Origin of the sequence: Bradyrhizobium sacchari (assembly GCF_002068095.1) — a bacterium.
In the GTDB taxonomy this organism is placed as follows: Bacteria; Pseudomonadota; Alphaproteobacteria; order Rhizobiales; family Xanthobacteraceae; genus Bradyrhizobium; species Bradyrhizobium sacchari.
Map to the genome: position 1 here is coordinate 752,295 of NZ_LWIG01000001.1, position 50,289 is coordinate 802,583.

The following is a 50,289-nucleotide window of genomic DNA, read 5'->3' on the forward strand; positions in this document are numbered from 1 at the left end:
CCAGCCCGCCGATGCTGTCACCGAGGGCGGTGATGTCCTGACGTGCAAATCCCGGCCGGCCGCGCTTGGCGGGGCGCCGACGAAACATGCTGAAGAGATCGACCATCCCCGCCTTCTAGCTTTTCGCGGCATTCGCGCGATCTGCCGCCCCGGCTTCATCGATTCGCCGACGCAACATGAGTGAAGGGATGTCTCATGCCCAGTGAAACACGCCCGGTAAGCGGCGGACCCCGCCTCGAAAGCCCTGCGCGCTAGATACAGTCTCGCCGGGCAAGCTTCAACCTCGGATCGGGGGCACCCGAAACAAGCCGTTGAATTTACTTTGGTTTACTTGCGCCGGGCAGCGCCAAAGGCGGCGCTGCACCGGGTTTGCCGCCCTGGCCACAGTCACTGCCGGCGCCCTGCGGCAGCAGAACCTGGACTCCCCGGCCGCTATCAGATTCCACGCGGGATACGCCCGTCGTCATGTCGACCGTCAGCCGGTCGCCGCGCATCACGTTCTTGCACTGCGTCATGACCACCGGGCCCGAGCCGCCGCCAAACATGGTGATGAGGTTGGTCTTGGTGTCGAACACGGCGGTCTCGCCGGTCACCACCTGGTCCTTCTGGGTGACCACCACATTGCCACGCGCTTCCAGCCGCTTGATCGCGGAGCTGCCGCCGGGCCCTGGTGTTGCCGACTGCATCGGCGCGCCCTTGGTTGCCTCCTTGCCCCCCTCCTTGGCCCCCTTCGCCGCAGGCTGCGCCGGCGCGGGCTTGTCACCGCCCGCCTCGTAGAACACCACCAGCGTCTTCGAGGTCATGGTGGTGTCGCCCTGCACGACCTTCACATTGCCGGCGAAGGTCGCCTCCTTCTTCTTGTCACGCATCTCGAGCGAGGCGGCCTCGATCTGGATCGGCTGATCGCGGTTCTGCGAAAAGCCCTGCATCGCGTTCGGCACGCCTTGCATCGTGCTCTGCGCGATGGCCGCACCACCAGCGACCAGCGCGACGCCGAAAACCAGCGCGGTCCCGATGATGGCGCACCGCTTGTCCTCGTTGCGCGGAAAAAACCTGATCATGAAAATCACTTTGAATTGGCCGATTTGTTCTTTGACTTGGCCGGCGACGCAGGTTCGGCCGGCGCAGGTTGGGCGGCGGCACCGTCATCCAGCTTGTCCAGATGCATCACCACATTGCCTTCGAAGCGGATGACATCGCCGCCTTCGGTGATGCGCAAGCGATCCGCGCTCAGCGTGCCGTTGGTCAGCTTGACGTCGACACGCTCGTCCGACGAGACGGTGCCCTTGCCCATGTCGACGAAGGCGGAGTTCAGCCGCGCCTCATAGCCGGTCGAGGTGCGCAGGAAGATGTCCTTGTGCAGGTCGAGCTGCTGCTGCTTGTTGTCGAAGCGTCCGGTGCGGGCATCGAGGAACAGGGTCGACTGATCCTCCATCAGCACCTTGGCGCGCAGATCGGCGAGATCGACATGGTCGGGATCGGTGATGTCCTGCGTCGCCGTCTTGGCCCAGAGCTCGTAGGGCCGCCGGTCCGGCGTGAAGCCGGACATGTGCGGCGTTTCCATCGTGATCCTGGTGCCTGTCACCACGAGATTTCCGGAGTCGAGCTTGATCGGGATCGTGAAGGGATTGAGGAAGGTCGAGACGGCGACGATCGCGGCGATGGACGCGGCCACCGTCGCCGGCACCGCGACGCGCAGAATCCGCACCAGGCGGCTGTGGCGGGCCGCGCTGGCAAACTTCGCCGCGAGCGCGGCGTCGTAGGTGGGATTCTGGGCCGAATTCACCACTGCTCCAGAGGGTCGCTCGCCTTGTCCGGTTGAAGGCCGCGCCATTGTACCCGGCGGCGACCGAAAGTGCAGCCCGCGAGAGGCCGCAGGAAAGTGTCCGAAACGGGGCGCAGGCCCATTCTGGAGCCCGGTGCGGGCTCACGAATGCGCAAAGATATCCTCTTCCTCCCAGCCCTGGAGGTCGAGCAGGGCGCGGGTCGGCAGGAAGTCGAAACAGGCCTTTGCCAGCTGCGTGCGGCCCTCCCGGACCAGCATGGCGTCGAGCCGCTCACGCAAGCCATGCAGATGCAGCACGTCGGAGGCGGCGTAGGCGAGCTGCGGCTCCGTCAGGCTGTCGGAACCCCAGTCGCTGGACTGCTGCTGCTTGGAGAGGTCGACATTGAGCACCTCGCGCACGAGGTCTTTCAGGCCGTGGCGGTCGGTATAGGTGCGGGTCAGGCGGGAGGCAATCTTGGTGCAATAAATCGGCCCGGTCATGACGCCGAAGGTCTGGTACAGCACCGCAACGTCGAACCGCGCGAAGTGAAAGATCTTGGTGATGGCCGGATTGGCCAGCAGCGCCTTCAGGTTCGGCGCGTCGGTGTGGCCCTTGGGGATCTGCACCACGTCGGCGCTGCCGTCGCCCGGCGAGAGCTGAACCACGCAGAGCCGGTCACGGTGCGGGTTCAGCCCCATGGTCTCGGTGTCGATCGCCACCGCTCCGGCGTAGCGGGAGAGGTCGGGCAGGTCACCGCGGTGCAGGCGTACGGTCATGGCGTTTCAAAACCTCGCGTCGAATCGGTCTTTTGGAACAATAGGCTGATTTCGGATTGCCCGCGATGTATCCACTCGGGGCGGGCCGCGCAAGCGGCTGCCGGCTCACATCGCGGCCAGCATGATGCAGATCATCGCCGCCACCGTGATGCGGCTGGGGCCGTCGCGGAAGGCGTACAGGATCGGATCGTCCGGCATCTGGCGGCGATGCGCCATCATCAGGGCCCGGCCGAACCAGTACAGCAGCAGCGGGTTCACGAGCCACAGCATCCAGGGGCGGCTGTACAGCGGCATCACCGCGGACGAGGACACATAGAGCGAGAACACGGTCACCGCGTTCATGGCGCTCGCCGCCGCCATCGCGGCGATGACATGCAGATCGGTGATCCGGTAGTCGCGGTTGGAGGGATCGGCGAGACCTGCGCCCTCGCGCATGCTGAGCTCGCTGAAGCGCTTGATCAGCGCCAGCGAGGTGAACACGAACAGCGAGAAGATCAACAGCCATTCCGACAGCACGACGCCGACGCCGACCGCGCCGGCGACGATGCGCAGCGTATAGAGCCCGGCGAGCGTGACGACGTCGACCAGCATCTTGCGCTTGAGCACGAGCGAATAGACGATCGTGGTGACGAGATAGGCGCCGAGCACGCCGAGGAACAGCGGCGAGATGCAAAGGCTGGCGACGACCGCAAACAGCCACAGCGCGGGGATCGCCGACAGCGCCGACGAAATCGGCAAATCGCCGGCCGCAAGCGCGCGGTGGCGCTTGGTCGGATGCTGCCGGTCGGCGGCGAGATCGAGCAGGTCGTTCATCAGATAGGCGCCGGAGGCGCAGGCCGAGAACGCCAGGAACGCGAGCAGTGCGTAGCCGAGCGTCGGCAAATTCATCTGGTGCGCGGTGAGCGCCGGCACGAACACCAGCGTGTTCTTGGCGTATTGATAGACGCGCAGCGCCTTCACCCAGGTCTTGAGGCTCGCGCGGCTTCTGTTTCGCGTGTCGATGCGCTCGATCGCGGCACGATCGAATGGCAGGCCACCGGCGGCAAGGTCGGCCGGGCTGACGACGCCGTCAAAGCCGAGATGCGCGGCGATTGCAGCCGCATGCTGTGCGAAGCGTCCCGCGACGAGATAGATCTGCCAGCCCCGCGCCCGCGCCGCCAGCGCCTGGTTCAGCACGTCTGGATCATAGGGCAGATGGGCGTAGTCGATCCTGGCCCGCGCCAGCACGTCCGTGAGCGCCGCCATCCCCGCGCGTCCGCCGGCGCCGAAGCGGGCCAGCATGCGGCCGGGGCCGGAGAACAGCGCCTCCATCAGCAGCTCGGACCGCAGCAGGGCGCCTTCGAGATCGATCACGAGCGTCCGCGCCGCCGCCGGGACCACCGACGGCTCGGGCACTGCAGGATCGTACTGAAAGGCAGGCTGCTCCATCCGAAACGCTCTTAACTGCCGCGACATGACCGGCCCCAGGCACTGGGGAGGACCGGGGAGCAGGGAAATGGATGGCCGGAACCCTATGCGAGCATTCGCTAAGGGCGGCTTAATTCAGTCCGGAGCAGGTCCGCTGGCCTCCGGGGGATGTCGGCATCCGGGTGTTGCATGGATCCCACAACCCGGCGCGGGCTTCCAGTTCCGGCAGGGCTTGTGCCGTCCCGCCCGTGAAAATCGTCCCGGCCAATCCTATCTGCCAGATTCCTCTGCTCCCTTGCCTCGCTCGCCCTTGAATCAGGTGGCCATGACTGAACAAGCGCTCGCCGCGCCGATCGACGACCAACAGGAACGCCAGCGCGGCTTTTCGCGCTACCAGGCGCTCCTCATCGCGCTGCTGGCGTTCACGCAGTTCACGATCATCCTCGACTTCATCATCATGTCGCCGCTCGGCGCCATCCTGATGCCTGCGCTCGACATCACGGCCGGCCAGTTCGGCGTCGCGGTGTCGGCCTACGCGTTCAGCGCAGGACTATCGGGCATCCTCGCTGCCGGCTTTGCCGACCGCTTCGACCGCAAGCGCCTCTTGTTGTTCTTCTATGTCGGCTTCACGCTCGGCACCCTGCTCTGCGCAATGGCGCAAAACTATCATGTGCTGCTGATCGGCCGGATCGTGACCGGATTGTTCGGCGGCGTGATCGGCTCGGTCGTACTGGCCATCGTCACCGATTTGTTCGCGCTGCATTTGCGCGGCCGCGTGATGGGCTTCGTGCAGACCGCATTCGCCGCGAGCCAGGTTCTCGGCGTTCCCGCCGGGCTGTTTCTCGCCAATCACTGGAGCTGGCAGGTCTGCTTCGTCGCGATCGTCGTTCTGTCGATCGTGACGATCGCCATCATCGCCTTCGTCATGGAGCCGGTGGATGCGCATCTCCGGCTCAAGCAGGACAGGAATCCGTTCCGCCATCTGATCACGACGGTGTTCGAGCCGCGCTACACGCTGGCCTTCGCGGTCACGACGCTGCTTGCGACCGGCGGCTACATGCTGATGCCGTTCTCCAGCGCCTACACCGTGCACAATCTCGGCATTGACATGCTGCATCTGCCGACGATCTATCTCGTCTCCGGCCTGTTCAGCATCGTCACCGGGCCGCTGGTCGGCCGGGCCAGCGATGCCTTCGGCAAATATCCGACCTTCGTGTTCGGCTGCGCGATGACCGCCGTCATGGTGCTGATCTACACCCATCTCGGCCACGTCTCGCTGACGACCGCGATCATCGTCAACGTGCTGATGTTCATCGGCATCTTCTCGCGCATGATCCCGTCGCAGGCGCTGATGTCGGCGATCCCCGATCAGAGCCAGCGCGGCTCATTCAGCGCGGTCAGCGCCTCACTGCAGCAGCTCTCGGGCGGCCTCGGCTCGGTGCTCGCCGGCGCGATCATCGCCCAGGCGCCCGACGGCGCGCTGATCCATTTCGACCGGATCGGCTACGTCGTCGTCGCGACGACGATCATCACCCTGGTCGCGATGTATTTCGTGCAGAAGGCGGTGGCGGAGCGGACGGGGAAGCGGGTGGTGTGACGGGAGGGCCCATCAAGGCGCCGAGGGCGCTGCGATACCGGGATCGCCGCCCTGCCATCTGTACCGATCGAAGGTAGGTCTATTTTGGGACCAAATCCCGCAAAATGGTGCCCAGGAAAGGACTCGAACCTTCACGGCCGTTAAGCCACTGGCACCTGAAGCCAGCGCGTCTACCAATTCCACCACCTGGGCATGCCGTTTGGGGCACGGAGGCGGTTACTACGGTTCGGTGACGCCGTTGTCAATTCATGCTTGGCCGGTTTTGGCGATGCGGATTGCGCATCGCAAACCGGCCCGGTAGAAGCCTGATATCACGCAATCTTCCCGCAGGAATGGCTCCCATGGCATCGAATCTGGAAACTCTCGTCACGGTTTTCGGCGGATCGGGGTTTTTGGGCCGGAACGTCGTCCGCGCGCTGTGCCGGCGGGATTACCGGGTCCGTGTTGCGGTGCGGCGGCCGGAACTAGCCGGATACCTGCAGCCGTCCGGCAAGGTCGGCCAGGTCCACGTCGTCCAGGCCAATCTGCGCTATCCGGGCTCGGTCGAGGCGGCGCTGCGTGATTCGCACGTCGTGATCAACCTCGTGGGGGTGCTGGCCGAAAGCGGCGCGCAGACTTTCGACGCCGTCCAGGCCAAGGGCGCCGAGACCGTCGCCAAGGCGGCGGCCGCTGCCGGCGCGCGCCTCGTGCATGTCTCCGCGATCGGCGCCGACGCCGAATCGCCCTCACGCTATGCCAGGGCCAAGGCGGCCGGCGAGGCGGCGGTGCTGGCCGCGGTGCCCTCGGCCACGATCTTCCGCCCCTCCGTGATGTTCGGGCCCGAGGACCAGTTCACCAACCGCTTCGCGGCGCTGGCCCGGATGTCGCCGGTGCTGCCGCTGATCGGCGGCGACACAAGGATGCAGCCGGTCTATGTCGGCGACGTCGCCACCGCGATCGCGGATGCCGTCGACGGCAAGGCCAAGGCCGGCGCGACCTACGAGCTCGGCGGGCCGGAAGTGCTGACCATGCGCGAGATCATCGAGGCGATCCTCGCCATCACCGCCCGCAAGCCGACGCTGATTCCGCTGCCGTTCGGCCTCGCCCGCTTCCAGGCCAACTTCCTGCAATTCGCGCCGGGCGCGTTCAAGCTGACGCCGGACCAGGTCACGCTGCTTCAGCGCGACAATGTGGTGTCGGATGCGGCAAAGGCGGCAGGGCTGACGCTGGAGGGCCTCGGCATTACGGCCGATTCGCTGGAGGCGATCGCCCCGCAATATCTCTGGCGCTTCCGCGCGGCGGGGCAGTTCCAGCGCATGAGCGTGTGAGTTTCACCTCTCCCGCAAGCGGGAGAGAGAGCGCACCGACCGCGCGGCGACAGCAGCGTCAAAACTTCAGCTTCTTGAACACCGCTTCCGGCAGCGTCTTGATGATGAGCATCACGAGGCGCCATTTGCCGCTGACATAGACGACGTCGGTCTTGTTCTCGACGGCACGCAGGATCGCGTCGCCCACAACGGGCGCATCGACGGTGAGCGGGCCGATCAGCTTCATGCCCTCGGTCATTTTCGTCCGGACAAAGCCGGGCTTCACCGTGACGACGTGGACGCCACCACGGCTGGCGCGGGCGCGCAGGCCCGACAGGAAGGCGGAGAAGCCGGCCTTGGCCGAGCCGTAGATGTAGTTCAAGGCGCGGCCGCGATCGCCGGCGACCGACGAGACGCCGACAAGCGTACCACTGCCGCGCGTCAAAAACTTTTCCGCGAACAGGCCGAGGATCAGCGACGGTCCCTCGTAATTGGAGCGCATGATCGTGGTGGCGTGGGCGAGGTCGCTCTGCGCGCTCTCCTGCGTGCCGAGCAGTCCGACGATCGAGATGACGACATCGGGCAGCGCCGGCAGACTGCCGACAAAGCTCTCGAACGCGGCGGTGTCGAGCACGTCGAACCTGTAGACACCGACCTCGACGCTGTAGCGCGCGCGCAGATCGGCGGCGTCAGGCTCGAGCACGGCAACGTCGCGGCCGGCGAGGCCGACATCGTATCCGCTCCTGGCAAAGGCGCGCGCGGCGGCGCGGCCGATATCGGAGGAGCCACCCAGCACCAGAACGGACTTGCGTGACGTCACGGCCTAGACCTCATCGAACAGGCGTTGTGAAAGTTTCGAGCGGATGTTGCCTTTGGGATCGAGCGATTTGCGGATCGCGTTGAAGCGCGGCAGAGCAGGATAACCGGCCTCGAACGTCGCGCGCGACTGGCGCGCGTCCTTGGCAAGATAGAGCCGGCCGCCGGCCGCGACGACCAGATGGTCGATCTCGTCGAGGAACTCCAGGATGCCGCCCTTCACCGGGAAATCCAGCGCCAGCGTGTAGCCGGGCAGCGGAAACGACAGAAGGCCGTCGCCCTGGCCGAGCTTCTTCAGCACGGCGAGGAAGGACGCGTCGCCGCGCCGCGCGACGCGATCGAGGATGTCGCCGAGCACGTCGCGCGCACCGGCTTCCGGGATCACGCATTGGTGCTGCAGGAAACCGCGCTTGCCGTAGATGCGATTCCAGTCGGCAAGGCTGTCGAGCGGGAAGAAATAGGGATAGAGCGATACCAATTGGCTGCCGCCGGCGCGCCGCGCGCCCAAGCGATAATAGAGTTCGTTGAAGGCGCGGATGCTGTAGCGGTTCAGCGTCATCGACGGCATGTCGATCGGCACGGCGAGGCCGGGATTCCTGCCGAGCGGAAATGCGTCGGCACCGTCCGCAAGCTCATCCTTGCCGGCATGCTCGCCGAGATAGATCAGCGATCGGCCGAGACTTCGCCCGCGCGCGGCGCAATCGATCCACGCCACCGAATAGGTCGCGGTATCGCCCGCATCGAGCGCGCGCATCGCGGCATCGAGATCGGAGGCGGCGATCACGCGCTCGCGGATCCAGCCCGTTTCGACCGGCCGCAATCGCATCGACGCCTCCAGGATCACGCCGGTGAGGCCCATGCCGCCGACGGTCGCGAAGAACGCGTCGGAATTCTGTTCGCGCGAGACCTCGATGGTCTCGCCCTCGCCGGTCGCCAGCTGAATCCTGTCGACATAGCGGCCGAAGCCGCCCTCGCAATGATGGTTCTTGCCGTGCACGTCGGCCGCGATGGCGCCGCCGACCGAGACGAAGCGCGTGCCGGGCACGACGAAGGGCAGGAAGCCGCGCGGACCAAAAGTGTCGATCAGGTCCGCCAGCAGCACGCCGGCTTCGAGACGGATGCGGCCCGTCACGGGATCGAACGACCTGATCCGGTCGAATCCGGTCATCGCGACGGTCCTGGCAGTTCCGATCGCGGCATCGCCATAGGCCCGGCCGTTGCCCCGTGCCACCGATCCGGTCACATCAGCGACGGCTTCGCCCACGGCCTCGAACGAGCGCGGACGCAGCAGATCGGTATCAACGACCGGGAAGCGCCCCCAACCGGAGACGAGGGTCATGGTTCAGCTCCTGTGCCGGGCGAGGGCCGCCCCGCGTCGGAAACTGCCTACCGGTCAAAAGCTTATTTTGCGTTGAGAGCGTGGGTCCAGCGGGAAGTCTCGGTGCCCACCTCGCCCCAGCGGGGAGAGGTGGGAACGAGAGTCTTGGCCAGCAGGACCCGATCAGAGATTCCTACCGCCCGAGCGCCAGCGCGATCAGGCCGAGCGTGCCGACGATGACGCGCCACCAGGCGAACACCACGAAGCCGTGGCGGGTGACGTAGGTCAAAAACGTCTTCACGACGATGATCGCGGTGATGAACGACACGATGAAGCCGATCGCGACGATGCCCATGTGGTCCATCGTCATCTCGGAGCGGTTCTTGTAGAAATCGTAGGCGAACGCGCCGATCATGGTGGGGATGGCGAGGAAGAAGGAAAACTCCGCCGCCGCGCGCTTGTCGGCGCCGAGCAGCATCGCCGCGACGATGCTGGCGCCGGAGCGCGACACGCCCGGGATCATCGCCACGCACTGCGCGATGCCGATATAGAGATACATCAGCAGCGGGAACCTAGTGGCGTCGTGCTCACGCGGCTTGAGGTCGAGCTTGTCGACCCAGAGCAGGATGGCGCCGCCCACGATCAGCGTGAAGCAGACGACCCAGGGATTGAACAGCACGCTCTTGATGTATTTGCCGGCAACGAGGCCGACGACGACGGCCGGCAGAAACGCCACCAGCACGCCGATCACGAAACGACGCGCATAGGCATCGCCCGTGAAGAAGCCGATCGCAACGTCCCAGAGCTTCCTGAAATACAGCCCGACGATCGCGAGGATCGCACCGAGCTGGATCAGAACGGTGAACGAATCCCAGAAGGCGCCTTCACCAAGATGGAAGAAGCGCTCGGCGAGCAGCAGGTGGCCGGTCGAGGACACGGGAAGGAACTCGGTCACACCCTCGATGATGCCGAGGATCACTGCCCGTATTGCGTCTGACATATTTACGGTCCATTTCGGCTGGAAAAGCGGGGCTCTTCTCGCCTATTCCCCCCAATGCTGCAATCGCAAAATGCGGCATCACGCTCTTGCTTCGCGGTTTTGAAGGACTAGTGTGGCGCCGCACAAACATTGATGGATTCTTAAGCACCATCAAATAATCAAAGGCTTCATGTTTACGCTGTTTCATCATCCGTTCTGCCCGCATTCGCGCTTCATCCGCCTGATCGCGGGCGAATACGGGCTCGACCTCAAACTGGTCGAAGAGCGTAGCTGGGAACGGCGCGAGGCATTTTTGCTGCTCAATGCGGCGGGCACGACGCCTGTCCTGGTCGACGACGAGCAGCCGCCGATCCCGGGCGCGGCGATCATCGCCGAATATGTCGACGAGGCCTATGGCGTCGAGATGGGACCCAAGCGCCTGATGCCGGAAACAATCGGCGAGCGTGTCGAGGTGCGCCGGCTGATGGCCTGGTTCAACGAAAAATTCTTCGAGGAGGTTTCGCACCCCCTGGTCACCGAGCGCATCTACAAGCGCTTCATGAGCGAGGAGAACGGCGGCGGTCCGCCTTCGGCCGACGTGATGCGGGCGGCCAAGGCCAACGTGCGCTATCATCTCGCCTATATCGGCTGGCTGGCGCAGACGCGCAACTTCCTCGCCGGCGACCGGCTCACCTACGCGGATCTCGCCGCCGCGGCGCATCTCTCGGCGATCGACTATCTGGGCGACGTGCCATGGAGCGAGGACGACGCAGCAAAGGCGTGGTACGCGCGGGTGAAATCCCGCCCGTCGTTCCGCCCGCTGCTGAGCGAATGGCTGGCCGGCGTGCCGGCGTCGCGGACCTATGTGGACCTGGATTTCTGAACGCCGATCCGACTGAACTGAAGGCGGCGCTGGAACGCGAGGCACGCGCGCTCGGCTTCGACTGCATCGGCGTCACGGCGCCTGGCACGATCGAGGCGGCCGGAAAGCACTTCCTCGAATTCATCGCCGCAGGCGGCCATGGCGACATGGACTGGCTCGCGGCGCAGCCGGAGCGACGCGTCGATCCGCGCGGGCTGTGGGCCGACGTGCGCAGCGTCATCATGCTCGGCATCAATTACGGCCCCGACTCCGATCCGCTGGCGATCCTGAAGCAGCGTACGCGCGCGGCGATCTCGGTCTATGCGCAGGGCGACGATTATCACGACCTCATCAAGAAGCGGCTGAAGGCGCTGGCGCGCTGGCTGGTCGCGACCGCGCCGTCGGACGTGAAGGTGTTCGTCGACACTGCCGCCGTAATGGAAAAGCCGCTGGCGCAGGCCGCGCATCTGGGCTGGCAGGGCAAGCACACCAATCTCGTCTCGCGCGACTTCGGCTCCTGGCTGTTCCTCGGCGCGATCTACACGACGCTGGAGCTGCCGCGCGACGATCCCGAGATCGACCATTGCGGCTCGTGCCGGGCATGTCTCGACATTTGCCCCACCGCGGCATTCCCCGCACCCTACAGGCTCGATGCGCGGCGCTGCATCTCGTATCTCACCATCGAGAACAAGGGGCCGATCCCGCAGGAGTTTCGCAAGAGCATCGGCAACCGCATCTATGGCTGCGACGATTGCCTCGCCGCCTGCCCGTGGAACAAGTTTGCGCAGGAAGGGCGCGAGGCGAAGCTTGCGGCGCGCGATGAACTGCGCGCGCCATCGCTTGCCGAACTCGCACGGCTCGACGACGCGGCGTTTCGTACGCTGTTCACGAAGTCGCCGGTCAAGCGCATCGGCCGCGACAGGTTCTTGCGCAACGTGCTGATCGCGATCGGCAACTCTGGAGAGGCAACGCTGGCCGAGGAGGCGCGGCGACTGCTGGACGATGGGAGCCCGCTGGTGCGGGGGGCTGCGGTGTGGGCGCTGGCGCAACTGGTGGCGCGGGACGAGTTTGAGGCGCTCATGACCAGTGCAATTGCCAACGAGCACGATGAGAGTGTGCGCGAGGAGTGGCAGGCCGCTTCCTAGCTCTCCAATGTCATGCCCCGGCTTGACCGGGCATCCAGTACGCCGCGGCTTCTCGACTCGATCACTGCCGTTTCGGAATGCTGGATCGCCCGATCAAGCCGGGCGATGACAGCGTTGTTGTGGCTGGAGCGGCGCGCCCCTGACCGCCGTGCGAGCACCACCCTTGATTTCCCCGCGCGTTCCCGCAAAGTCGCGCGTCATGACAGACATGCCTTTCTTCACCCGCGAGGGCGATACATTCCATCCGACGGAAGTCGCCAATGGCCCGTGGGACCCGAAATCGCTGCACGGACGCGTGATCGTCGGCCTGCTCGGCTTCGCCATCGAGGAGCGCCATTCCGGCCCTGAATTCGTGCCGGCCCGCCTGACCGTCGACATGTTCCGGCTGCCGACCATCGACAAGCCGATTCAAGTCGCGACGCGGCTCGTCCGCGACGGACTGCGCATCCGCGTGGTCGAAGCAGAATTTGTTTCCGGCGGCGTCAGCATGGCGCGCGCCTCCTGCCAGCTGCTGCGCAAGACGCAGAATCCGGACGGCAATGTCTGGTCGCCGCCGAACTGGGAGGTGCCGAAGCCATCAGACATTCCGAAACCGACCGACCCCAGGCTCGGCATGAACGGCAAATGGACGACGCGCCCGATTGTCGGCCATATGGGCTCGCTCGGTCCGCGCCGATTGTGGATGAGCGAGGTGCGCGAGCTCGTTGCCGGCGTTGCCATGACGCCGTTCGTCCATGTCGCCGTGGGCGCCGATTTCGCGAGCCCCTTTGCCAATGCCGGCGACAAGGGGCTCGGCTACATCAACAGTGACGTCACGATCTATCTGCACCGCCTGCCGGTGACGAACTGGATCGGCTTCGAGGTGGTCAATCACCAGGCCACCGATGGCGTCGCGATCGGCGAATGCTGGCTCTATGACGAACAGGGCCCGATCGGCACCGCGACGGTCGCGGCGCTCGCACAGCGCAAGCCGATGCCGAAGGTGTCGCCGCCGTAGTTGTCATTCCGGGCCACGCGAAGCGTGAGCCCGGAATCCATCTCACCTCTCGGACTGCCGCCCGATGGATTTCGGGCTCGCGACTTCGTCGCGCCCCGGAATGACGACTACCCCAAATGCCGCTGCATCTCCGGCCGCGCCTTCAATTCCGCGCCCTGCTTGGCGACGATCTTCGCGATTCTTTCAGGCGCGAACTTCAGGTCGACGAACGCCGGCGCGGTGTTGGCGACCTCGTGATAGTCAGCGATCCTGCCGTCACGCAACGTCATGATCGCAACGCCCTCGAACATCGCCCGCGCGCCGTTCGCTTCGGGCAGGGTTGATGTGTAGCTGAAGGTGTAGCGCGCATAGAGCGTGGTGCCATCAGACACGGGATCGTGCATGTCCCAGCGAAAGTCGGTCGCCGTGCGATAGAACCAGTCGTCGATCATCGCGGCGATCTTCTCGCGGCCGGCGAAGGCGCCGTAGAAGACGTCATGATAGACGCCGTCTTCGGTGAACAGCTCGGCGAAGGCTTTTCCGTTGCGCTGCTCGACGGCATCGCAGAACGCGCGCAGCATGGCGGTGGTGGTCATCGGCGTGTCTCCCGGTGCTCTTTTTGCGCTCTCCTTGCGGGAGAGGGTGGATCAATCGCGCTTGGCCCGATTGAGACGGGTGAGGGGTTGCTTCCGCGAGTGCGACTCTCATTTGAGCGCGCGAAGATAACCGCTCATCCGGTTTCGCTTCGCGAAGCCACCTTCTCCCACAAGGGAGAAGGAAGAGGACACTTCACCCGATCTCGGCGACCGCGGCAAGAATGCGCGCGATGTCCTGCGGGCGCGACAAGCGATGGTCGCCGTCCTGGATCATGGTGAGCACGACGTCGTCGGCCGGCAGGCGATGCGTCAGCGCGAAGGCGTGCTGCCACGGCACATCGGGATCCTGCGCGCCCTGCAGGATGCGGACGGGGCAGCCGAGATCGATCGCGCTGCCAAGCACGAGATGATTGCGTCCCTCCTCGATCAGCGTGCGCGTGATCGGATAGGGCGACCCATCGCCATAGTCCGACGGCCGCAGCCAGAAGCCTTTGGTTTCGATCTCCTTCTTCACCGCTGGTGGAAATTTCTTCCACATCAGCTCCTCGGTGAAGTCCGGCGCCGGCGCGATCAGCACGAGCCCGGCGAGCGATGCTTTGCCAGAACGCTTCTTGATCTCGCGCGCGAGCAGCAGCGCCATCCAGCCGCCCATGGAGGAGCCGATCAGGATTTGCGGGCCGTCGCAGAACCGCTCGAACACGGCGACGCTGTCCTCGAGCCAGCTTCCGATGGTTCCATTGGCGAAATCGCCGCTGGATTCGCCGTGGCCGGAATAATCGAACCGGACCACCGCGCGGCCGTGATCCCTGGCCCAGGCGTCCAGCGCCACGGCCTTGCCGCCCAGCATGTCCGACTTGAAGCCACCGAGCCAGACGAGGCCCGGTCCCGTTCCGGCGCGGTGACGCACCGCGATCCGGCGCGCGGACGGCCCCTCGCCCAATTCAACGAAGTCGAGCACGGCATCGGAAATCGCATCGGTCATGGAACGTTTACTCTGTCTGTGCGGTTTGAGCTGTCCGGAACATTCCCGCGAGGACGCCGGACATCGGCATTGGCCCTAGCATTGGCCCTTGGGACGCTTGCGGAACAGAAGCAAGGTGTCTATGTCGTGCAGCGTGCCGACAGGCGTGGCCAAAATGCCTCGCATTTGAGGGTTTTTCCTTTCCTGCGCGAGCGACTTGCTTGCCGGCAATCGCATCTTCCTTCAAAATAGCCGCTTCTTTCACAACTTTGGAGAACCACCCATTCGCCGTCCTAATAAAGCTCCGCCCGCTGCCAGCAAAGACGGGCCGCGCATCAATGATGATATTCGCAATGCGCAGATCCAGCTGATCGATCAGACCGGTGATAACAAAGGCACGGTCGAGACCGTCGTCGCCATCCGGATGGCCCAGGAAGCTGGCATGGATCTGGTCGAGATTTCGCCGAATACCAGCCCTCCCGTCTGCAAGATCATGGACTACGGGAAGTACAAGTATTCCGCTCAGAAGAAGGCCGCTGAAGCCCGCAAGCGGCAGAAGACCGTCGAGATCAAGGAGATCAAGCTCCGCCCGATGATCGACGACCACGATTACGACGTGAAGATGCGCGCGATGCAGCGGTTCTTCGAAGAGGGCGACAAGGTCAAGATCACGCTGCGCTATCGCGGCCGCGAAATGGCGCACCAGGAGATCGGCACCAAGCTGCTGGACAAGATCAAGACCGACGTCGCCGAGCTCGCCAAGGTCGAGCAGGACGCGCGGTTCGAGGGTCGCCAGGTCGTCATGGTGCTGGCGCCGCGCTGACAGCAGCTCGTTAGGACTTCAAGTATTCAACGGCCCGTCCGGATCTCCGGCGGGCCGTTTGTGTGTCAGCTCCTTGTCGCCTGCCAGGTGCCGCTACAGCGGTCGCCGGAAATGATACCGCGCCACGAGCCGGCACCGGTCACGCCGGCGAGCCGGCCGCCGCCGCTGGCATGGGAGGCGCCGACCGAAACCTGGACGGCGACGGCGCCGGAGCGCCTGACCCGGCCCGAAACCCGGCCACCGCCAGCGGACGAGACCCGGCTGCCGATTACGGTGAAGGGGACGCTGTAGCCCGAGCTGCAATTGCCGCGGGTGGTGGCAAAGGTGACGTTCCAGACGCCGTCATAACCGCCGCCGCGGGCATCTGCAGTTGACGGCAGCGCAGCCGTGGCGAGCACGGCGACCAGCGCCAGATGGCGCGGACGGGCGAAATCTGCCAGCGAAGAGAGAAATTGAGGGAAATGGGCCATTTTGGTCCCTGCTTCAGGCGACACGACTTGGACAAGGATGGTAGCAATTCCGGATAGTCGCTCGCCAGGTTTCGGCGGTTCATCGTTGCCAATTCGCCCGTTCTCTGTCATAAGCCCGGCCTTCATCGCCCGGCTGATTAAGGGCTGCCGTGGCGGTGTTCGTGCGGGTTTCGCGCTTGTTCGTAAAACCTGAGCACAATCAACGCTCTAACGAGCATTTTTGACGGCCAGCCGCCTTCGCGGGCGGATCGCTATGGCCATTAGGAGAGCCAAATGCCCAAGCTGAAGACCAAATCGGGCGCTAAAAAGCGCTTCAAGGTGACTGCCACCGGCAAAGTGATGCACGCCCAGCGCGGCAAGCGTCACGGCATGATCAAGCGGACGAAGAAGCAGATCCGTCAGCTCCGCGGCACCCGCGTGCTGTTCAAGACCGACGGCGACAACGTCAAGAAGTACTTCTTGCCGAACGCCTGATCGCGTCCACGATCACTGCCATCCCTGCCGCATTCGGTGCGGCAATCCGATAACCAAAGTCATCTCTGAAGGATTCCGTCATGTCTCGCGTCAAACGCGGTGTGACCGCCCACGCCAAGCACAAGAAAGTCTACAAGGCCGCCAAGGGTTTCTACGGCCGCCGCAAGAACACCATCCGCGCCGCCAAGCCGGCCGTGGAGAAGGCCCAGCAATACGCCTTCCGCGACCGCAAGCGTCGCAAGCGCACCTTCCGCGCGCTCTGGATCCAGCGCCTCAACGCTGCCGTCCGTCCGTTCGGCCTGACCTACAGCCGATTTATCGACGGTCTCGCCAAGTCGGGCATCACCGTGGACCGCAAGGTGCTGTCGGATCTCGCGATCCGCGAGCCCGCCGCGTTCCAGGCGATCGCCGAGAAGGCCAAAGCCGCTCTGGCTGCTTAAGGCTTGCGCTAGCGGGCCGTCGGGCCCGCAGCCTTCAGCGCGCGCTGCGAGTAGCGCTGGGCGACCTCCGCCCGGCAAAAAGCCGCGAACGAGAGATACATGGTGCCGGACTTGTTCCGGTATTTCTGGTCGCAGACGCGGATCTCGCGTTTGTAAGCCTGCTGCTGCGCCGTGTTGAGGCCGGGCATGAAGTCCGCCTCGCACTTCTTCTCGACGGCGGCGCCAAGCTGGACATCGCCGCTCGCGGTCAACTGGCAATCCTGAAACACCTTCATCGCGCTTTCGCAGCTCTTCTGCTTGTTGATGGTGTCGACGACCTCATCCAGCGTCATGGATGTCTCCATGCAGACCATGGCGTGCGCAGGGGTGCCTGCGACCGACAGGACGACAGCCAGAACGGCAAGACAGGGTCTCGAAAGCATCGCAAAGGTCTCCTCGTATTCCCCTTGGTGCCGCCTCCCCGCGCAGGGTTCAACCCAGCCGGCCATGCGCCCGAAATGACCGGCTTTTTGCTTGACGTTACGGCCTTCGGGCGGCGACAACCCAGCCGAATTTAGAGCCAAGGATTTGACTGTGTCCGACCTCGCAACGCTCGAAACATCCATCCTCGACCAGATCGCCGCCGCGGGCGATGAAGCCGCCCTCGAAGCGGTGCGCGTCGCGGCCCTCGGCAAGAAGGGCTCGATCTCGGCCCTGCTTGCCACGCTCGGCAAGATGTCGCCGGACGAACGCAAGACGCGAGGCGCCGCGATCAACCTCGCCAAGGACAAGGTCACCCAGGCGCTCACGGCCCGGCGCGACCTGCTGAAGTCGGCGGCGCTCGATGCGCGGCTCGCGTCGGAGACCATCGACGTGACGCTGCCGCTGCGCGATACGGCGGCCGAGGCCGGCCGCATCCATCCGCTGAGCCAGGTCTGGGATGAGCTCACCACGATCTTCGCCGACATGGGATTCTCGGTCGCCGAAGGTCCCGATATCGAGACCGACGACTACAACTTCACCAAACTGAATTTTCCGGAAGGCCATCCGGCGCGCGAGATGCACGACACGTTCTTCTTCCATCCGAAGGAGGACGGCTCGCGCATGCTGCTGCGAACCCACACCTCGCCGGTGCAGGTGCGCACCATGCTGAGCCAGAAGCCGCCGATCCGCGTGATCTGCCCGGGCCGCACCTACCGCATTGATTCGGACGCGACCCATACGCCGCAATTCCACCAGGTCGAAGGCCTCGTCATCGACAAGAGCTCGCATCTCGGCCACCTCAAATGGATCCTGCACGAGTTCTGCAAGGCGTTCTTCGAGGTCGACCACATCAACATGCGCTTCCGGCCGTCGTTCTTCCCGTTCACCGAGCCGTCGCTGGAAGTCGATATCCAGTGCCGCCGCGACAAGGGCGAGATCCGCTTCGGCGAGGGCGAGGACTGGCTGGAGATTCTCGGCTGCGGCATGGTGCATCCCAACGTGCTGCGCGCCTGCGGCATCGATCCCGACGAGTACCAAGGCTTTGCCTGGGGCATGGGCATCGACCGTATCGCCATGCTGAAATACGGCATCGCCGATTTGCGCCAGCTATTCGACAGCGACGTCCGCTGGCTGTCCCATTACGGCTTCAAGCCGCTCGAAGTGCCAACGCTTGCGGGGGGATTGAGCACGTGATGCTCGCACTCAAGCAGGAGTTCGCAAAGGTCCTCTCCGTTCCCTGGGCGGAGACAACCCTCTCCCTGACCCTCCCCCGCAAGCGTGGGAGGGAATGGATGGAGCGAGCGCATGGCGCTCGTCTCATGGGTACGTATGCTCTGTCGGCTCGACGGATCGAGCCCCCTCCCCGGCTTGCGGGGGAGGGTTGGGGTGAGGGTGTCTCCTCAATGGGGTTGCCGATGGTCGATCCTGAACATCCGGATTGGAAAATATCCGGCAGGCTCCACGCCAATGCGCGCGCGCTCAGACGCAACTCGACCGATGCAGAGCGCATCCTCTGGTCTGAGCTGCGCGCTGGGCGGCTGAACGGCGCGAGCTTTCGCCGCCAGGTCCCGATCGAAAATTACATCGCCGATTTCGTCTGCCACGCGGCCAAGCTCGTCATCGAACTCGATGGCGGCCAACATTTCTCGGACGAAGGCGAGCGCGCCGACGCGCGTCGCTCTGGCGCGATCGAAGCGAAGGGCTTCAAGGTGCTCCGCTTCAGCAATCTCGACGTCATGACCAATCGTGGCGGCGTTCTCGAAATAATCGCGACCACCGTCGCGGAGAGAGCCCCCACCCCAGCCCTCCCCCGCAAGCGGGAGAGGGAGCAGACCGTCTCCGGGGAGAAGAAACAGCCATGAAATTCACCCTCTCCTGGCTGAAGGACCATCTCGAGACCGACGAGCCGCTCGAAAAACTCGCCGACAAGCTCACCATGATCGGGCTCGAGGTCGAGAACATCGAGGACAAGGCGAAGGCGCTGAAGCCCTTCACCATTGCGAAGGTGATCTCGGCCGAGCAGCATCCGAATGCGGACCGCTTGCGCGTCTGCATGGTCGACACCGGCGACGGTGGTGCGCCCGTGCAGGTCGTGTGCGGCGCGCCGAATGCGCGCGCGGGCCTCGTCAGCGTGTTCTCGCCGCCCGGCACCTACATTCCCGGCAAGGACATCACGCTGGGCGTCGGCACCATCCGCGGCGTCGAGAGCCGTGGCATGCTGTGCTCGGCGGCCGAGCTGCAGATCTCCAACGACCATGACGGCATCATGGAATTGCCGGCGGATGCGCCGATCGGCGCGGGCTACGCCGAATGGGCTGCGCTCGGCGATCCCGTGGTCGAGATCAATTTGACGCCGAACCGGCAGGACTGCACCGGCGTGCACGGCATCGCGCGCGACCTTGCCGCCGCCGACATGGGCAAGTTCAAGGACCCCACGATCAAGCCGGTCAAGGGTGAATTCCCGTGCCCGGTCAAGGTCACGGTCGAGGACGCCACGCTCTGCCCGGGTTTTGCGCTCCGCCTCGTGCGCGGCGTGAAGAACGCGCCGTCGCCGGAATGGCTGCAGAAGCGGCTGACCGCGATCGGCCTGCGCCCGATCAACGCGCTGGTCGACATCACCAACTTCATGACCTACGACCGCGCGCGTCCGCTGCACGTGTTCGACGCCAAGAAGGTGAAGGGCAATCTCGTGGTGCGTCGCGCGCGCGAGGGCGAGACGCTGCTGGCGCTCGACGGCCGCACCTACAATCTCGATCCCGCCATTTGCGTCATCGCGGACGAGCACGGCGTCGAATCGCTCGCCGGTATCATGGGCGGCGAAGCCTCGGGCTGCGACGAGAACACCACCGACGTGCTGATCGAATCGGCGCTGTGGAACGAGATCAACATCGCCCAGACCGGCCGCAAGCTCGGCATCAATTCCGATGCGCGTTACCGTTTCGAGCGCGGCGTCGATCCGGCCTTCATGGTGCCCGGCCTCGAGCTCGCGACGAAGCTCGTGATGGAGATGTGCGGCGGCACGCCGTCCGAGAACGTCGTTGTCGGCAAGGCCTTTGGCGACGACCGCGTGATCGATTTCCCGGTCACTGAAGTGAAGCGCCTGTCCGGCATCGAGGTGCCGCAGGTGGAGATGAAGCGCATCCTGACCCATCTCGGCTTCATGATGGCCGGCCCCGGCCCGGTGGTGAAGGTCGCGGTGCCGTCGTGGCGCTCCGACGTGCACGGCAAGGCCGACATCGTCGAAGAGATCGTCCGCGTCTTCGGTGTCGACAAGGTGCCGATGACGCCGTTCGAGCGCGGCGAGGACGCGCGCAAGCCGGTGTTGACGCCGCTGCAGCTGCGCACGCGCCGCGCCCGGCGCGCGCTCGCGAGCCGCGGCATGGTCGAGGCCGTGACGTGGTCGTTCATCGCAAAACCTGCGGCCGAATTGTTCGGCGGCGGCCAGCGCGGGCTCGAAGTGGCCAACCCCATCGCATCCGATCTCTCCGATATGCGCCCGACCCTGCTTGCCGGCCTGATCGCGGCGGCGCAGGCCAATGCCAATCGCGGCGCGAGCGATGTCGCGCTGTTCGAGGTCGGTCAGGTGTTCAAGGGAGATCGTCCGCAGGACCAGTTCATGGCAGCGAGCGGCGTTCGCCGCGGCTTTGCCTCGACCGAAGGTCTCGGACGGCACTGGACCGGATCGGCACAGGCCGACGTGTTCGACGCCAAGGCCGACGCGCTGGCGGTGCTGGCTGCGGCCGGCGCGCCGATGCAGGCGCTGCAGATCGTCTCCGGCGGTCCCGGCTGGCTGCATCCCGGCCGCTCCGGCACGATCCAGATCGGGCCGCAGAACGTGCTCGGCTACTTCGGCGAGGTGCATCCACGCGCGCTCGAGGCGCTCGGTGCGGACGGGCCGCTGATGGTGTTCGAGGTGATCCTCGACCGCATCCCCGAGGCCAAGAAGAAGCCGACGCGCGCAAAACCCGTGATCGAGCTCTCGGCCTTCCAGCCCGTCACGCGTGACTTCGCGTTCATCGTCGATCGCAGCGTGAAGGCTGCCGACATCGTCCGCGCCGCGCAAGGCGTCGACAAGAAGCTGATCACCGGCGTCAACGTCTTCGACGTCTACGAGGGCAAGGGCATCGACGACGGCAAGAAGTCGATCGCGGTTGCGGTCACGCTTCAGCCGCGCGAGAAAACCCTGACCGACCAGGAGATCGAGGCCGTCGCGGCGAAGATCGTCGCCGAGGTGACCAAGAAGACCGGCGGCACGCTCAGAGCATGAAGCCGAAACGTGTGAAGCGGTTTTCGGACGAAATCATGCTCCGGAAATAAGGCATGACGCTCGCGGATTTCCTTCCGAAGGATATCAGCCTGACTGTCGCGGCGGCGCTCTGCGCCGTCGCTTTCGTTTCGGGCACCGCGCGCGGCTTCTCCGGCTTTGGCTCGGCGCTGATCTTCATGCCGCTGGCGAGCAGCATCGCAGCGCCGCGGCTCGTTGCCGCCCTGCTGCTCGTGATCGATTTCGTCGCGGCCGCGCCGCTGCTGCCGGATGCGTGGCGGAAGGCCGATCGCAAGGCGACCGCCGTGATCGTGCTGGGCGCGCTGATCGGCGTGCCCGTCGGCACCTATTTCCTCAGCGTGCTCGCGCCCGTCACCACGCGCTGGATCATCTCCGGCTTCGTCACCGCGCTGCTGCTTCTGCTGTTGTCGGGCTGGCGCTATCGCGGCAAGGACCACGCCTGGCTCTCGGTCGGCATTGGCGGCCTCTCCGGCTTCTGCAGCGGCCTCGCACAGACTGGCGGGCCGCCGATTGTCGGCTATTGGCTCGGCCGCCCGATCGCGCCCATCGTCGCGCGCGCCAACATCCTGCTGTTCTTCGGTGCCTCCGACTTCTTCTCGATGGTCAGCTACGCGACGACGGGCCTGGTCAGCCGCGAATCGCTGGTGCTGTCGCTGATCGTCGGCCCGGTCTATGCCCTCGGCGTTGCGTTCGGCGCCTCATTGTTCGGCCGCGCCAGCGAAAAGGTGTTTCGCGGCATCTGCTATGCGCTGATCGCGATGGCGGTGGTTTTCGGGCTGCCGGCGCTGGATGGGGTCCTCCGATAGCTTTTTCCGGGTCGTCCTGGCGAAAGCCAGGACCCATTACCCCGGTCAGCGCTTGTCGCGCGATCTGGTAACCACCAGCCGTCGCCAAACTACTCCCTGGGGTATTGGGTCCTGGATCTGCGCTCCGCTTCGCAGCGCTAGTCCAGGACGACGACAAGATTCAGTTGCCCTACTGCGGCCTTGCCCGCCGCTTCTTCGTCGATTGCGTCGGCACATCCGCCGGCTCGTCCCTGATCGCGCCGATCTTGCGCAGCGCCGCGTCCGCGGCGCGCTCGCCGCTTTCCCAGGCGCCGTCGACGGTGCCCCACAAGGTCTCGTGCGTGGCTTCGCCGGCGAGGAAGACATTGCCGATAGGCTCGCTCAGGATCCTGCGCGAGAGCTGGCCGCCGGGCGCGGACGCCGACATCGCGCCCATGACGTAAGGCGAGGCATTCCAGCGCGTGACGCTGGTCTTCTGCACGGCGACCGCGGCCTCGCTGCCGAACAGCTTCGTGATCCACTCCTTCGCGAAGGCCGCCATGGCCTTCTCGCCCTGCTCGGAAAGATCGCGGCCGAACGAGCCGCCGACGTCGATCGAGCACAGCGAGGAGCCGCCGATATTGGCGTACATCAGCGCCGTACGTGTCGAATTGCTCTGCTCGATCAGGATGTCGTCACGCGACAGGCCGAGTGGATTGCCGGGGAGCTGCAGCACGATGTGGTCGTAGCTGCCGAGCGTGAGCTTTGAGGCCGCGTCCAGCGTGCGCTTGGGGATGTCGGGCGCAAACTTGATCGCACCTGATGTCAGCACGTTGGTCGAGACCGTGAGAATCGCGGCGCGCGCGGCGATCTTGCCGGACTGCGTCTCGACACTGACCTCGCGATTGCTCCAGGTGATCCGGCTCGCCGGCGTCGACAGCGCGATCGGCGCCTGCTCGCCGAGTTTCGTGATCAGGGTCCCCAGCCCCTGGCGGCAGGCGATCGGCGCATTGCGGTCCTGTGCGCGCGCCTTGTCGATCGCGGACAGCTCCTTCAGATCCTTGCCGGCGAAGCCCGGGCCCAGCATGAACTCGGCCGCACCGGCCCAGTCGCCGAGGTCCTTCGGCAGCACCGAGGCGCAGGAGGTATCGAGCTTGCCGCGCGCGGCCTCGTCGATGGCGCGGTTGGCCCGGACCAGCGCCGCCAGGAATTCCTCGGTCTCGCCCGCGCGTGCGTTGCGGCGACCGATGCGCATCTTCTGGCCCGATGGCGCCGGCAGCACGTCGAGACCGGCGCTGCGCGCCAGCCGGATCATCGGATTGGTCTCGGGATTGTGCATCCAGCGCGCGCCACGGTCGAACGGCACGTCAAAGGTCGTGGTATCCGTGATGCAGCGGCCGCCGACCTGCGAGGCCGCCTCCACCACCACGACCTTGCGATTGGCTGCCAGGATACGCCGCGCCGCAGCGATTCCGGCGGCGCCCGCGCCGATCACGACGATGTCGGCCTCACGCGGCAGGGGTGCGGCGGTTGCCCGCAGCACCGGCGTGGCGGCAAGGGCCGCCGACGCGACAAGGAAACCGCGGCGCGTGATTGTCATGTCATGGTTTCCGGAGACTTGCGGCGAACGGGAACAGCCCGCGAACCTTGCCGCATCTGATGTTGCACGGCAACCATCATGGTGAATCAATCGTGCTTGATCTCACAGAGTGATGAACCGAATTGCAAGACGTTTCGACCATGATAGAGAAAGGAAAAAAGACGGCCGGAAAAGGCCGTGGGGGAGTTCGACATGGGGACGGTCCTTGATTCAGTCGGCAAGCTGATTGCCGCGTACCTCTCGAAGGAGGTGCCGGGCTATGAGCCGTTCACGCCGAGCGACCCCGAGCATCTGCGCGGCATCATCGAGCCCGGCGACGTGCTGCTGGTCGAGGGCAACAACCGTATCTCCGGCATCATCAAATATCTGACGCAGTCGACTTGGTCGCACGCCGCGCTCTATGTCGGTCCGGTCGAGGGAGCCACAGAGCCCAACGGCGAGCCGCATGTGCTGATCGAGGCCAATATCGGCGAAGGCGTCACCTCGGCCCCGCTGTCGAAATACTTCCCGTATCACACCCGCGTCTGCCGCCCGGTCGGGCTGTCCTATGAGGACCGCACCACGGTCTGCCGCTATGCGATCAACCGCATCGGCTTCGGCTACGATACCAAGAACATCCTCGACCTGATGCGCTTCCTGTTCCCGCTGCCGGTGCCGCAGCGCTGGCGGCGCCGCATGATCGCGCTCGGCTCGGGCGATCCGACCAAGATCATCTGCTCGGCGCTGATCGCGCAGGCGTTCGACGCCGTGCGCTACCCGATCCTGCCGAAGATCACCAAGGCCGGCAGCCGCGCCGCGCGGCGCGAGATCCTGCACATCCGCGATTCCTCGCTGTACATGCCCCGCGACTTCGACATCTCGCCCTATTTCGAGGTGGTCAAGCCGACCATCGTCAATGGATTCGACTACACCGCCCTGCACTGGGCCGACAAGCAGAAGCCGCTCGAGGAGGTGGCGGGCACTTTCAGTGTGTTTCCAGAAACGCTCCGTGCGCCGCCGCTCGTTCCTGAAGCGGCTGACGAAGAAACGCCGGCTGAAATTCCGGCTGAGGAAGTGAACGCGCAGGCCAGCGTCGCGTTCTCCGAGCATTTCGTGCTGCTGAGCGAGCTCGCGACGTACCGCGCGCGGGCGCGGGAGATGACGGCTTAGGTCACGTCCTCCCCAACGTCGTCCTGGCGAAGGCCAGGACCCATTACCCCAAGCAGCAGTTTGGCGAAGACTTGTCGTTCGGTGCGCCTACCGAGCGCTATCGATGGATTCCGCGGTATGGGTCCTGGCTTTCGCCAGGACGACGCTAGAGGAGATACTGCGCGTCTCTCTCCGCCGTCATTGCGAGGAGCTCTTGCGACGAAGCAATCCAGACGGCCTCTGCGGCAACGGTCTGGATTGCTTCGCTGCGCTCGCAATGACGTGAAGACCTACCGCTCCGCCCGTCCGATCACCGCCATCAGCTCCGCGATCTTCGCGCGCTGGTCGGCCTTGTCGCCGCTCGAAATGGCGTGCTCGACGCAATGGGCGACGTGGTCCTTCAGGACCTCCTCCTCGACCCGGCGCAGCGCGGCGCGCACGGCCGATATCTGCGTCACGATGTCGATGCAGTAGCGGTCTTCCTCTACCATTTTCGAGAGGCCACGAACCTGGCCCTCGATCCGGCCGAGACGTTTTCCGACAGATGCCTTGATGTCCTTGCGCATGGGGTTTATATACCCCTACCGGGTATGGGTTGCAAGGACCTGCTGGAAGGCCGGAGCATGGGAATGAACAAGAACGAACACGAGCATCATCACGACGCGGCAACGCCTTCCGGATGCGGCTGTTCAGCGGCGGCGCCGGCGGCGACGCCCACGGCATCCTCGTGCTGCGGCGGTCACGGCGATCATTCCGGCCATGCCCACCATCACGGCCATGACCAGGGCGACGCCGCGACCAGGGTCAAGGACCCCGTCTGCGGCATGACGGTCGATCCTGCGACATCAAAGCATCGCTTCGAGCATCACGGCGAGACCTTCCATTTCTGCTCGGCCGGCTGCCGCACCAAGTTCGCGGCCGATCCCGCAAAATATCTCGCCAAGGAAACGGCTCCCGAGCCTGAGATGCCCGCAGGCACGATCTACACCTGCCCGATGCATCCGGAGATCCGGCAGGTCGGTCCCGGCACCTGCCCGATCTGCGGCATGGCGCTGGAGCCCGAAGTGGCGAGCCTGGAGACCGGCCCCAATCCGGAACTCGCCGACATGACGCGGCGGTTCTGGATCGGCGGCGCGCTGGCGCTGCCGGCGGTGGTGCTGGAGATGGGCGGCCATCTCGCAGGTCCGCACAACTGGATCGACCAGACTCTCTCGAACTGGATCCAGCTCGTCTTCGCCACGCCCGTGGTGCTGTGGGCCGGCTGGCCGTTCTTCGTCCGCGGCTGGCAGTCGCTGCTGACGCGCAATCTCAACATGTTCACGCTGATCGCGATGGGCACCGGGGTCGCCTACATCTACAGCATTCTCGGAACGGTCACGCCGCAGATCTTCCCTGCGACCTTCCGCGGTCATGGCGGCGCGGTCGCGATCTATTTCGAGGCCGCAGCCGTCATCACAGTGCTGGTGCTGCTCGGCCAGGTGCTGGAGCTGCGCGCCCGCGATGCGACGTCGGGTGCGATCAAGGCGCTGCTGCAGCTTGCGCCGAAGACCGCGCGCCGCGTCGATGCCGATGGCAGCGAGCATGAGGTCGAGATCGACACGCTCCATGCCGGCGACCGCTTGCGCGTTCGTCCCGGTGAGAAGGTGCCGGTCGACGGCGCGATCCTGGAGGGACGCTCCGCGCTCGATGAGTCCCTCGTGACAGGCGAATCCATGCCGGTCACCAAGGAGGTCGGCGCCAAGGTCATCGCCGGCACGCTGAACCAGTCCGGCAGCTTCATCATGCGCGCCGACAAGGTCGGACGCGAGACGCTGCTGTCACAGATCGTGCAGATGGTCGCAGACGCGCAGCGCTCGCGCGCGCCGATCCAGCGACTGGCCGACCAGGTCGCCGGCTGGTTCGTGCCGGCCGTGATCGTCGTCGCCGTCGCCGCCTTCGCCGCCTGGGCCTGGTTCGGACCGGAGCCGCGGCTCGCCTTCGGTCTCGTCGCCGCCGTCAGCGTGCTGATCATCGCCTGTCCCTGCGCGCTGGGCCTGGCAACCCCGATGTCGATCATGGTCGGCGTCGGCCGCGGCGCGCAAGCCGGCGTGCTGATCAAGAACGCCGAGGCGCTGGAGCGGATGGAGAGGATCGATACGCTGGTGGTGGACAAGACCGGCACGCTGACCGAGGGCAAGCCCAAGGTGGTTGGAATCGTGCCGGCCTCCGGCTTTGCGGAAGACGACATCCTGCGCATGGCGGCCACCGTCGAGCGCGCCAGCGAGCATCCGCTGGCCGACGCGATCGTGCGCGCGGCAAAGGACAAGCAGCTCGCGCTCGGCCAGGTCGAGGAGTTCGACTCGCCAACGGGCAAGGGCGCGACCGGCAAGGTGGACCGCAAGACCGTCGTGCTCGGCAACGCCAAATATTTCGCCTCGATCGGCATCGACACCAAGGCACTCGACGCCGAGGCCGAACGGCTGCGCGGCGACGGCGCCACCGTGATCAACATGGCCGTCGATGGTGCTATTGCCGGCCTGTTCGCGATCGCCGATCCGGTCAAGGCCTCGACGCCGGAGGCGCTGAAGGCACTGGCCGACGAAGGCATCAAGGTGATCATGCTGACCGGCGACAACCGCACGACGGCAGAAGCCGTGGCGCGCCGGCTCGGCATCGCCGAGGTCGAGGCCGAAGTTCTGCCGGACCAGAAGAGCGCGGTGGTGACCAAGCTGCAAAGCGCCGGCCGCAGCGTCGCGATGGCCGGCGACGGTGTCAACGACGCGCCGGCGCTGGCCGCCGCCGAGGTCGGCATCGCCATGGGCACCGGCACTGATGTCGCCATGGAAAGCGCCGGCGTCACCCTGCTCAAGGGCGACCTCACCGGCATCGTCCGGGCGCGAAAACTGTCGCAGGCGACCATGAGCAACATCCGACAGAACCTGTTCTTCGCCTTCATCTACAATGCCGCCGGCATTCCGATCGCCGCCGGCATCCTCTACCCGACCTTCGGCGTGCTGCTCTCCCCGATCATAGCCGCGGCGGCGATGGCGCTGTCCTCGGTGAGCGTGGTCGGCAACGCGTTGCGGCTGCGTGCGACGCGGCTGTGAGTGTCGCAAAATCCGTGTAAAACAGGTCCATTCGGCGATATGCGCGGAGAGGACCTGATGCAGCGGATTACGATCACGATCGAGGACGACCTCCTGGCGGAGATCGACGCCGCGGCGGAGGCGCGCGGCTACCAGAACCGCTCCGAGATCATCCGCGACCTCGCGCGCGCCGGGCTGCAGCAGAGCACGGAGGACACGGCGCAGACCGGCCAATGCGTCGCCGGTCTCGTCTATGTCTACGACCACGCCGCGCGTGATCTGTCGAAACGGCTGGTGCAGGAGTTCCACGGCCACCACGACCTCGCGCTGGCGACGCTGCACGTCCATCTCGACGACGACAATTGCATGGAGATGACGGCGCTGCGCGGCGCCGCCGACGAGGTCCGGCATTTCGCCGACCACATCATCGCCGAGCGCGGCGTGCGCTACGGCCGCGTGGTGATGATTCCGACCGGCGACGGCAAGCAGGTGAAGGCGCGCAAGCACGGGCACCGGCACGAGTAGGCACGAGGCGCACACGCGGTGCCGACCCTGTGGGAGAGGGGTGGCTCACCGCGGAGCGGTGAGACGGGTGAGGGGTCTCTCTCCGCGACTCCAACTCTTGTTTGAATTCGTGGATAGAACCCCCCATCCGGCGCCGTAGCCGAAGCTTTGCTTCGGCGTTTTTAAGAACGGCTGCCGCCTATGCCACCTTCTCCCAAGGGGAGAAGGAAAGTCCCCCGCCCTTGCCGAAGCCGTATTCGGTGTCTACCTCTCGCCGATAATCCACCTCAGAGGGTCCCCCATGCTGGATGCCGCCGTCAAGGCGCTGTCGCAAATGATCTCGCCGCCGATGCGCTCGATCCTGTGGCGATCGATCGGGCTTGCGCTCGTGCTGATCACCGTGCTGGCGGTCGGCCTGCAGAGGCTCTTGAGCTGGTTTGCGACCTATGGCGAGGTCTGGCTGGAAGGCCTGCTCGGGCCGGGCTGGCACTCCTCGCTCGAGGTCCTCTCCTGGATCGTCTCGATCGCGGCCGGCCTCGGCGTCGTATTTGGCGGCGTCTTCCTGATGCCGGCGATCACCTCGCTGGTGGCGAGCCTGTTCGTCGACGACGTCGCCGACATCGTCGAGCGCGAGCATTATCCTGCCGAGCAGCCGGGCGTTGCACTGCCGTTCAGCCAGGCGATCCTCGAAGGCGTCAAGACTGCGCTGCTGACCATTCTGGTCTATCTCGCCGCGCTGCCGCTGGTGTTCTTCGCCGGCGCCGGCTTCCTGATCTTCTTCCTCGCCGCCGCCTGGCTGCTGGGTCGCGAATATTTCGAGCTCGCCGCGATGCGCTTCCGCCCCCCGCACGACGCCAAGGCGATGCGGCGCGACAATGCCGCGACCATCTTCACCGCCGGCCTGTTCATCGCCGCCTTCGTCTCGATCCCGATCGTGAACCTGGCGACGCCGATCTTCGGCATGGCCTTCATGGTCCACATGCACAAGCGCCTGTCAGGCCCGCGGCCCGAACTGATCGAGCCGGCGCGGCAGATGCGGTAACCCGGCTCAAGCCACCCGCACCCCGCATTTGCGCAACAGCATCTTGGCGAAGCCGAACGGTGCCGGCGTGAACGGACCGGGCGGCGCGCGGGCGATCAGGGCGACGAAGCCGAGCGCGGCCATCGCCAGCCAGAAGCAGAGCCAGAAGCCGTCGATATAGGCGAGCACATTGGCCTCGCGCTGCACGAAGCCGGCGAGCGTCCCGACCGCACGCGCCTGTGCGAGACCGGCACCATGGGCAGCGAAATGGTCGGTCAGTTGCTTGAGCATGCGGACCACGTCGACATCGCCGACCGCGAGGTTCTGGCCGAGATAAAAGGAATGGACCTGCTCGCGGACGCGCAGCCAGGTTCCCATCAGCGCCACGCCGATCTCGGCGCCGCCGAGCCGCATGATCTGGATGTAGGCGGCAAAGGCGGTCGCACGACTGGGATCGGCGTTCGACAATGCCGTGATGATAAGCGGTAGCAGCGTCAGCGACTGTCCGACCGCCTGCAGCAGCACGATGCCGATGAAATCTTCCCGCGCCCATTCGTGCGTGAGCTGGGTGCCCCAGAGGTTGGCGGCGGCGAAACAGGCAAAGCCCAGCGTCACGACGCCGCGCGCGTCGAAATGGCGGAGCAGCCAGATCGAGAGCGGCACCAGAACGAACATCGGTAGCGCACCATAGGTCAGCAGCAACAGGCCGCTCTGCTCCGGCCTGAGCAGCACGACGTTGCCGAGGAAGTTCGGCACCAGTGACGAGTTGGAGAGCGAGGTCAGCGTGTAGAGCAGGATCACCACCAGCGCCAGGCCGATATTGCGGGAGAACAGCACATTCACATGCGCCCAGGGCTGGCGCACCAGCGACTCGTTGACGAGGAAGGCGACGAACAGCACGCCGCCACCGACGAGCAGCGCCATCACCGTGCCGGAGCCGAGCCAGTCGAGGCGATTGCCCTGGTCGAGACCGGCGTAGATCATGCCGACGGCCGCACCGAGCAGCAGCATCCCGCCCCAATCGGCCTCGCGCAGCAACGTGCGGTTCACCGGCTCGCTCGGCGTGCCCAGATAGACCATCAGACCCATCACCGGCGCCAGTATCACGCTCTGCCAGTACAGCCACTGCCAGCCGAGATGCTCGACATAGAAGCCGACCAGCGAGCTCGACGTATCCAGCGCAAATCCAACCCGGATCGAATAGAGCGCGATCGCCGGCAACCACCAGCGCATCGGCAAGTTCCGAAAGATGATCATCAACGTTGCCGGCACGAAGGTGCCGAGCAACAGGCCATGGACGACACTGAGCGCGATCAGCGTCGGATAGTCGTGCAGGAAAGGGATGATCAGCGAGACGACCGCATAGACGAGGCTCGGAATGGCGAGCACCCGCCGCAGGCCAAAGACGGTCGCAAGCCAGGCCACCGCGGGTGCGATGAAGATCTGGGAGCCGATCCCGGCGGTCGAGAGCCAGGCGCCTTCGTCGAAGCTGAGGCCGAATGCGCCGCGCAGATCCGGCAGGCCGACCGTGGTCAGCCGGCTGTCGAAATTGGCGAGGAACGAGCCGAGCAGCACCGCCGCGACGGCAAACAAGGGCTGCGGCGCGATGCCGCCGCGCGAGACTGGTCCGCGGCCGGCATCGTCATTTTCCGCCATTGCCGCCCTTCGTATCGATGCTGGTGACGACCGACATGCCGGGCACGAGCCGCGCCAGCAACGGTTGATCGTCATCGAACTGGATGCGGACGGGAATGCGCTGCACGGCTTTCGTGAAATTGCCGGTGGCGTTGTCCGGCGGCAGCAGCGCGACCTGCGCGCCGGTCGCGGGCGCAATGCGCTCGACCTTGCCGCGCAGCTTCTCGCGCGGAAAACTGTCGACGGTGATCTCGACCGGCTGGCCCGGCGCGATATGGGTGAGCTGGGTCTCCTTGTAGTTCGCGATCACGTACACTTTCGGCAACGGCACCACGTTGATGAGATTGGTGCCGATATTGACGTAGTCGCCGGGCTGCACCTGGCGCTCGCCGACGACGCCGTCGAACGGTGCGGTGATCCTGGTGTAGCCGAGCTTCAGCTTTGCGCTCGCCAGCGTCGCTTTGGCCGCTTCCACATCGGCGGCGCGCTGCTTCCTGGTGCCCTGTAGAACCTCGAGCTGGTGTTGCTGGGCCGCGATCACGGCGCGGCTGGCGCGCACATCCGCCTGCGCCTTGGCAAGACCCGCAACCGCCTGTTCGAGCCGCTGCCGCGTGCCGGCCTCGGTCTGCGAGAGCGATTGCTGGCGCTCCTGCTCCTGCTTGGCCTCGACCTGCAGCGCCTCCGCCGACAGAAGCGCGGCTTCGGCCTGCGCGATCGTCGCGTATTGCAGCTCGATCTGGTTGCTGAGATTGTCGAGCACGGCTTGCGCCGCAGCGACCGCGGCATCGGCCTGTGCGACCTGGGCCTGGTAATCCGCGGAATCGATCTGGATCAGCAGGTCGCCGGCCTTGACGCGCTGGAAGTCGGTGACCCCAACGGTCAGCACCTCGCCGGAGACGCGGCTTGCAAGCCGCGTCAGCTCGGCGCGGACATAGGCGTCGTTGGTGGTCTGGACCGCGGCATTGCCGACCCATTCATCGAAGCGCAGCGTTGCCAGCGCGACGAAGGCAAGGGCGACGATGACGGCGAACAGCGGAATTGCGAGGCGGCTCCAGAGCGAGGGCGCTGGCGGCTGTGTCGGCTTGGGCGGGGCGGTTGGGGCTGCGGCAGGCGACGGCGAAATTTGTTCCTGCTGACTCACGATATCACCCCAAAATCGCGTTCTCTCGTTCTCGTCATTCCGGGGCGATGCGCAGCATCGAACCCGGAATCTCGAGATTCCGGGCCGGGTCCTTCGGACCGTCCCGGAATGACGGGCATTGCCATCACACCGTCTTCTCCGGCCAGCGGCAGAGATCGTTGATCAGGCACACCTCGCAGCGCGGCTTGCGTGCGAGGCAAGTATAGCGGCCGTGCAGGATCAGCCAATGATGGGCGTGGAGCATGAACTCGGGCGGGATCACCTTTTCGAGACCGAGCTCGACGTCGAGCGGCGTCTTGCCGGGCGCAAGCCCCGTGCGGTTGCCGACGCGGAAGACATGGGTGTCCACCGCCATGGTGTGCTCGCCGAAGGCCATGTTGAGCACGACGTTTGCAGTCTTGCGGCCCGCACCGGGCAACGACTCGATCTCGGCGCGCGTGCGCGGCACCTCGCCGCCGAAATCGCTGAGCACTTTTGCCGACAGCGCGATGACGTTCTTGGCCTTGGTGCGATAGAGGCCGATGGTCTTGATGTATTCGCGCAAGCGCTCCTCGCCGAGGTCGAGCATCTTCTGCGGGGTGTCGGCGACCTCGAACAAGGCGCGTGTCGCCTTGTTGACGCCGGCGTCGGTCGCCTGCGCCGACAGCACCACGGCGACCAGCAGCGTGAACGGGTTGACGTGCTCGAGCTCGCCCTTCGGCTCCGGATTGGCCTTGCGGAAACGGCTGAAGACCTCGTGAATCTCCGCCGGCGTCCAGGGTCTCGTGGCCTTGAGTGATTTTTTGGCCGGCGCCGATTTCTTGGCGGGCTTGGGCTTGGTGACAGCCGCCTTTGCCTTTTTCTTCGGCACGGCGGCTTTGCGCGGGACCGGCTTGCGGGTGATTTTCGCCATGATCGGGATATACTGAGGGACGATGAGCACAGGCAACGAAATTGAGCGCGAGCACGAGGTGCAGATCTTCTCCGCGCTGCTGACGCCGCACCGCTCGCTGAACCGCACCGGCTTCCTCGCCGTGATGCTGTTCCTGAGTATCGTCAGCTTTGCCACCGGCCTCGCCTTCCTGTTGAAGGGCGCCTGGCCCGTGCTCGGCTTCTTCGGTCTCGACGTGCTCGTGGTCTGGTGGGCCTTCAGGGTCAATTTCGGCACCGCCCGGGCGCGCGAGCAAATCACCGTCACGACCTCCGAACTGCGGGTGAAGCGCATCAGCCATCGCGGCCAGGTCGCCGAATGGACCTTCAATCCGCTCTGGGTCCGCCTCGACATGGAAGTCGACGAGGATTTCGGCATCGAGCATCTTTATCTGATCTCGCGCGGCCACCAGATTCAGATCGCAAGGTTCCTCGGGCCCGAGGAAAAGGCAAGTTTTTACAAAGGCTTAGTTGAGGCCCTGAACGCCGCCAAGCGTGGGCCAACCTATAACCCGATCAGCTGATCCCAGTCGGAAATCGGGTGGTTTCAGACCCGCCCCTCTCCTACATTTCCGGTCATGATGACACTCGCAATCCATGACCAGCGCCTGGCCAAGCCGGGCCCCCAGAACGCCGCGTTGCGCGACTATGATTCCGTGCGCCGGGCGATTGCGTTCATCTCGGAGAACTGGCGCGCGCAGCCGACCATCGAGGCAATGGCGGATGCCGCCGGCGTCACGCCGGATGAGCTGCACCATCTGTTCCGCCGCTGGGCCTCGATCACGCCGAAGGCTTTCATGCAGGCGCTCACGCTCGATCATGCCAAGGGATTGCTGCGGGATTCCGCCAGCATTCTGGATGCCGCGCTCGACTCCGGGCTGTCAGGCCCGGGCCGGCTGCACGATCTCTTCGTCACCCATGAGGCGATGTCGCCCGGCGAATGGAAGAACGGCGGCGCGGGACTCACCCTGCGCTACGGCTTCCACCCCTCGCCGTTCGGCACCGCCATCGTGATCGCGACCGACCGCGGTCTCTCGGGTCTCGCCTTCGCCGATCACGGTGAAGAGAAGATCGCGCTCGCCGACATGACGCGGCGCTGGCCGAACGCGACCTATGTGGAAGATCACGAGGGCACCGCACCGCTCGCCGCACGCATCTTCGATACCAAACTCTGGCGGCCGGACCAGCCGCTGCGCGTGGTTCTGATCGGCACCGATTTCGAGGTACGGGTGTGGGAGACGCTGCTGAAGATCCCGATGGGCCGCGCGGTGTCCTATTCCGACATCGCCTGCAACATCAACAGCCCGAAGGCCTCGCGCGCCGTCGGCGCAGCCGTCGGCAAGAATCCGGTCTCATTCGTCGTGCCCTGCCACCGCGCGCTCGGCAAGAGCGGCACGCTCACCGGCTATCACTGGGGCGTCACCCGCAAGCAGGCGATGCTGGGCTGGGAAGCCGGGCGGGTGGGGATGCAGTAGGTCTACTCCCTCGCCCCGCTTGCGGAGAGAGGGTCGGGTGAGGGGGAGTCTCCACGGGGACGGTGACAGTCGGACTCGCGGAAAATCCCCCTCACCCGGAATCCGCGCTACGCGCGCATTCCGGCCTCTCCCCGCACGCGGGGAGAGGCGAAGAGATCAGCCCGCCAGATCCAGCTTCGACGCCACCGTCGAATCCGCATTCAGCCGGTAGATGATCGGAACGCCGGTGGCGAGTTCGCGCTTCAAAATGCCTTCGGGCGAGAGCTTTTCCAGCACCATGATCAGCGCGCGCAGCGAATTGCCGTGGGCGGCGACCAGCGTACGCTTGCCGTTGAGCACGCCGGGAAGGATCTCCTGCACATAGTACGGCAATGCACGCGCCAGCGTGTCCTTCAGGCTTTCGCCGCCGGGCGGCGGTACGTCGTAGGAGCGGCGCCAGATCAGCACCTGGTCCTCGCCCCATTTCTTGCGGGCGTCATCCTTGTTGAGGCCGGAGAGATCGCCATAGTCGCGCTCGTTCAGCGCGAGGTTCTTCGAAGTTGGCAGACCCTTCTGGCCGAGCTCGTCGAGGATGAGGTCCAGCGTATGCTGCGCGCGCGTCAGCACCGAGGTGTAGGCGACGTCGAACACGAGCCCCTGAGCCTTCAGCTTACGGCCTGCTTCCTTCGCTTCGGTCACCCCGAGCTCGGTAAGGTCGGGGTCCTTCCAGCCCGTGAACAGGTTCTTCAGATTCCATTCGCTCTGGCCATGGCGCACGAGCACGAGGAGACGTTCACTCATCAACTGCTTTCCATCTCGTTTTTGTTCCGAGCATGACCTTGTCGGAAGACCGTTTCGCACTTTGCGCTAACGCAGCCCTCCGGGTCCGGATCATGCTCTTGTTCAGATGTCGGACAGGCCGAGCACGTCGGCCATGGAGTAGTGCCCCGGCGGCTTGCCATGCGCCCACAGCGCCGCCTTGAGCGCGCCATGGGCGAACAGCATGCGATCCTCGGCCTGATGCGACAGCGTCAGGCGCTCGAACGGGCCGAGGAAGGTTACGCTGTGGTCGCCGGCCACGGTGCCGCCGCGCAAGGAGGCGAAACCGATATTGCCCGGCCGGCGCGCGCCGGTGATGCCGTCGCGGCCACGCTCGGAATGTTCGTCGAGGGTAACGCCGCGGCCGCTGGCCGCGGCCTGCCCCAGCATCAGCGCCGTGCCCGAGGGCGCATCGACCTTCATGCGGTGATGGGTCTCGACGATCTCGATGTCGAAGCTTTCGTCGAGCGCCTTGGCGACGCGCTTGACGACGGCCGCGAGCAAATTGACGCCCAGGCTCATATTGCCGGACTGCACCACCACCGCGCGGTTGGTGACGCTCTTGATGACGGCGTTGTCGGAGCCGGAAAGCCCCGTCGTGCCGACGACATGCACGATGCCGCGCTGGGCGGCGATCGCGACATTGGCGATGGTCGCCGCCGGCACGGTGAAATCGAGGATGCCGTCGGCGTCCTTGGACATCGCCCAGAGATCGGCGGAGAGCTTGATGTCGTTGGCCGGGAGGCCTGCGAGCACGCCGGCATCCTTGCCGAGCAGCTCGGAGCCCGGCGCCTCCAGTGCACCCGCCAGCACCGCGCCTTTGCTTTCGGCAATCGCCCGCACCAGCGCGCGGCCCATCCGGCCGCCGGCTCCTGCAACAATCAAGCGCATGTCGGACATGGTGTGATCCTCTTCAGGGCCGTTGTAGCGGGGGGATGCAGTTCCGGCAACCGAGGGGATCGGGCAGGCACAGACGCACTCGCTCCTTCCCCTGGAGGCAGGTCGCTTGCGGCCATCCTTCGAGACGCCCAGCCTGCGGCGGGCCCTCAGGATGAGGGCTGAGCGTGCGGCGGCAATTTCGCCGCCGGGCCGCTGCCAGTTAGCCTCATCCTGAGGAGACCGCGGAGCGGTCGTCTCGAAGGACGAGGCGTGCGCGCAGATTGCGCCTCAGCCGTCCTGCGGCTGCGGGCCGTCATAGCCCTCGATGATGATGAGGTCGGCGATCGAGTGCGGCTGCCGCACCTTGATGTTGGCCTGGTATTCCGGCGAGTTGTAGCAGGCGATTGCGGTCTGGTAGTCCGGGAATTCGATGACGACGTTGCGGGTGCGGCTGGCGCCTTCGACGGTGGTGAACTTGCCGCCGCGGACGACGAAGCGGCCACCCCATTTCTTGAAGATCGGGCCGTTGGCGACGACGTAGGGTTTGTAGCCCTCGTCATTGTGCACGTCGACGCGTCCGATCCAGTAGGCTTTTGCCATTGTTCTTCTCCCTTGTTGTTGGTGGTTAGCCGAGCGCCTGCGCGATCTCGGCGTGGATGGCGTCTGCGACAGCCTTGGGGTCCGCGGCTTCCACCACCGGCCGGCCGACGACGAGATAATCGGCGCCCGCGGCGATCGCGCGGCCGGGCGTCATGATGCGCTTCTGGTCGCCGCTGGCCGAACCCGCCGGGCGGATGCCGGGGGTGACGAGGCTCATCCGATGGCCGACGATCTTGCGCAAGGCTCCGGCCTCCTCGGGCGACGACACCAGGCCATCGACACCGAGCACCTGCGCCTGCTGCGCGCGTGCCTCGACCAGCTCGGATACGCTGAGCCGATAGCCGGCGGCGTGAAGATCATCGTCGTTGTAGGACGTCAGCACCGTGACGGCGAGAATCTGCAGCTTCGAGCTGCCGCGACCTTCGACGGCCCCTTTCATGGTTTGCGGATATGCGTGCACGGTGAGGAAGGTCGCGCCGAGCTTCGCCACGCTCTCGACACCGCGCGTCACCGTGTTGCCGATGTCGTGCATCTTGAGATCGGCAAAGACCTTCTTGCCCTTGTCGGCGAGCTTGCCGATCAGCGGCAGGCCGCCGGCATAGGCGAGCTGATAGCCGATCTTGTAGAACGCGACGCTGTCGCCGAGCTTCGCGATCATCGCCTCCGCGGCATCAACACTCGGCAGATCGAGCGCAACGATCAGGCGGTCTTTCGGGGCGATCTCGGCTGGCGTCATGTCACCTCACATCATGCGTTGGGAAACGTCGATCAACTGCGCTACCAGCTCCTTCAAGGCGGCGATATCGCCCTCGTTCTTCAGCCTGTCCATATCGTCATAGGCCTGGTCGGCAAAGGCGAGGGCGAGCTGGCTGGCAATCACATTGGCGTGGCAGGAGGTCAGGATCAGCCTGAGCGCCTGGAGCGCGCGGGCGGCACCCAACCGGCTCTGTGAAGCGCCGGCGAGCGCGAAGGTACGATTGCGGAACACCGCGCCGCGCTCTTCGTGCAGATCGTGAACGCGGCTGACCCAGTCGATCGCATTCTTCAGGAGCGGCGGCACCGAAGCATTGTATTCGGGCGAGACGATCAGCACGCCATGATGCGCGCCGATCATGCGCTTCAGATTGATCGCGTTCTTGGGGACGCCGGACTTGGCCTGGAGATCCCCGTCGTAGATCGGCAGCGGAAAATCGGCGAGCGAGATGCGGGTGACATCGACGCCGGTGCGGGCGAACTCATAGGCGATGACCGCCGCCAGCTTCGCATTGTGCGAGCCGGTGCGCAGCGAGCCGGGAATGACCAGGATTTTGGGTGCGGACATCCGCTTCCATGCGTTCGGCGAAACGAGCCCGCCGCGCAAAAGCAAATGCCGGCGGAATTAGTCCTTGCGATACACCCAGACGCGGGCCGGCGGAAGGTTCATCCAGATCCGTTCCGAGGCCTCTGTGGACACGCCGGGCAGCGATTTCGGGATCGGCGGCACCACCGCATAGGTGAATTGGACGAAGGGTGCGCCGGGTGCGAGCGCCGTGAAGGCATCGCGAATGAGCCGCAGCCGCGTCAGCATCGGTTTTGTGACGAGCGGCAGGCCGGACACGACCGCGCTCGCGGGCGCGCTCAGCACGTTCCAGAGCGTGTCGCGGAGGCGGTAGGCATCGCCCTGCACGACCTTGGCCTGCGGGTAGCGGTCGCGCAGCAGCGCGCAGAAGCCGGGATTGTATTCGACGAGAACGAGACGCTTCTGGTCGACGCCACGCTCGATCAGCGCCGAGGTGATGGCGCCGGTCCCGGGCCCGAGCTCGACCACGGGGGCGTCGGAATCGACGTCGACATAGTGAGCCATGGTCCGGGCCAAGAGCTTGCCCGACGGCATCACCGCGCCCATGTGGAGGGGCTTTTCGATCCACGATCTGAGAAAGCGCACCTCGTCGTCGAGACGGGGCTTCTTCAACGCACGCGCGGACGATGGCAATGGCATGTCTGGACCGGACGGGACCGCGGGACCGCGGCGTGTCAGAAAATGGTCATAAACAGGTATAGGCCGCAGGCGATACGGTCAAGCCGACTCAGTTCGCCCGATTACCGAAGAAGTCCTTGACCTTGGCGAAGAAACCCTCGGATTCCGGCTGGGTGTTGCCAGAGGAGAGCTTTTCGAACTCGGCCAGCAATTCCTGCTGCTTCTTGGTGAGGTTCTGCGGGGTCTCGACCACGACCTGAACATACATGTCGCCGGTCTGGCGCGAACGCAGCACCGGCATGCCTTTTGATGCAATGCGGAATCGACGGTTGGACTGGGTCCCGGCCGGGACCTTCACCTTGGCCTTGGCCTTGTCGATGGTCGGCACCTCGAATTCGCCGCCAAGCGCAGCCGTCACCATCGAGATCGGCACCCGGCAATGCAAATCGGCGCCGTCGCGCTGGAAGAACTGGTGCTGGGCCAGCGACAGGAAGATGTAGAGGTCGCCGGGCGGACCACCGCGGACCCCGGCTTCGCCCTCGCCGGCGAGCCTGATCCGCGTGCCGTCCTCGACGCCGGCGGGAATGTTCACCGACAGCGTGCGTTCGCGGGTGACGCGGCCCTGGCCCGAGCAGGACGGGCAGGCGTCCTCGATCATCTGGCCGCGACCTTGGCAGCCCGGGCAGGTGCGTTCGAGCGTGAAGAAGCCCTGCGACTGCCGCACGCGGCCGGCGCCGCCGCAGGTCGAGCAGGTCTTCGGCTTGGTGCCGGCCTTGGCGCCGACGCCCGAGCAGGCCTCGCAGGTGACCGAGACCGGGATCTCGATCTGCGCGGTCTTGCCGCCAAAGGCTTCCTCGAGCGTGATCTCCATGTTGTAGCGCAGATCGGCGCCGCGCTCGCGGCCGCCGCGGCCGCGCTGTCCGGCCATGCCGAACAGATCCTCGAAAATGTCGGAGAAGGAGGAGGCAAAGCCGGCGCCGAAACCGGCACCGCCGCCGGGACCGCCCTGCTCGAAGGCCGCATGGCCGAAGCGGTCATAGGCCGCGCGCTTGTCCTTGTCCTTCAGGACCTCGTAGGCCTCGTTGATTTCCTTGAACTTGACCTCGCTGGTGTCGTCCCCGGGATTGCGATCGGGATGAAACTTCATCGCCAGCTTGCGGAACGACGATTTCAGCTTGGATTCGTCGGCGTCGCGTTCGACTTCGAGGGTTTCGTAATAGCAGCGCTTGGTGGACGTGGACATGCTGAGCTCGGTCTAATCCAATCGCGATTCAAGTTGGAGCGAAACAACGTTGCCACGCAACGATATAGGCACCCTTAAGCCTTGCGGCAGAGGGCGGCATGGCAGCGCTGAGAATAACGGCTGGGAATTGATCGATCGTAACGGGGCCGATTCCAAAGGAGTCCTGAAAGACGCCTTGGCCCGACGAGCCCGACACGACGGCCTCCCCCGCGAGGGAGGAGGCCGGTAGCGCGTGTGGGGTCCAAGTCGTCCGCATCATCACCCTCTTGGGGTTCAGGCGGACTTCTTGTTGTTCTTGTCGTCGTCGACTTCGGTGAACTCCGCGTCGACGACGTCGTCCTTGGCCGCGTCCTTCTTGGCGTCGGCCTCGGCCTGCTGCTTGTACATGGCCTCGCCGAGCTTCATCGAAGCCTGGGCCAGCGTCTGGGTCTTGGCCTTGATCGCCTCGGCATCGTCGCCCTTCAGCGCTTCCTTGAGGTCGCTGACGGCATCCTCGATGGCGCGGCGCTCGGTCTCGGCAACCTTCGAACCGTGCTCGGCAAGCGCCTTCTCGGTCGAATGCACCAGGCCATCCGCCTCGTTCTTGGCGGTGACGGCCTCGCGGCGCTTCTTGTCCGCCTCGGCGTTGGCCTCGGCGTCCTTGACCATCTTCTCGATGTCGGCTTCCGACAGGCCGCCGGAGGCCTGGATGCGGATCTGCTGCTCCTTGCCCGTGGCCTTGTCCTTGGCCGAGACGTTGACGATGCCGTTGGCGTCGATGTCGAAGGTCACCTCGATCTGCGGCATGCCGCGCGGAGCCGGCGGAATGCCCATCAGGTCGAACTGGCCGAGCATCTTGTTGTCGGCCGCCATTTCACGCTCGCCCTGGAAGACGCGGATGGTGACGGCATTCTGATTGTCTTCAGCCGTCGAGAACACCTGGCTCTTCTTGGTCGGGATCGTGGTGTTGCGGTCGATGATGCGGGTGAACACGCCGCCCAGCGTCTCGATGCCCAGCGACAGCGGGGTCACGTCGAGCAGCAGCACGTCCTTGACGTCGCCCTGGAGCACGCCGGCCTGGATCGCAGCGCCGATCGCCACGACCTCGTCCGGGTTGACGCCCTTGTGCGGCTCCTTGCCGAACAGCTGCTTCACGACCTCCTGGACCTTCGGCATACGCGACATGCCGCCGACCAGCACGACTTCGCCGATCTCACCGGCGGTGACGCCGGCATCCTTCAGCGCCTTGCGGCAGGGCTCGACGGTCTTCTGGATGAGGTCGTCGACCAGCGCCTCGAACTTGGCACGGGTGAGCTTCATCGTCAGATGCTTCGGGCCGGTCTGGTCCGCGGTGATGAAGGGCAGGTTGATCTCGGTCTGCGTCGTCGACGACAGCTCGATCTTGGCCTTTTCAGCGGCTTCCTTCAGGCGCTGCAACGCGAGCTTGTCGTTGCGCAGGTTGATGCCCTGCTCCTTCTGGAACTCGTCGGCCAGATAGCCCACGAGGCGCATGTCGAAATCTTCACCGCCGAGGAAGGTGTCGCCATTGGTCGACTTCACCTCGAACACGCCGTCGCCGATTTCGAGAATGGAGATATCGAAGGTGCCGCCGCCGAGATCGTACACGGCGATCGTGCCGGCCTTGGTCTTGTCGAGGCCATAGGCGAGCGCGGCCGCGGTCGGCTCGTTGATGATGCGCAGCACTTCAAGGCCCGCGATCTTGCCGGCATCCTTGGTCGCCTGGCGCTGCGCGTCGTTGAAGTAGGCGGGAACGGTGATGACGGCCTGGTCGACCTTCTGGCCGAGATGGGCTTCCGCGGTCTCCTTCATCTTCTGCAGGATGAACGCCGAGACCTGCGACGGCGAGTAGGTCTGGCCGTCGGCCTCGACCCAGGCGTCGCCGTTGGAAGCCTTCACGATCTTGTACGGAACGAGCTTCTTGTCCTTCTCGACCATCGGGTCGTCGTAGCGGCGGCCGATCAGGCGCTTCACTGCGAAGAACGTACGCTCGGGATTGGTAACGGCCTGGCGCTTGGCAGGCTGGCCGACGAGGCGCTCACCGTCGTCCGTCACGGCGACGATCGAAGGCGTCGTGCGCATGCCTTCGGAATTCTCGATAACTTTGGCGTTTTTGCCATCCATCACGGCGACGCACGAATTCGTGGTGCCGAGGTCGATCCCAATGACCTTTCCCATGGTCCTGATATCCTTCTTTTTGCGGCAGGTTGGCTGGGCCCAGAAGGCACCCGAACCGAAACCCCCTAAGATCAAACATCCGCGATATTGCGATGATTGAGGCTCATATAGGAGGGGGGGAGGGGGCCGCAAGGACCGAAACCAAGTCTCGGCCGTGAAAACATTGGGTTTTAAGAGATCATATCCGGGCTCAACCGCCCTTGCGGGTGAGGAAATATTAACAGGTCCGGCGATCCGCCACCCCGCCTCCGCAATCCGNNNAGGGCCAAACCCGCTAAAAGGCGGGCCGGCCGACAGCCGCGCCAAGGGCTGCTTCGCGCGACAAAGCGCCCGGTGGCCGACCATCGAACGGCCTCAATGTGAACCAATCAGAGTGCCCATGAAGCTGATCCGCCCCCTCGCCGCGCTCGCCCTTCTCATTGCCTCCGCGTTTCCGGCCCTGGCTGCCGACGCCGTTTTCCCGCCGGGCCTGCGCCTCGGCATGGTGCCGCTGGTCGGCCTCAACACGGCAAAAACCTTTCCGGGCTTCGAGAGCGAGGACGGCAGCGTCAAGGTGCTGATCACCGAGCTGCCGCCGGCGGCCTATGGCGAGGTCGTGAGCGCCTTCAATTCCAACCCGGCCGGCGCCAATGGCGTCAAGCAGGACAAGATCGAGACGCCCGCGGGCCTTGCCTATTTCACCACCGAGAACGGCAAGGCCGGCGAGACCCCGGTGAAGCGCTATTCGATGATCGTGCCGGGCGCCGGCTTCTCCGGCTACGTCGCGGTGCAGATCCCGGAGAATGCGACCAAGATCTACACCGACGAGGCGGTGCGGCAGATGTTCGCGAGCGCCACCACCCGCAAGCAGGTCTCGGCCGAAGAGCAGATCGCGCTGATGCCGTTCAAGATCACCGATCTCGCCGACTTCAAGGACATCCGCACGCTGGCGCCGGGCTCCAGCATCATCCTCGCCGACGGCAACGAGGCCGCAGGCTATGAGTCGAAGCCGTTCATGATCCTCGGCCTGATCGGCGCCACCCCGCAAGCCCCCGATGACCGCGCCCGCTTCGCCCAGGAGGCCGCGCTCCAGATCCCCGGGGTGCGCGAATCCCGCGTCACCATGTCGGAGCCGATCCGCATCAATGGCCAGCAGGGTTTCGAGACCCGCATCGACGGCGTCAGCGGCAAGGACAAGACGCCGGTGACCGTGGTGCAGTGGATCCGCTTCTCGAGCGGCGGCGCCTCGCTGCGCATCATCGCCAGCGCCCCGCGCGACCAGTGGCAAGCCGCCTTCACCCGCTTCCGCGCCGTGCGCGACGGAATTCAGCCGAAGGGGTAAAGCGGGCGCTGCATACTCGGTGTCGTCCTGGCGGAGGCCGGGACGACAAGAGCGAGCCCACCCCCTCACCAATACCGGCTGCATTTTCGGGCTTCTGTTCGTATACGCGCGGAACTAGGCTTCCCCCGGTTGGATCATCCTGGAGGGAGGCAAACGATGCTTGATCGACGACAAATCCTCGCGGCGCTCGGAACGACGGCGCTGGCGACGCTGGCGCCAACCGCGCTGTTCGCAGCGGCATCGATCAAGCCGGACGACGCATCCGCGCTGCTGGTGATCGACGTGCAGAACTGCTTCCTGCCCGGCGGCAGCCTCGCGGTGAAGGAAGGCGAGCAGGTGGTGCCCGTCATCAACAAGATGGCGAAGGCGTTCGCGAATGTGGTGATGACGCAGGACTGGCACACGCCCGGCCACGTCTCGTTTGCGTCGGTCCACTCCGGCAAGAAGCCGTTCGAGACCATCGACCTGCCCTACGGCAAGCAGGTGCTGTGGCCGGACCATTGCGTGCAGGGCACCGACGGCGCGTCGCTGTCGAAGGACCTTGCGATCCCGCACGCCGAGCTCATCATCCGCAAGGGCTTTCACAAGGACGTCGACAGCTACTCGGCCTTCCTCGAAGCCGACGGCAAGACCTCGACCGGGCTCGCCGGCTACCTGAAGGGCCGCAAGATCAAGCGCGTCTTCGTCGCCGGGCTTGCGACGGACTTCTGCGTCGCCTGGACCGCGCTGGACGCACGCAAGGCGGGTTTTGAAGTCTATGTCGTGGAAGACGCCTGCCGCGGCATCGACACTCAGGGCTCGCTGGCAAAGGCCTGGGCCGACATGGCCAAGGCCGGCGTGAAGCGAATTCAGTCGAGCGACATTGCGGTGAGCGCGTAGGCCAGATGGCCGTCATTCCGGGGCGGCTCGCAGAGCCGAACCCGGAATGACACCAACAATCAGTTCGGCGCGCTGCTCTGTTCGTTGTTGTTGGCCGCGGGCGCGGCCTTCGCGCCACCCTTGGCGACACCGACCAGGGCCGGGCGCAGCACGCGGTCGCCGATGGTGTAGCCGGCCTGCATGATCTGCACCACGGTGCCCGACGGCACCGACGCATCAGGCACCTCGTACATCGCCTGGTGGAAGTTCGGGTCGAACTTCTGGCCCAGCGGATCGAGCTTCTTCACGCCGTGCTTTTCCAGCGCGTTGAGCAACGAGCGCTCGGTGAGCTCGACACCCTCGATCAGCGAGATCAGGCCCGGATCGGCGGTGGCACGGGCCTCGGCCGGAACCGCATCGAGCGCGCGCTGGAGATTGTCGGCGATCTCGAGCACGTCGCGGGCGAAGCCGGTGATGCCGTAGAGGCGGGCGTCAGCGACCTCCTTGGTGGTGCGCTTGCGCAGGTTTTCCATCTCGGCCAGCGTCCGCAGCATGCGGTCGCGCGCCTCGGCGGCTTCCTTCTGCAGCAGCTCGACCGAGCCCGGCTCGGGATCGTCGGGCATGATGTAGGGTTTCGACACCACGGGCTCGCCGGTCGGCGTGGTCGTGTCTTCGGGTTGCCGGTCTCGATCGGTCATCGGCTCTAATCTCGAACTCGTTTCCAAGAACTGTTGGGCGGGATTGTTGGCCCGGATATCGTGCCTAAGCGCACGAAAATCAAGCGCCCGTGATCGGCGCAAATGCCGGTCAGCCCCCCAGAAGGCGGCTGACGATGCGGGCAGCGTAGTCCACAGTCGGGATCACGCGAGCATAATTCAGCCGCGTCGGCCCGATCACGCCCAAAACACCGACGATGTGGCCGGCGGCATCCCGATACGGCGAGATGATGGTGGAGGAGCCCGAGAGGGAAAACAGTTTGTTCTCCGAACCGATAAAGATGCGCACGCCCTCGGCGGTCTCGGCGCGGCCGAGCAGGTCGATGACGCCGCGCTTGGTCTCGAGGTCGTCGAACAGAAGGCGCACCCGCTCCAGATCCTCCAGCGCGTGCAGATCTTCCAGCAGATTGGCGTGGCCGCGGACGATGAGCTGGCGGTCCTCGTTCTCGCCGCCGGACCAGCTGGCGATACCGGCCGAGATCACCTTCTGCGTCAGCTGATCGAGTTCGGCGCGGGCTTCCCCGAGCGCGGTCTCGAGCTCGAGCCGCGCCTCGGCCAGGGTCCGGCCGCGAATCCGGGCATTGAGGAAATTCCCGGCCTCGGTGATCGCCGAGGATGGAACTCCCGGCGGCAGCGTCAGCACGCGGTTCTCGACCTGGCCGTCCTCGCCGACCAGGATCACCAGCGCTTTTTCCGGTTCCAGGCGGACGAATTCGATGTGCTTGAGCCGGGCATTGGATTTCGGCGTCAGCACCACCGCCGCGGCGCGGGTCAGGCCCGACAGCCGCGTCAGCGCCTGGTCCAGCGCCGCCTCGACCGACTGGGCCTGGCCGACCGTGGCGAGCTGGCTCTGGATCGACTGCCGTTCGGCCTCGTTGAGATCGCCGACCTGCATCAGGGCGTCGACGAAGAAGCGCAGGCCGAGTTCCGTCGGCAGCCGGCCCGCCGAAGTGTGCGGGGCATAGATCAGGCCGAGCTGTTCCAGATCGGCCATGACGTTGCGGACCGAGGCCGGCGACAGCGGCATGGCGATCAGGCGGGAAATGTTGCGCGAGCCGACCGGCTCACCGGTCGCGAGATAGCTTTCGACAATTTGACGAAAGATGTCGCGGGAACGCTCGTTGAGCTGGGCAAGGCCTGCGCGCGGCGCGATCAGATGGATCGGATCGTGATGGGCCACAGACGGTAACTCCTCTCAGATGCTCATAATTTGTCCATCCGGGAGGCGGCTGACAAGCCGGGTTTTGCACGGGCCTGGGGACCGAAAAAGCCTTGCCGCATACCCTCACCCCACCTACAAGCACCGCGAACAGCCCTTTTCCGAAAGTTTTGGAGGATTTCCCATGCGGCCAAGCCGCCGTGCGCCCGACGAATTGCGCCCCGTGACGCTGGAGCGCGGCGTGGTCAAATATGCGGAAGGCTCGTGCCTGGTGAAATTCGGCGACACCCATGTGCTGGTCACCGCCACGCTGGAAGACCGCCTGCCGCCGTGGCTGAAGGGCCAGGGCCGCGGCTGGGTCACCGCCGAATACGGCATGCTGCCGCGCGCGACCTCCGAACGCACCCGCCGCGAGGCTTCGGCCGGCAAGCAGAGCGGCCGCACCGTCGAGATCCAGCGCCTGATCGGCCGCTCGCTTCGCACCATCGTCGATCTCGAAGCGCTCGGCGAGCGCCAGATCACGGTCGATTGCGACGTGCTCCAGGCCGACGGCGGCACCCGCACGGCCTCGATCACCGGCGCCTGGGTCGCGCTCGCCGACTGCATCAACTGGATGAAGGCGCGCAACATGATCAAGGCCAACGTGCTGCGCGACAACGTCGCCGCGATCTCCTGCGGCATCTACAACGGCACGCCGGTGCTCGATCTCGACTATGCCGAGGATTCGGAGGCCCAGACCGACGCCAATTTCGTCATGACCGGCGATGGCCGCATCATCGAGGTACAGGGCACCGCGGAACGCGAGCCGTTCACGGAAGCCGAGTTCCTGGCGCTGATGGCGCTGGCGCGCAAGGGCGTCGCGCGTCTGGTGGACTTGCAGAAACTGGCTGTGGCGTAGTCAATAGGCCGATGCACCGCCGAATCACCGGAAAGCTCGTCATCGCCACCCACAATCCCGGCAAGCTCGCCGAGATGAAGGAGCTGCTTGCGCCGTACGGGATCGAGGCGGTGTCGGCCGGGGAACTCGGCCTGGATGAGCCCGAGGAAACCGGCAACGATTTCCGCAGCAACGCCGCGATCAAGGCGATCGCGGCAGCGCGTGCGACCGGGTTTCCGTCCTTCGCCGACGATTCCGGCATCGTTGTCGACGCGCTCGACGGCGCGCCCGGCATCTACAGCGCGCGCTGGGCCGGTCCGACCAAGGATTTCAACGCGGCGATGGCCCAGATCGAGCGGCTGCTGCAGGAGCGCGGCGCGACCACGCCCGACAAGCGCAGGGCGCATTTCGTCTCCGCACTCTGCGTGGCTTGGCCTGACGATCATCTCGAAGAGGTCGAGGCGCGTGTCGACGGCACGCTGGCCTGGCCGCCGCGCGGCACCGCAGGTTTCGGCTACGATCCGATGTTCCTGCCCGATGGCCACAGCCGCACCTTCGGCGAGATGGAAAGCATCGAGAAGCACGGCCTGCCGCCGCACGGCCTCGGCCTGTCGCATCGCGCCCGCGCCTTCGTGAAACTGGCGGAGATCTGCCTTGAGCCGCGCTAGAGCGTTTTCGAGCGAAGTGGATACCGGTTCGCGCCAGGAAAACGCGTCAAAACCAGAATCCGAAGCCTTCGGCGTCTACGTGCACTGGCCGTTCTGCCTGTCGAAGTGCCCCTATTGCGACTTCAACAGCCATGTCCGCCATGCCGCGATCGACGAGGCGCGCTTCGCATCCGGCTTCGCGCGCGAGATCGCAACGACCGCCGAGCGCGCGCCCGGCCGCGAGGTGACCTCGATCTTCCTCGGCGGCGGCACGCCATCGCTGATGCAGCCGGCCACCGTCGGCGCGGTGCTCGATGCCATCGGCAAGCACTGGACCGTTGCGAAAGACGTCGAAGTCACGCTGGAAGCAAATCCGACCAGCGTCGAAGCCACGCGCTTTGCCGGCTATCGCTCCGCCGGCGTCAACCGCGTCTCGCTCGGCGTGCAGGCGCTCGACGATTCCTCGCTGAAGGCGCTCGGCCGCATGCACAGCGCGCGCGAGGCGCTCGATGCCGTCGCCATCGCGCGCCGCTCGTTCGACCGCTATTCGTTCGACCTGATCTACGCCCGCCCCGACCAGACGCCGGCGATGTGGGCCGATGAGCTGCGTCTCGCGATCGATGAAGCAGCGGAGCATCTATCGCTTTATCAATTGACGATCGAGGAAGGCACGCCGTTCTTCGGCCTGCACCAGGCCGGCAAATTGAAGACGCCGGACGAAGCGGTTGCGCGCGCGCTCTACGACGTCACGCAGGAAACCTGCGACAAGCTCGGGCTGCCAGCCTACGAGATTTCCAATCACGCGCGGCGCGGCGCCGAGTGCCGGCACAATCTGGTCTACTGGCGCGGCGAGGAATATGCCGGCATCGGTCCGGGCGCCCATGGCCGTCTCGACATCGACGGCGTGCGCCATGCCACCGCCACCGAGAAGCGTCCCGAAGCCTGGCTGATGCGGGTCGAGACCAACGGCCATGGCGTCGTCACCGACGATCTCCTCAACAGCGAGGAGCGCGCCGACGAATTCCTGCTGATGGGATTGCGCCTCGCCGAAGGCATCGACCCCGAGCGCTACAAGGCGCTCTCCGGCCGCCCGCTCGATCCCAAGCGCATCGCGCTGCTGCGCGAGGAAGGCGCGATCACGGTGGATGCGACGGGCCGGCTGCGCGTGACCAGCAGCGGATTTCCGGTGCTGGATGCGGTGGTCGCGGATCTGGCGGCCTGAACTCTCTCCCATCGCCCTCCTGGCGAAAGCCAGGACCCATGACCACAGGGAAGAGTTTGGCGAAGACTCCCAACTATTCTTTGCTGGTACTCACACCGTAATCACTCGATAGATCACGCGGTATCGGTCCTGGCTTTCGCCAGCACGATGGCGGAGAAACAACTACGCGCCAAAACTCTTCGGCGAGCCCGCGACCGCAACGCCGCCGCCCGTCGTCACCTTCATCACCGCAAGGCCGCGTTCGTTGGTGCCGTCGGGGCGGAAGCGGAACAAGCCGTCGATGCCGGCGAAGCCCGACGGGTTGGTGAGCACGTCGGAGGAGAAGCGCGTGGTGCCCTGCGTGCGCGCGAGCGCTGCGACCAGCGCGACCGCATCATAGGCGAGCGTGGCCGTGCGGATGGGGTCGGCGCCGTACTTGGTGCGATAGCGGCCGGAGAAGGCGCGGAAACCGGCCGGATCGGGCGCGGCATAGAGGCCGCCTTGCAGGTTCGCGTTGGCATAGACGCGCGGACTGTCCCACAGGCCAGTACCGAGCAGCTGGATGTTGCGCAAATTCGCACCGGCCGCGGTCATCGCATCGGCCACCGTCACCACCGCATCGCCGTCGTCGGCGATGAACAGCGCATCGGCGCTGCCGAGCTGCTGCGCCACGGTGCGTGCCGGCGTGGCGCGATCGGCACCGTATTTCTCGAACGCGACGATGCGCCCGCCGCGCCGCGGCACCGCCACCTTCACCGCGGCCTCGACGACATTGCCATAGGCATTGTCGGGCACCAGCACGGCGAAGGAGCGCTTTCCGATGCTGGCCGAATATTCGATGATGCGGTTGACGTCGGACTCCGGCAGGAAGCTCAGGAGATAGACGCCGCGGCCGGCGATGCTGGAGTCGGTCGAGAACGCGATCACCGGGATGTTGCGGGTACGCGCGACCTGCGCCACTGCCGGCACCGATTGTGCGAACAGCGGCCCCAGGATGATCTCGGCGCCCTCCTCGACAGCCTGCTGCGCGCCGGCTTGCGCGCCCTGCGGGCTGCCATTGTCGTCCTTGATCAGCAGCTGGATGTTCGGGTTCTGGAACTCGGCCAGCGCCATCTCGGCGGCGTTGCGCATCGACTGGGCGGCAAGGCCCGCATTGCCGGCCGCCGAGAGCGGCAGG

50 protein-coding genes, 1 tRNA gene and 1 pseudogene are annotated in these 50,289 nt (G+C 65.5%); 23 read left to right on the forward strand and 29 right to left on the reverse strand.

Features of this window, described 5'->3' with window-relative positions; translation table 11 throughout:
* The 5 genes and pseudogenes from A5906_RS43760 to A5906_RS03435 all read right to left on the reverse strand — a co-directional run.
* Positions 1-106, reverse strand: a pseudogene (locus tag A5906_RS43760) (LPS export ABC transporter ATP-binding protein); the annotation flags it as partial.
* Positions 107-317: 211 nt separating this feature from the next.
* Positions 318-1,061, reverse strand: a complete 744-nt coding sequence (locus A5906_RS03420) for an LptA/OstA family protein (protein ID WP_080134051.1) — start codon at positions 1,059-1,061, stop codon at positions 318-320.
* Positions 1,062-1,066: 5 nt separating this feature from the next.
* Positions 1,067-1,786 (reverse strand): LPS export ABC transporter periplasmic protein LptC, encoded by a 720-nt coding sequence (gene lptC / locus A5906_RS03425; RefSeq protein WP_080134052.1) that lies wholly within the window; start codon positions 1,784-1,786, stop codon positions 1,067-1,069.
* 141 nt (positions 1,787-1,927) lie between these two features.
* Positions 1,928-2,542, reverse strand: coding sequence for a ribonuclease D (locus A5906_RS03430; protein ID WP_080133815.1), 615 nt, complete (start codon positions 2,540-2,542; stop codon positions 1,928-1,930).
* Positions 2,543-2,647: 105 nt separating this feature from the next.
* Complete coding sequence (locus A5906_RS03435) at positions 2,648-3,970, reverse strand: UbiA family prenyltransferase (protein ID WP_080133816.1); 1,323 nt, start codon at positions 3,968-3,970, stop codon at positions 2,648-2,650.
* Between the two features lie 304 nt (positions 3,971-4,274).
* Here A5906_RS03435 and A5906_RS03440 point away from each other — a divergent pair, with 304 nt between their 5' ends.
* Positions 4,275-5,546, forward strand: coding sequence for an MFS transporter (locus tag A5906_RS03440; RefSeq protein ID WP_080134053.1), 1,272 nt, complete (start codon positions 4,275-4,277; stop codon positions 5,544-5,546).
* A gap of 105 nt (positions 5,547-5,651) precedes the next feature.
* On the opposite strand, the gene A5906_RS03445 is transcribed toward A5906_RS03440, so the two are convergent.
* A tRNA-Leu gene (locus A5906_RS03445) sits at positions 5,652-5,738 on the reverse strand.
* Positions 5,739-5,887: 149 nt separating this feature from the next.
* Between A5906_RS03445 and A5906_RS03450 the strand changes: the two genes are divergently transcribed.
* The gene (locus A5906_RS03450) at positions 5,888-6,853 is read left to right on the forward strand and encodes a complex I NDUFA9 subunit family protein (protein WP_080133817.1); all 966 of its coding nucleotides are present in this window, start codon (positions 5,888-5,890) and stop codon (positions 6,851-6,853) included.
* A gap of 58 nt (positions 6,854-6,911) precedes the next feature.
* Here the strand turns inward: A5906_RS03450 and A5906_RS03455 are convergent, their stop codons facing one another.
* From A5906_RS03455 to A5906_RS03465, 3 genes are all read right to left on the reverse strand, one after another.
* Positions 6,912-7,652 carry an SDR family oxidoreductase gene (locus tag A5906_RS03455; RefSeq protein WP_080133818.1) on the reverse strand — a complete coding sequence of 247 codons (741 nt, stop codon included), beginning with the start codon at positions 7,650-7,652 and terminating at the stop codon, positions 6,912-6,914.
* 3 nt (positions 7,653-7,655) lie between these two features.
* Positions 7,656-8,987 carry an FAD-binding oxidoreductase gene (locus tag A5906_RS03460; RefSeq protein WP_080133819.1) on the reverse strand — a complete coding sequence of 444 codons (1,332 nt, stop codon included), beginning with the start codon at positions 8,985-8,987 and terminating at the stop codon, positions 7,656-7,658.
* A gap of 172 nt (positions 8,988-9,159) precedes the next feature.
* On the reverse strand, positions 9,160-9,966 hold the full coding sequence (locus A5906_RS03465) for an undecaprenyl-diphosphate phosphatase (RefSeq protein ID WP_080133820.1): 807 nt from the start codon (positions 9,964-9,966) through the stop codon (positions 9,160-9,162).
* Between the two features lie 169 nt (positions 9,967-10,135).
* Here A5906_RS03465 and A5906_RS03470 point away from each other — a divergent pair, with 169 nt between their 5' ends.
* The 3 genes from A5906_RS03470 to A5906_RS03480 all read left to right on the forward strand — a co-directional run bounded on the left by A5906_RS03470 (position 10,136) and on the right by A5906_RS03480 (position 12,949).
* On the forward strand, positions 10,136-10,828 hold the full coding sequence (locus tag A5906_RS03470) for a glutathione S-transferase family protein (protein ID WP_080133821.1): 693 nt from the start codon (positions 10,136-10,138) through the stop codon (positions 10,826-10,828).
* Complete coding sequence (queG, locus tag A5906_RS03475; RefSeq protein WP_080133822.1) at positions 10,777-11,952, forward strand: tRNA epoxyqueuosine(34) reductase QueG; 1,176 nt, start codon at positions 10,777-10,779, stop codon at positions 11,950-11,952. The genes A5906_RS03470 and queG overlap by 52 nt, the downstream gene beginning before the upstream one ends.
* Positions 11,953-12,151: 199 nt before the next feature.
* Positions 12,152-12,949 carry an acyl-CoA thioesterase domain-containing protein gene (locus A5906_RS03480; RefSeq protein ID WP_080133823.1) on the forward strand — a complete coding sequence of 266 codons (798 nt, stop codon included), beginning with the start codon at positions 12,152-12,154 and terminating at the stop codon, positions 12,947-12,949.
* Positions 12,950-13,056: 107 nt separating this feature from the next.
* On the opposite strand, the gene A5906_RS03485 is transcribed toward A5906_RS03480, so the two are convergent.
* Together A5906_RS03485 and A5906_RS03490 are read right to left on the reverse strand one after the other, a co-directional pair.
* On the reverse strand, positions 13,057-13,524 hold the full coding sequence (locus A5906_RS03485; RefSeq protein ID WP_080133824.1) for a nuclear transport factor 2 family protein: 468 nt from the start codon (positions 13,522-13,524) through the stop codon (positions 13,057-13,059).
* A gap of 193 nt (positions 13,525-13,717) precedes the next feature.
* The gene (locus A5906_RS03490) at positions 13,718-14,506 is read right to left on the reverse strand and encodes an alpha/beta hydrolase (RefSeq protein WP_080133825.1); all 789 of its coding nucleotides are present in this window, start codon (positions 14,504-14,506) and stop codon (positions 13,718-13,720) included.
* A gap of 262 nt (positions 14,507-14,768) precedes the next feature.
* Here A5906_RS03490 and infC point away from each other — a divergent pair, with 262 nt between their 5' ends.
* Positions 14,769-15,308, forward strand: coding sequence for a translation initiation factor IF-3 (infC, locus tag A5906_RS03495; protein ID WP_080134054.1), 540 nt, complete (start codon positions 14,769-14,771; stop codon positions 15,306-15,308).
* A 65-nt stretch (positions 15,309-15,373) separates the two neighbouring features.
* Here the strand turns inward: infC and A5906_RS03500 are convergent, their stop codons facing one another.
* Positions 15,374-15,778, reverse strand: coding sequence for a hypothetical protein (locus A5906_RS03500; protein WP_080133826.1), 405 nt, complete (start codon positions 15,776-15,778; stop codon positions 15,374-15,376).
* 273 nt (positions 15,779-16,051) lie between these two features.
* Between A5906_RS03500 and rpmI the strand changes: the two genes are divergently transcribed.
* Positions 16,052-16,252 (forward strand): 50S ribosomal protein L35, encoded by a 201-nt coding sequence (gene rpmI / locus A5906_RS03505; RefSeq protein WP_008539890.1) that lies wholly within the window; start codon positions 16,052-16,054, stop codon positions 16,250-16,252.
* 80 nt (positions 16,253-16,332) lie between these two features.
* The gene (gene rplT, locus A5906_RS03510) at positions 16,333-16,692 is read left to right on the forward strand and encodes a 50S ribosomal protein L20 (RefSeq protein ID WP_027550107.1); all 360 of its coding nucleotides are present in this window, start codon (positions 16,333-16,335) and stop codon (positions 16,690-16,692) included.
* Positions 16,693-16,700: 8 nt separating this feature from the next.
* On the opposite strand, the gene A5906_RS03515 is transcribed toward rplT, so the two are convergent.
* Positions 16,701-17,114 carry a hypothetical protein gene (locus A5906_RS03515; protein ID WP_080133827.1) on the reverse strand — a complete coding sequence of 138 codons (414 nt, stop codon included), beginning with the start codon at positions 17,112-17,114 and terminating at the stop codon, positions 16,701-16,703.
* Positions 17,115-17,265: 151 nt separating this feature from the next.
* Here A5906_RS03515 and pheS point away from each other — a divergent pair, with 151 nt between their 5' ends.
* From pheS to A5906_RS03535, 4 genes are all read left to right on the forward strand, one after another.
* On the forward strand, positions 17,266-18,348 hold the full coding sequence (pheS, locus tag A5906_RS03520) for a phenylalanine--tRNA ligase subunit alpha (protein ID WP_080133828.1): 1,083 nt from the start codon (positions 17,266-17,268) through the stop codon (positions 18,346-18,348).
* Positions 18,349-18,569: 221 nt separating this feature from the next.
* Positions 18,570-19,016, forward strand: a complete 447-nt coding sequence (locus A5906_RS03525) for an endonuclease domain-containing protein (protein ID WP_201723778.1) — start codon at positions 18,570-18,572, stop codon at positions 19,014-19,016.
* Positions 19,013-21,421: a phenylalanine--tRNA ligase subunit beta gene (gene pheT, locus A5906_RS03530; RefSeq protein ID WP_080133829.1), complete on the forward strand. Its 2,409-nt coding sequence runs from the start codon at positions 19,013-19,015 to the stop codon at positions 21,419-21,421. Before A5906_RS03525 ends, pheT begins: the two co-directional genes overlap by 4 nt.
* Positions 21,422-21,474: 53 nt before the next feature.
* Positions 21,475-22,245 carry a sulfite exporter TauE/SafE family protein gene (locus tag A5906_RS03535; RefSeq protein WP_080133830.1) on the forward strand — a complete coding sequence of 257 codons (771 nt, stop codon included), beginning with the start codon at positions 21,475-21,477 and terminating at the stop codon, positions 22,243-22,245.
* Positions 22,246-22,414: 169 nt separating this feature from the next.
* On the opposite strand, the gene A5906_RS03540 is transcribed toward A5906_RS03535, so the two are convergent.
* The gene (locus tag A5906_RS03540; RefSeq protein ID WP_080133831.1) at positions 22,415-23,803 is read right to left on the reverse strand and encodes a flavin monoamine oxidase family protein; all 1,389 of its coding nucleotides are present in this window, start codon (positions 23,801-23,803) and stop codon (positions 22,415-22,417) included.
* Positions 23,804-23,995: 192 nt separating this feature from the next.
* Between A5906_RS03540 and A5906_RS03545 the strand changes: the two genes are divergently transcribed.
* Positions 23,996-24,952, forward strand: a complete 957-nt coding sequence (locus A5906_RS03545; protein ID WP_080133832.1) for a YiiX/YebB-like N1pC/P60 family cysteine hydrolase — start codon at positions 23,996-23,998, stop codon at positions 24,950-24,952.
* A gap of 269 nt (positions 24,953-25,221) precedes the next feature.
* On the opposite strand, the gene A5906_RS03550 is transcribed toward A5906_RS03545, so the two are convergent.
* On the reverse strand, positions 25,222-25,497 hold the full coding sequence (locus tag A5906_RS03550; RefSeq protein WP_018645028.1) for a metal-sensitive transcriptional regulator: 276 nt from the start codon (positions 25,495-25,497) through the stop codon (positions 25,222-25,224).
* Positions 25,498-25,560: 63 nt separating this feature from the next.
* Between A5906_RS03550 and A5906_RS03555 the strand changes: the two genes are divergently transcribed.
* The 3 genes from A5906_RS03555 (at position 25,561) to A5906_RS03565 (ending at position 29,542) form a co-directional block, all read left to right on the forward strand.
* Positions 25,561-28,017: a heavy metal translocating P-type ATPase gene (locus A5906_RS03555; RefSeq protein WP_080134056.1), complete on the forward strand. Its 2,457-nt coding sequence runs from the start codon at positions 25,561-25,563 to the stop codon at positions 28,015-28,017.
* A 57-nt stretch (positions 28,018-28,074) separates the two neighbouring features.
* Positions 28,075-28,521: a nickel-responsive transcriptional regulator NikR gene (nikR, locus tag A5906_RS03560; RefSeq protein WP_080134057.1), complete on the forward strand. Its 447-nt coding sequence runs from the start codon at positions 28,075-28,077 to the stop codon at positions 28,519-28,521.
* Positions 28,522-28,801: 280 nt separating this feature from the next.
* Positions 28,802-29,542 (forward strand): sulfate transporter family protein, encoded by a 741-nt coding sequence (locus A5906_RS03565; protein ID WP_080133833.1) that lies wholly within the window; start codon positions 28,802-28,804, stop codon positions 29,540-29,542.
* 6 nt (positions 29,543-29,548) lie between these two features.
* Here A5906_RS03565 and A5906_RS03570 read toward each other — a convergent pair whose 3' ends face one another.
* The 3 genes from A5906_RS03570 to nth form a co-directional block, all read right to left on the reverse strand.
* On the reverse strand, positions 29,549-31,177 hold the full coding sequence (locus A5906_RS03570) for an MFS transporter (RefSeq protein ID WP_080133834.1): 1,629 nt from the start codon (positions 31,175-31,177) through the stop codon (positions 29,549-29,551).
* Positions 31,164-32,297, reverse strand: a complete 1,134-nt coding sequence (locus A5906_RS03575; protein ID WP_080133835.1) for an HlyD family secretion protein — start codon at positions 32,295-32,297, stop codon at positions 31,164-31,166. Before A5906_RS03575 ends, A5906_RS03570 begins: the two co-directional genes overlap by 14 nt.
* Positions 32,298-32,421: 124 nt before the next feature.
* Positions 32,422-33,189, reverse strand: a complete 768-nt coding sequence (gene nth, locus A5906_RS03580; protein ID WP_080134058.1) for an endonuclease III — start codon at positions 33,187-33,189, stop codon at positions 32,422-32,424.
* A gap of 22 nt (positions 33,190-33,211) precedes the next feature.
* Here nth and A5906_RS03585 point away from each other — a divergent pair, with 22 nt between their 5' ends.
* Both A5906_RS03585 and A5906_RS03590 read left to right on the forward strand, forming a co-directional pair.
* Complete coding sequence (locus tag A5906_RS03585; RefSeq protein ID WP_080133836.1) at positions 33,212-33,730, forward strand: DUF2244 domain-containing protein; 519 nt, start codon at positions 33,212-33,214, stop codon at positions 33,728-33,730.
* Positions 33,731-33,784: 54 nt separating this feature from the next.
* Complete coding sequence (locus A5906_RS03590; RefSeq protein WP_080133837.1) at positions 33,785-34,681, forward strand: methylated-DNA--[protein]-cysteine S-methyltransferase; 897 nt, start codon at positions 33,785-33,787, stop codon at positions 34,679-34,681.
* A 156-nt stretch (positions 34,682-34,837) separates the two neighbouring features.
* Here the strand turns inward: A5906_RS03590 and A5906_RS03595 are convergent, their stop codons facing one another.
* The 8 genes from A5906_RS03595 to dnaK form a co-directional block, all read right to left on the reverse strand.
* Positions 34,838-35,461, reverse strand: a complete 624-nt coding sequence (locus tag A5906_RS03595; RefSeq protein WP_080133838.1) for a 2,3-bisphosphoglycerate-dependent phosphoglycerate mutase — start codon at positions 35,459-35,461, stop codon at positions 34,838-34,840.
* A 102-nt stretch (positions 35,462-35,563) separates the two neighbouring features.
* Positions 35,564-36,379: a 4-hydroxy-tetrahydrodipicolinate reductase gene (gene dapB, locus A5906_RS03600; protein WP_080133839.1), complete on the reverse strand. Its 816-nt coding sequence runs from the start codon at positions 36,377-36,379 to the stop codon at positions 35,564-35,566.
* Positions 36,380-36,646: 267 nt separating this feature from the next.
* Positions 36,647-36,958: a DUF1330 domain-containing protein gene (locus A5906_RS03605; protein ID WP_080133840.1), complete on the reverse strand. Its 312-nt coding sequence runs from the start codon at positions 36,956-36,958 to the stop codon at positions 36,647-36,649.
* A gap of 25 nt (positions 36,959-36,983) precedes the next feature.
* Positions 36,984-37,694, reverse strand: coding sequence for an orotidine-5'-phosphate decarboxylase (gene pyrF / locus A5906_RS03610; RefSeq protein WP_080133841.1), 711 nt, complete (start codon positions 37,692-37,694; stop codon positions 36,984-36,986).
* Between the two features lie 6 nt (positions 37,695-37,700).
* Positions 37,701-38,279 (reverse strand): NADPH-dependent FMN reductase, encoded by a 579-nt coding sequence (locus A5906_RS03615; RefSeq protein ID WP_080134059.1) that lies wholly within the window; start codon positions 38,277-38,279, stop codon positions 37,701-37,703.
* Between the two features lie 57 nt (positions 38,280-38,336).
* Positions 38,337-38,936: a class I SAM-dependent methyltransferase gene (locus A5906_RS03620; RefSeq protein ID WP_018323496.1), complete on the reverse strand. Its 600-nt coding sequence runs from the start codon at positions 38,934-38,936 to the stop codon at positions 38,337-38,339.
* Between the two features lie 88 nt (positions 38,937-39,024).
* Positions 39,025-40,158: a molecular chaperone DnaJ gene (dnaJ, locus tag A5906_RS03625; protein ID WP_080133842.1), complete on the reverse strand. Its 1,134-nt coding sequence runs from the start codon at positions 40,156-40,158 to the stop codon at positions 39,025-39,027.
* A gap of 273 nt (positions 40,159-40,431) precedes the next feature.
* Complete coding sequence (dnaK, locus tag A5906_RS03635) at positions 40,432-42,333, reverse strand: molecular chaperone DnaK (RefSeq protein ID WP_018645013.1); 1,902 nt, start codon at positions 42,331-42,333, stop codon at positions 40,432-40,434.
* A gap of 379 nt (positions 42,334-42,712) precedes the next feature.
* Here dnaK and A5906_RS03640 point away from each other — a divergent pair, with 379 nt between their 5' ends.
* On the forward strand, positions 42,713-43,654 hold the full coding sequence (locus A5906_RS03640) for a hypothetical protein (protein WP_080133843.1): 942 nt from the start codon (positions 42,713-42,715) through the stop codon (positions 43,652-43,654).
* 156 nt (positions 43,655-43,810) lie between these two features.
* Positions 43,811-44,533, forward strand: a complete 723-nt coding sequence (gene pncA / locus A5906_RS03645) for a bifunctional nicotinamidase/pyrazinamidase (protein WP_080133844.1) — start codon at positions 43,811-43,813, stop codon at positions 44,531-44,533.
* Positions 44,534-44,592: 59 nt separating this feature from the next.
* Here pncA and grpE read toward each other — a convergent pair whose 3' ends face one another.
* Complete coding sequence (grpE, locus tag A5906_RS03650; protein ID WP_080133845.1) at positions 44,593-45,210, reverse strand: nucleotide exchange factor GrpE; 618 nt, start codon at positions 45,208-45,210, stop codon at positions 44,593-44,595.
* 109 nt (positions 45,211-45,319) lie between these two features.
* Positions 45,320-46,408 (reverse strand): heat-inducible transcriptional repressor HrcA, encoded by a 1,089-nt coding sequence (hrcA, locus tag A5906_RS03655; RefSeq protein ID WP_080133846.1) that lies wholly within the window; start codon positions 46,406-46,408, stop codon positions 45,320-45,322.
* A 163-nt stretch (positions 46,409-46,571) separates the two neighbouring features.
* On the opposite strand from hrcA, the gene rph reads away from it, so the two are divergent.
* Genes rph through hemW form a run of 3 tightly spaced genes read left to right on the forward strand, consistent with a single transcriptional unit; the run spans position 46,572 to position 49,133 of the window.
* Entirely contained in the window at positions 46,572-47,285 is a 714-nt protein-coding gene (gene rph, locus A5906_RS03660; protein ID WP_080133847.1) for a ribonuclease PH, read from the forward strand.
* Positions 47,286-47,296: 11 nt separating this feature from the next.
* On the forward strand, positions 47,297-47,932 hold the full coding sequence (rdgB, locus tag A5906_RS03665) for an RdgB/HAM1 family non-canonical purine NTP pyrophosphatase (RefSeq protein ID WP_080133848.1): 636 nt from the start codon (positions 47,297-47,299) through the stop codon (positions 47,930-47,932).
* A gap of 16 nt (positions 47,933-47,948) precedes the next feature.
* Positions 47,949-49,133, forward strand: a complete 1,185-nt coding sequence (gene hemW / locus A5906_RS03670; protein WP_080133849.1) for a radical SAM family heme chaperone HemW — start codon at positions 47,949-47,951, stop codon at positions 49,131-49,133.
* Positions 49,134-49,295: 162 nt separating this feature from the next.
* Here hemW and A5906_RS03675 read toward each other — a convergent pair.
* The coding region (locus tag A5906_RS03675; protein WP_245326574.1) for a penicillin-binding protein activator at positions 49,296-50,289 on the reverse strand (994 nt) is incomplete at its 5' end.

Coding starts and splice junctions, on each gene's coding strand:
- A5906_RS03430 (WP_080133815.1), bottom strand. CDS start 2,542: ATGACCGTACGCCTGCACCGCGGTGACCTGCCCGACCTCTCCCGCTAC.
- rplT (WP_027550107.1), top strand. CDS start 16,333: ATGTCTCGCGTCAAACGCGGTGTGACCGCCCACGCCAAGCACAAGAAA.
- A5906_RS03585 (WP_080133836.1), top strand. CDS start 33,212: ATGAGCACAGGCAACGAAATTGAGCGCGAGCACGAGGTGCAGATCTTC.
- A5906_RS03555 (WP_080134056.1), top strand. CDS start 25,561: ATGAACAAGAACGAACACGAGCATCATCACGACGCGGCAACGCCTTCC.
- dnaK (WP_018645013.1), bottom strand. CDS start 42,333: ATGGGAAAGGTCATTGGGATCGACCTCGGCACCACGAATTCGTGCGTC.
- queG (WP_080133822.1), top strand. CDS start 10,777: ATGGCTGGCCGGCGTGCCGGCGTCGCGGACCTATGTGGACCTGGATTT.
- A5906_RS03540 (WP_080133831.1), bottom strand. CDS start 23,803: ATGACAATCACGCGCCGCGGTTTCCTTGTCGCGTCGGCGGCCCTTGCC.
- A5906_RS03460 (WP_080133819.1), bottom strand. CDS start 8,987: ATGACCCTCGTCTCCGGTTGGGGGCGCTTCCCGGTCGTTGATACCGAT.
- A5906_RS03490 (WP_080133825.1), bottom strand. CDS start 14,506: ATGACCGATGCGATTTCCGATGCCGTGCTCGACTTCGTTGAATTGGGC.
- rph (WP_080133847.1), top strand. CDS start 46,572: ATGCGGCCAAGCCGCCGTGCGCCCGACGAATTGCGCCCCGTGACGCTG.
- A5906_RS03440 (WP_080134053.1), top strand. CDS start 4,275: ATGACTGAACAAGCGCTCGCCGCGCCGATCGACGACCAACAGGAACGC.
- A5906_RS03515 (WP_080133827.1), bottom strand. CDS start 17,114: ATGCTTTCGAGACCCTGTCTTGCCGTTCTGGCTGTCGTCCTGTCGGTC.
- A5906_RS03620 (WP_018323496.1), bottom strand. CDS start 38,936: ATGCCATTGCCATCGTCCGCGCGTGCGTTGAAGAAGCCCCGTCTCGAC.
- A5906_RS03500 (WP_080133826.1), bottom strand. CDS start 15,778: ATGGCCCATTTCCCTCAATTTCTCTCTTCGCTGGCAGATTTCGCCCGT.
- A5906_RS03535 (WP_080133830.1), top strand. CDS start 21,475: ATGACGCTCGCGGATTTCCTTCCGAAGGATATCAGCCTGACTGTCGCG.
- A5906_RS03465 (WP_080133820.1), bottom strand. CDS start 9,966: ATGTCAGACGCAATACGGGCAGTGATCCTCGGCATCATCGAGGGTGTG.
- A5906_RS03590 (WP_080133837.1), top strand. CDS start 33,785: ATGATGACACTCGCAATCCATGACCAGCGCCTGGCCAAGCCGGGCCCC.
- A5906_RS03485 (WP_080133824.1), bottom strand. CDS start 13,524: ATGACCACCACCGCCATGCTGCGCGCGTTCTGCGATGCCGTCGAGCAG.
- pyrF (WP_080133841.1), bottom strand. CDS start 37,694: ATGACGCCAGCCGAGATCGCCCCGAAAGACCGCCTGATCGTTGCGCTC.
- A5906_RS03605 (WP_080133840.1), bottom strand. CDS start 36,958: ATGGCAAAAGCCTACTGGATCGGACGCGTCGACGTGCACAATGACGAG.
- pncA (WP_080133844.1), top strand. CDS start 43,811: ATGCTTGATCGACGACAAATCCTCGCGGCGCTCGGAACGACGGCGCTG.
- rdgB (WP_080133848.1), top strand. CDS start 47,297: ATGCACCGCCGAATCACCGGAAAGCTCGTCATCGCCACCCACAATCCC.
- A5906_RS03550 (WP_018645028.1), bottom strand. CDS start 25,497: ATGCGCAAGGACATCAAGGCATCTGTCGGAAAACGTCTCGGCCGGATC.
- A5906_RS03420 (WP_080134051.1), bottom strand. CDS start 1,061: ATGATCAGGTTTTTTCCGCGCAACGAGGACAAGCGGTGCGCCATCATC.
- A5906_RS03435 (WP_080133816.1), bottom strand. CDS start 3,970: ATGGAGCAGCCTGCCTTTCAGTACGATCCTGCAGTGCCCGAGCCGTCG.
- A5906_RS03450 (WP_080133817.1), top strand. CDS start 5,888: ATGGCATCGAATCTGGAAACTCTCGTCACGGTTTTCGGCGGATCGGGG.
- nikR (WP_080134057.1), top strand. CDS start 28,075: ATGCAGCGGATTACGATCACGATCGAGGACGACCTCCTGGCGGAGATC.
- pheT (WP_080133829.1), top strand. CDS start 19,013: ATGAAATTCACCCTCTCCTGGCTGAAGGACCATCTCGAGACCGACGAG.
- dapB (WP_080133839.1), bottom strand. CDS start 36,379: ATGTCCGACATGCGCTTGATTGTTGCAGGAGCCGGCGGCCGGATGGGC.
- A5906_RS03615 (WP_080134059.1), bottom strand. CDS start 38,279: ATGTCCGCACCCAAAATCCTGGTCATTCCCGGCTCGCTGCGCACCGGC.
- nth (WP_080134058.1), bottom strand. CDS start 33,189: ATGGCGAAAATCACCCGCAAGCCGGTCCCGCGCAAAGCCGCCGTGCCG.
- A5906_RS03595 (WP_080133838.1), bottom strand. CDS start 35,461: ATGAGTGAACGTCTCCTCGTGCTCGTGCGCCATGGCCAGAGCGAATGG.
- A5906_RS03640 (WP_080133843.1), top strand. CDS start 42,713: ATGAAGCTGATCCGCCCCCTCGCCGCGCTCGCCCTTCTCATTGCCTCC.
- A5906_RS03570 (WP_080133834.1), bottom strand. CDS start 31,177: ATGGCGGAAAATGACGATGCCGGCCGCGGACCAGTCTCGCGCGGCGGC.
- grpE (WP_080133845.1), bottom strand. CDS start 45,210: ATGACCGATCGAGACCGGCAACCCGAAGACACGACCACGCCGACCGGC.
- A5906_RS03565 (WP_080133833.1), top strand. CDS start 28,802: ATGCTGGATGCCGCCGTCAAGGCGCTGTCGCAAATGATCTCGCCGCCG.
- dnaJ (WP_080133842.1), bottom strand. CDS start 40,158: ATGTCCACGTCCACCAAGCGCTGCTATTACGAAACCCTCGAAGTCGAA.
- rpmI (WP_008539890.1), top strand. CDS start 16,052: ATGCCCAAGCTGAAGACCAAATCGGGCGCTAAAAAGCGCTTCAAGGTG.
- A5906_RS03470 (WP_080133821.1), top strand. CDS start 10,136: ATGTTTACGCTGTTTCATCATCCGTTCTGCCCGCATTCGCGCTTCATC.
- A5906_RS03480 (WP_080133823.1), top strand. CDS start 12,152: ATGACAGACATGCCTTTCTTCACCCGCGAGGGCGATACATTCCATCCG.
- A5906_RS03525 (WP_201723778.1), top strand. CDS start 18,570: ATGGTCGATCCTGAACATCCGGATTGGAAAATATCCGGCAGGCTCCAC.
- A5906_RS03545 (WP_080133832.1), top strand. CDS start 23,996: ATGGGGACGGTCCTTGATTCAGTCGGCAAGCTGATTGCCGCGTACCTC.